At 41.3% G+C, this 41,352-nt stretch carries 35 protein-coding genes and 2 pseudogenes; 22 read left to right on the top strand and 15 right to left on the bottom strand.

Features of this window, described 5'->3' with window-relative positions; translation table 11 throughout:
* Window positions 1-111: 111 nt before the first annotated feature.
* The 4 genes from ADF68_RS09585 to leuS form a co-directional block, all read right to left on the bottom strand.
* Window positions 112-534 (bottom strand): GNAT family N-acetyltransferase, encoded by a 423-nt coding sequence (locus ADF68_RS09585; RefSeq protein WP_049549617.1) that lies wholly within the window; start codon window positions 532-534, stop codon window positions 112-114.
* A gap of 11 nt (window positions 535-545) precedes the next feature.
* Window positions 546-1,238 (bottom strand): GNAT family N-acetyltransferase, encoded by a 693-nt coding sequence (locus tag ADF68_RS09580; RefSeq protein ID WP_049549614.1) that lies wholly within the window; start codon window positions 1,236-1,238, stop codon window positions 546-548.
* A gap of 121 nt (window positions 1,239-1,359) precedes the next feature.
* Complete coding sequence (locus ADF68_RS09575; protein ID WP_049549613.1) at window positions 1,360-1,773, bottom strand: YjdF family protein; 414 nt, start codon at window positions 1,771-1,773, stop codon at window positions 1,360-1,362.
* Between the two features lie 344 nt (window positions 1,774-2,117).
* Window positions 2,118-4,619 carry a leucine--tRNA ligase gene (gene leuS, locus ADF68_RS09570; RefSeq protein WP_049549612.1) on the bottom strand — a complete coding sequence of 834 codons (2,502 nt, stop codon included), beginning with the start codon at window positions 4,617-4,619 and terminating at the stop codon, window positions 2,118-2,120.
* A 149-nt stretch (window positions 4,620-4,768) separates the two neighbouring features.
* Here leuS and ADF68_RS09565 point away from each other — a divergent pair, with 149 nt between their 5' ends.
* The 13 genes from ADF68_RS09565 (at window position 4,769) to ADF68_RS09505 (ending at window position 20,035) form a co-directional block, all read left to right on the top strand.
* Entirely contained in the window at window positions 4,769-6,418 is a 1,650-nt protein-coding gene (locus ADF68_RS09565) for a sensor histidine kinase (RefSeq protein WP_049549611.1), read from the top strand.
* Entirely contained in the window at window positions 6,411-7,181 is a 771-nt protein-coding gene (locus ADF68_RS10705) for a response regulator transcription factor (RefSeq protein WP_080979412.1), read from the top strand. The genes ADF68_RS09565 and ADF68_RS10705 overlap by 8 nt, the downstream gene beginning before the upstream one ends.
* Before the next feature lie 113 nt (window positions 7,182-7,294).
* Window positions 7,295-8,341: an ABC transporter substrate-binding protein gene (locus tag ADF68_RS09555; RefSeq protein ID WP_049549610.1), complete on the top strand. Its 1,047-nt coding sequence runs from the start codon at window positions 7,295-7,297 to the stop codon at window positions 8,339-8,341.
* A gap of 12 nt (window positions 8,342-8,353) precedes the next feature.
* Window positions 8,354-9,445, top strand: a complete 1,092-nt coding sequence (locus tag ADF68_RS09550) for an ABC transporter ATP-binding protein (protein WP_049549609.1) — start codon at window positions 8,354-8,356, stop codon at window positions 9,443-9,445.
* Window positions 9,435-11,093, top strand: a complete 1,659-nt coding sequence (locus tag ADF68_RS09545) for an ABC transporter permease (protein ID WP_049549608.1) — start codon at window positions 9,435-9,437, stop codon at window positions 11,091-11,093. Before ADF68_RS09550 ends, ADF68_RS09545 begins: the two co-directional genes overlap by 11 nt.
* A gap of 190 nt (window positions 11,094-11,283) precedes the next feature.
* Entirely contained in the window at window positions 11,284-12,300 is a 1,017-nt protein-coding gene (locus ADF68_RS09540; RefSeq protein ID WP_049549607.1) for an NAD(P)H-dependent glycerol-3-phosphate dehydrogenase, read from the top strand.
* 25 nt (window positions 12,301-12,325) lie between these two features.
* Window positions 12,326-13,222 carry a UTP--glucose-1-phosphate uridylyltransferase GalU gene (gene galU, locus ADF68_RS09535; RefSeq protein WP_161800102.1) on the top strand — a complete coding sequence of 299 codons (897 nt, stop codon included), beginning with the start codon at window positions 12,326-12,328 and terminating at the stop codon, window positions 13,220-13,222.
* A gap of 149 nt (window positions 13,223-13,371) precedes the next feature.
* The gene (gene pbp1b, locus ADF68_RS09530) at window positions 13,372-15,864 is read left to right on the top strand and encodes a penicillin-binding protein PBP1B (RefSeq protein ID WP_075230746.1); all 2,493 of its coding nucleotides are present in this window, start codon (window positions 13,372-13,374) and stop codon (window positions 15,862-15,864) included.
* 83 nt (window positions 15,865-15,947) lie between these two features.
* On the top strand, window positions 15,948-16,859 hold the full coding sequence (locus ADF68_RS09525) for a DMT family transporter (protein ID WP_049549605.1): 912 nt from the start codon (window positions 15,948-15,950) through the stop codon (window positions 16,857-16,859).
* A gap of 84 nt (window positions 16,860-16,943) precedes the next feature.
* Window positions 16,944-17,642: a 2,3,4,5-tetrahydropyridine-2,6-dicarboxylate N-acetyltransferase gene (gene dapD, locus ADF68_RS09520; RefSeq protein ID WP_049549604.1), complete on the top strand. Its 699-nt coding sequence runs from the start codon at window positions 16,944-16,946 to the stop codon at window positions 17,640-17,642.
* A 61-nt stretch (window positions 17,643-17,703) separates the two neighbouring features.
* A complete protein-coding gene (locus ADF68_RS09515; protein WP_049549603.1) occupies window positions 17,704-18,834 on the top strand; it encodes an N-acetyldiaminopimelate deacetylase in 1,131 nt (376 codons plus the stop codon).
* A gap of 3 nt (window positions 18,835-18,837) precedes the next feature.
* Window positions 18,838-19,377, top strand: coding sequence for a 5-formyltetrahydrofolate cyclo-ligase (locus ADF68_RS09510; RefSeq protein WP_049549602.1), 540 nt, complete (start codon window positions 18,838-18,840; stop codon window positions 19,375-19,377).
* Window positions 19,361-20,035 carry a rhomboid family intramembrane serine protease gene (locus tag ADF68_RS09505; RefSeq protein ID WP_049549601.1) on the top strand — a complete coding sequence of 225 codons (675 nt, stop codon included), beginning with the start codon at window positions 19,361-19,363 and terminating at the stop codon, window positions 20,033-20,035. The genes ADF68_RS09510 and ADF68_RS09505 overlap by 17 nt, the downstream gene beginning before the upstream one ends.
* 76 nt (window positions 20,036-20,111) lie before the next feature.
* Here ADF68_RS09505 and ADF68_RS09500 read toward each other — a convergent pair whose 3' ends face one another.
* From ADF68_RS09500 to ADF68_RS09480, 5 genes are all read right to left on the bottom strand, one after another.
* A complete protein-coding gene (locus ADF68_RS09500; protein ID WP_049549600.1) occupies window positions 20,112-21,491 on the bottom strand; it encodes a glycoside hydrolase family 1 protein in 1,380 nt (459 codons plus the stop codon).
* Between the two features lie 110 nt (window positions 21,492-21,601).
* Entirely contained in the window at window positions 21,602-23,455 is a 1,854-nt protein-coding gene (locus ADF68_RS09495; protein ID WP_049549599.1) for a proline--tRNA ligase, read from the bottom strand.
* Window positions 23,456-23,472: 17 nt separating this feature from the next.
* Complete coding sequence (gene rseP / locus ADF68_RS09490) at window positions 23,473-24,729, bottom strand: RIP metalloprotease RseP (protein ID WP_049549598.1); 1,257 nt, start codon at window positions 24,727-24,729, stop codon at window positions 23,473-23,475.
* A gap of 21 nt (window positions 24,730-24,750) precedes the next feature.
* Entirely contained in the window at window positions 24,751-25,554 is an 804-nt protein-coding gene (locus ADF68_RS09485) for a phosphatidate cytidylyltransferase (protein WP_049549597.1), read from the bottom strand.
* 8 nt (window positions 25,555-25,562) lie between these two features.
* Entirely contained in the window at window positions 25,563-26,315 is a 753-nt protein-coding gene (locus tag ADF68_RS09480) for an isoprenyl transferase (protein WP_049549596.1), read from the bottom strand.
* A 204-nt stretch (window positions 26,316-26,519) separates the two neighbouring features.
* On the opposite strand from ADF68_RS09480, the gene ADF68_RS09475 reads away from it, so the two are divergent.
* The 7 genes and pseudogenes from ADF68_RS09475 to ADF68_RS09445 all read left to right on the top strand — a co-directional run bounded on the left by ADF68_RS09475 (window position 26,520) and on the right by ADF68_RS09445 (window position 34,278).
* Window positions 26,520-26,915 (top strand): helix-hairpin-helix domain-containing protein, encoded by a 396-nt coding sequence (locus ADF68_RS09475; RefSeq protein WP_049549595.1) that lies wholly within the window; start codon window positions 26,520-26,522, stop codon window positions 26,913-26,915.
* 369 nt (window positions 26,916-27,284) lie between these two features.
* Entirely contained in the window at window positions 27,285-27,863 is a 579-nt protein-coding gene (locus ADF68_RS09470) for a flavin reductase family protein (protein WP_049549594.1), read from the top strand.
* Window positions 27,850-28,410: a GNAT family N-acetyltransferase gene (locus ADF68_RS09465; protein WP_049549593.1), complete on the top strand. Its 561-nt coding sequence runs from the start codon at window positions 27,850-27,852 to the stop codon at window positions 28,408-28,410. Before ADF68_RS09470 ends, ADF68_RS09465 begins: the two co-directional genes overlap by 14 nt.
* Entirely contained in the window at window positions 28,410-28,988 is a 579-nt protein-coding gene (locus tag ADF68_RS09460) for an AAA family ATPase (protein WP_049549592.1), read from the top strand. Before ADF68_RS09465 ends, ADF68_RS09460 begins: the two co-directional genes overlap by 1 nt.
* Before the next feature lie 242 nt (window positions 28,989-29,230).
* Complete coding sequence (locus tag ADF68_RS09455) at window positions 29,231-30,472, top strand: hypothetical protein (protein ID WP_049549591.1); 1,242 nt, start codon at window positions 29,231-29,233, stop codon at window positions 30,470-30,472.
* Window positions 30,473-30,503: 31 nt separating this feature from the next.
* Window positions 30,504-31,503: pseudogene (locus ADF68_RS09450) on the top strand (virulence RhuM family protein).
* 123 nt (window positions 31,504-31,626) lie between these two features.
* Window positions 31,627-34,278, top strand: a complete 2,652-nt coding sequence (locus tag ADF68_RS09445; protein ID WP_049549590.1) for a valine--tRNA ligase — start codon at window positions 31,627-31,629, stop codon at window positions 34,276-34,278.
* Between the two features lie 65 nt (window positions 34,279-34,343).
* Here ADF68_RS09445 and ADF68_RS11300 read toward each other — a convergent pair.
* The 3 genes and pseudogenes from ADF68_RS11300 to ADF68_RS09430 all read right to left on the bottom strand — a co-directional run.
* Window positions 34,344-34,681: pseudogene (locus ADF68_RS11300) on the bottom strand (group II intron maturase-specific domain-containing protein); the annotation flags it as partial.
* A gap of 92 nt (window positions 34,682-34,773) precedes the next feature.
* Window positions 34,774-35,460 (bottom strand): YoaK family protein, encoded by a 687-nt coding sequence (locus ADF68_RS09435; RefSeq protein WP_049549589.1) that lies wholly within the window; start codon window positions 35,458-35,460, stop codon window positions 34,774-34,776.
* Between the two features lie 211 nt (window positions 35,461-35,671).
* Window positions 35,672-36,364 (bottom strand): hypothetical protein, encoded by a 693-nt coding sequence (locus tag ADF68_RS09430; protein WP_049549588.1) that lies wholly within the window; start codon window positions 36,362-36,364, stop codon window positions 35,672-35,674.
* Between the two features lie 283 nt (window positions 36,365-36,647).
* Between ADF68_RS09430 and ADF68_RS09425 the strand changes: the two genes are divergently transcribed.
* Entirely contained in the window at window positions 36,648-36,878 is a 231-nt protein-coding gene (locus tag ADF68_RS09425; RefSeq protein ID WP_049549587.1) for a hypothetical protein, read from the top strand.
* A 223-nt stretch (window positions 36,879-37,101) separates the two neighbouring features.
* Here the strand turns inward: ADF68_RS09425 and ADF68_RS09420 are convergent, their stop codons facing one another.
* From ADF68_RS09420 to ADF68_RS09410, 3 genes are read right to left on the bottom strand one after another with little or no spacing between them, the layout of a single operon-like run.
* Window positions 37,102-37,875: an NUDIX domain-containing protein gene (locus tag ADF68_RS09420; protein ID WP_049549586.1), complete on the bottom strand. Its 774-nt coding sequence runs from the start codon at window positions 37,873-37,875 to the stop codon at window positions 37,102-37,104.
* A 1-nt stretch (window position 37,876) separates the two neighbouring features.
* Window positions 37,877-38,653, bottom strand: coding sequence for a nicotinamide riboside transporter PnuC (pnuC, locus tag ADF68_RS09415; RefSeq protein ID WP_049549585.1), 777 nt, complete (start codon window positions 38,651-38,653; stop codon window positions 37,877-37,879).
* Window positions 38,654-38,662: 9 nt separating this feature from the next.
* Complete coding sequence (locus tag ADF68_RS09410; protein WP_049549584.1) at window positions 38,663-39,721, bottom strand: AAA family ATPase; 1,059 nt, start codon at window positions 39,719-39,721, stop codon at window positions 38,663-38,665.
* Window positions 39,722-39,934: 213 nt separating this feature from the next.
* On the opposite strand from ADF68_RS09410, the gene ADF68_RS09405 reads away from it, so the two are divergent.
* A complete protein-coding gene (locus ADF68_RS09405) occupies window positions 39,935-41,101 on the top strand; it encodes an IS30 family transposase (RefSeq protein WP_049548801.1) in 1,167 nt (388 codons plus the stop codon).
* Window positions 41,102-41,352 lie beyond the last annotated feature (251 nt).

Raw genomic sequence — 41,352 nt, 5'->3', positions numbered from 1 at the left:
GAGATTATGATGAAAAAAAGTTTAGGATTTCTATTAAATAAAGTTAGGAGGTCTTTATTTAATGATTACATGATACACAAGCAGACTTAAAGTTAGCTTAAGTGAAAAAGATTATTTTAATTTTTTGCGGTCCACCCAAATCATGCCCGTACACTGGAAACTAGATAAGGCTTCAAACCCCAGAGAACGATAGAATCCAAGAGTCTTTTCAGACTCTTCTGTCGCTAGTTGGACTTGATAGGCATCCTTATAATCGGATAAAGCCTGCTTTATCAAGGTGCTGCCAATTCCTTGACGCTGATAGGTAGGCAAGACAATCAAATCCTGAACAAAAACTGAAGAAAAACCGTCTCCTATCAAGCGAACTAGACCAACAATTTTCTCACCATCACGCGCTAGATAAATGGCCAGTGAATGAGTCAGAGCCTGGGCCAACATTTGGAGCTGATTTGTATAATTTGTCCAACCAACTGCCTGGTAGAGATGCAAAACATCATCAAGTGAAACAGATGTTTCTTTTGTAATCTTAATCATAGCAAACCTTTCTAACATTCTCTAAGGGATTTCAACTGTTGCCCATTTTCATCAAAATTATCTGGACTCAACCACGATTCAAAACGCGCTTTAACCCTTGGCCAGTCCTTATCAATCATAGACAACCAATCCGTATCTCTAGTACGCCCTTTATAAATAACAGCTTGACGGAAGGTTCCCTCGTAGATAAAGCCCAAACGTTCTGCTGCTTTTCTAGAAGGTAGATTTAGCGCATCACATTTCCACTCATAACGGCGATAGTTAAGCTCTTCAAAGACATAACGAGCAAGCAAATAGTGGGCTTCTGTTCCCATCCTGGTCTGTTTAAGAGCCGGCGAAAAGGTCACGGCTCCAACTTCAATCACGCGATTGGCTTGGTCAATACGCATGAGAGAAAAAGTCCCCAGCGCCTTTCCAGTCACTTTATCGATAATCGCATAATAGAAGCGATCCTTGCGCTCAATCATCTGCTTCATAGCAACAATTAATTCTTCAAGATTTTCTACTGGTGGTTGAAAGAGATAGGTCCACATCTCTTGAGGTGATTCTGGACCATAAACAGCCAGCAAATCCTCCGCATGCTTTTCCACTGAAAGAGCTTCGATAATCGTATACTGTCCTTCTATCCGTACAAGTGACGGTAAAACTCCAGGTGTATCGTCTACAGGTTCACCAATCATCTGACCATATTCATTTACAGGCATAGTTTTCTCCTTGTCTCACACTTATAAGTTTAAAGATGTGAATAGTATATCACATCTCACAGGTAATCTACAAAAAATCCTCCAGTTTATGGAGGATTGATCAAATATGGAAACAAGTGAGTTAATGCCCCCTGTGCTTCTCTCTACGTTTTTGCTGTTTGCATTCGAATTTCTCTTGTTTGAGCAATTGTTTTTGGACACTAGATTGATGTTTTGAAATCTTTTTCCTTTCCTCATACTGCAACTGCAATAGTTCTTTCGACTTGGAAGAAACTTTTTGATTTACTTGTTTCCTCACCATTCGTTGTAATCGTTTAGGGTTCTTGATTTTTACATGTTGCTTAACTGTAGTTTCTGGACTAAAAGATAATTGAGTAAACTGAGTCTGTAAAATCTCTAGAATTTCATCATCTTTTGGCTCCTGACCAAATGTCACACGACAAACTTGATAAGTTTCTCGATACACTTGTTCAAACAAACCATGCCAAAATCCATCTTCAAAATAAACTGTCAATCCAATTGAAATTGTTTCCACGACAGCACCTCCTTAAATCTATCCCTAAGAATGGACAACCCAAGGAGGAAGGTTACTGATAGGCTTGCCTACGTCTGGACTACCAACCAGAACTGTGTTTTTATCTTAGTTGAGCTAATTATAGCATAATCCAATTTAAAAATCCTCCAGATTCTACTCTGAAGGATTTTTAAATTTATTTCGTTACGATATTTACGAGTTTAGTTGGCTCAAACAGTTTGGGGAACTGTTTGAGGTTGCAAATAAGCAAATAAATTGGTTATTTCACAACAATGTTAACCAATTTAGTTGGCTTCAATAGTCCACTGGACTATTGAAGGTGGCAGATAGGGCTAATAAACTCGTTATTTAACGACGATATTAACGAGTTTATTAGGGACACTAATCACCTTCACAATTTCTTTGCCATTGATCTCTGCCTTAACTTTTTCGTTAGCCAGAGCCACTTCTTGCAATTCTTCGCGTGAAAGGTCTTTAGCGACCATAAGTTTAGCACGGACTTTACCTTTGATTTGGACGACGATTTCGATTTCGTCTTCAACCAATTTGCTTTCGTCCCATGTTGGCCAAGCTACGTAAGAGATAGAGTCACCTGTTGCTGCGACTGTTTGCCAGAGTTCTTCTGCCAAGTGAGGGGCAAATGGGGCTATCAATTGGATAAAGCCTTTGGCGTATTCCGCATAGAGCTTATCTTCCTTGTTAGCAGCATTGACAAAGACCATGAGCTGGGCAATGGCTGTGTTGAATTTCATCGACTCGATTTGCTCTGTGACAGATTTAACCGTTTCGTTATAAACCTTGTCAAGAGCGCCATTGTTTTCCGCAACGATTTCTTTACTTGTGATCAAACGGTAAACACGGTCGAGGAACTTACGGCTTCCTTCCAAACCTTCTTCAGACCAAGCGATGGAAGCGTCAAGTGGTCCCATGAACATTTCATAGACACGAAGGGTGTCGGCACCGTATTGTTCCACCACATCGTCTGGGTTGACAACGTTCTTGAGGGATTTAGACATCTTGGCTGGTGCTTGCTCCAACTCTTCCCCTGTTTCTACATGGAAGAAAGAACCGTCACGTTTTTCAACCTTATCGGTTGCCACAAGAGCGCCACGGTGGTCACGGTAGCTTGTTCCCAAAATCATTCCTTGGTTAAAGAGTTTTTGGAATGGTTCCTTAGTTGGAACAACACCGAGGTCATAGAGGAATTTGTGCCAGAAACGAGCGTAAAGCAAGTGAAGAACTGCATGCTCTGCCCCACCCACGTAGATATCTACTGGCAACCATTGTTTGAGAAGATCCTCATCGGCCAATTTCTCAGTATTATGTGGGTCAATATAGCGGAGGTAATACCAGCTTGAACCTGCCCATTGTGGCATGGTGTTGGTTTCACGACGACCCTTGACACCATCTTCACGAGTCACTTCAAGCCAGTCGGTCAAGTTAGCCAATGGGCTTTCCCCAGTACCTGAAGGGCGGATATCCTTGGTTACAGGCAAGACAAGTGGCAATTCACTTTCAGGGACAGCTGTTGAAGTTCCGTCTTCCCAATGAATGATTGGAATTGGCTCACCCCAGTAACGTTGACGGCTAAAGAGCCAGTCGCGGAGACGGTAGGTAACCTTCTCTTGTCCACAGCCTTTTTCTTCCAACCAAGCCACAATCTTGGCAATAGCGTCTTCTTTGTTCAATCCATCTAGGAAGTCTGAATTAACGTGAAGGCCATCTTCTGTGTAAGCAGCTTCTGCTACGTTTCCACCTTCAAGTACTTCTACGATTGGTAGGTCAAATTGTTTAGCAAATTCCCAGTCACGTTGATCGTGGGCAGGCACAGCCATAACAGCACCTGTTCCATAGCTAGAAAGAACATAGTCGGCAATCCAGATTGGAATTTCTTTGCCGTTTACAGGGTTGATAGCATAGGCACCAGTCCAAACCCCTGTTTTTTCCTTGGCAAGGTCTGTACGAGCTAAGTCTGACTTGAGGCTAGCTTGGTGTTTGTAGTCAGCAACAGCCTCTGCTTGTTCTGGACTTGTGATGGAATCTACTAGTTCATGCTCAGGTGCCAAAACAGTGAAGGTCGCCCCAAAAAGTGTATCTGGACGTGTCGTAAAGACTGTGAAATCCTTGTCAGTTCCTTTTACTTTGAAGGTGACATTGGCACCAGTTGATTTTCCAATCCAGTTGCGTTGCATGTCCTTGATAGACTCTGGCCAATCTAGTTCATCTAAGTCATTGAGCAAACGCTCTGCGTAGGCCGTGATTTTGAGCATCCATTGGCGCATTGGCTTGCGGACAACTGGATAGCCTCCACGCTCAGAAGTTCCATCAGGAAGGACCTCTTCGTTGGCGATGGCTGTTCCCAATTCTTCAACCCAGTTTACTGGCACTTCAGCTTCATAAGCCAAGCCTTTTTTGTAAAGCTTAGTGAAGATCCATTGCGTCCATTTGTAATAGTTTGGATCTGTCGTGTTGACTTCACGGTCCCAGTCGTAAGAGAATCCAAGCGCATTGATTTGGCGTTTGAAGTTAGCAATGTTTTCCGCTGTGAATTCCGCTGGGTCATTCCCTGTATCCATAGCGTATTGCTCTGCAGGCAAACCAAAAGCATCCCAACCCATTGGGTGAAGGACATTGTAACCTTGGGCACGCTTGAAACGGCTGAGGATATCGGTCGCTGTGTATCCTTCTGGGTGTCCTACGTGCAGACCTGCTCCAGATGGGTAAGGGAACATGTCGAGTGCATAAAACTTAGGTTTTGAGGCGTCTGTTCCTGTCTTAAAAGTGTGATTGTCAGCCCAGTATTTTTGCCACTTAGGCTCGATTTCTTTATGATTGTAAAAACTCATGCTGTCTCTCCAATTTTCGTGATGCTCCTATTATACCATTTTTAGGGGAATTTAGTCTCTTTCTTTTCAACTCTTTTCTCTTTTCACCTTGCCTTCCATTTTTAATACTGCTATACTTACTTTAGCAAGCTCTTTATAAGAGGTGATTTATGGCCCATTCTTTCAAACATTCTCTCCAAAAAGAGATTCTTCACCGTAGTTCTTTGGCTGCTTTAGCGACCTCGTTTTTACTCCTCATTCTCTTGTTTGGTTTTTCCTATTTCCTTCAAAAGCAACAGCTCACCAAGGACACTCAACAGATTGTCCAACATGTTCGCAATATGAAACAAGCGAACTATCAATTATTGGAGACCATGAATCAAAAAATGGTCCCAGAATTTTTAGAGGGTAAACATACTGACCGAGAACTCTTTAGTCTATTTTATGAAACAAAAGCTCAACTGAAACTCAGTTCTGATTTTATCATCCTTGATGACACAGGAGAACTTCTCTTTAGTACCAATCGCAACCATCAAGAAACTATTTTAGCTCCTTATTATTTAAAATTGTTAATTCAAAATCCGATTCAAGGAACCATTACAGAAAAGGTTGCTTTGTCAATAGATAAACAACATTACGCACTCTTCATTATGCCTATCGTTCAAAATCAACGAGTTAAGGCTTATAGCATTTCTTTTGTAAATGAAAATGAATTTGTGTCCAGTATCCCTCTCATCAATTCAAAATACGCCATTACAGATACTTTTGGAAACATCTACTCTAGCAATACCAATCAATTTACTCAATCGACTCTGGAAAAATTTGATGAAAAATTACTCCAGTCTAAAACTCATTGGTATGTTGAAAATCCACTTCTGATTGAAAAACGTAAAATTGAACCGATTTTCTCAATCTACACCTTTCAATCTTTCTTTCCCATTCCGAGTTTACTGGGACTTGCTTCTGTCTTAACACTCTGTATCTTTCTGTTATACTTCTGGCAGGCAAGACGAATTGCTTATAAAATTGCGACACACAATGCCGGCCCTATTGAAAGTCTGGTCTATCAACTGCAGGAAATTCCTAAGAAAAAGGACAAGAAGCTGATCCTCCAGACAGGAGACGAATTTGAACTGATTGCTGAGAAAATCACCGATATGCTCCAAGAGTTGGATGAGCTCCATCAAAAGATGTTGACCATTGAGAAGGAAAAGTGGATCTTTGAAAGAAAGATGCTGGAAGCTCAGTTTAATCCTCACTTCCTCTACAATACCTTGGAAACCATTAAAATTACGAGTATGATTGATGCTAGTATTACTCAAGAACTTATTCAAAATCTCACGCGCATCCTGCGATATAGTGTAACTGAACTAGAAAAGGAAACGACTCTTGGACGGGACCTAGAGATTATCGAAGCTTATCTGAAAATCCATCAGATTCGATTTGAACATTTTTCTTATCAGATTGACTGTTCTGAGAATCTACATTCCCAAACTATTCCGAAACTTTTCCTATTACCACTTGTGGAAAATGCTCTAAAATACGGAAGGCAGTATCGTATCGACCTTGCCATCTCTATCCAAATCACTCAAGAGCAGGAAGCACTGACCTTTATCGTTAAGGATAATGCTGGTGGTCTAACCAAACAAGAACGTCTACATATCTTAGAATCCTTGGACAGTCCACATACACAGCACGGTATTGTCAATAGTTACAAACGATTGAATAACTTTTTTGAGAATGTCGAATTGGATTTAGGAGTGAACCCGCAAGGTGAAACCTGGGTAAAATTTATCACGAAAGGAAGAACGCATGTTTAAGTTAATCATTGTCGAAGACGAACACCTGATCCGAAAATGGCTTGAAATTGCCGTCGACTACTCAGCCTTAGGTATTCAAGTTGTTGGAACTGCAAGTCACGGACAAGAAGGCATGGAATTAATTCAAAAAGAGAAACCACACATCGTCCTGACAGACATTACCATGCCCATCATGGATGCTTTTATGATGTTTGAAGCGACTCGTTCACTCTCTTATGAAAAAGTGATCCTCTCAGGCTATAATGATTTCCAAAATGCTAAAAAGGCCATGCAATTCGGAGCAGTGGACTTCCTCCCAAAACCCATAAATGTCGCAGAATTAACAGAGTGTTTAGAAAAAATAACTCTGCGCCTCAAGATGGATCAACACCAAACCAATCCATTTTTACAAGACTATCAGACTTTTGTAACTTCTCTTCAAAAAATCAATCCTCAAAACCAATTGATTCAACAAATTCTCGAATTTGTGCACCAACACTACTCCCAACACTTTACCATTTCTACCATTGCAGAGAATCTAGGTTATAGCGAAAGTTATCTCTACAAGGTTATCAAGGAGGATTTTCCTATCACCTTGAACGAATACATTCTTCAGTATCGTTTAAAACAAGCCGTTGAAAAGATGAGCCAGTGTCCTGATTCTCCTCTTAGTCAAATCGCTGAGCAAGTCGGCTTCTCAGACTATAAATATTTTGGTAAAGTTTTTAAGAAATACTTTCATATCTCTCCAAAAGAGTTAAAAGCCATTGGAAGAATAGTTTAGACACTATTCTTCTTTTTTGTAGAGAATTTTACCCCATTAGGATAGAATTTTAAGTTTTAAAAACGCTTTCATTACTTTACAATAGAGGTAACAAAACTATGGAGGTATCCATCATGAAAAAGAAATGGATGTATTATGCTGCGTGTGGACTTGCTATTTTGGGACTTGCTGCCTGCTCTTCTGACGACGCTTCAGGAGAAAAGGCAACTGAAAATGGAGGAAGCGATACTCTAGTAGTCTACTCCCCAAACTCAGAAGGATTGATTGGAGCAACTATTCCTGCTTTTGAAGAAAAGTATGGTATCAAGGTTGAACTCATTCAAGCAGGAACAGGTGAACTCTTTAAAAAACTAGAATCTGAAAAAGAAGCCCCTGTGGCAGATATCATCTTTGGTGGTTCCTATACCCAATATGCTACCCACGGGGAACTTTTTGAAAATTACGTATCAACGGAAAACGATAATGTAATCAAAGAATATCAAAATACAACTGGCTACTCAACTCCTTATACATTGGATGGTAGTGTTTTGATCGTCAACCCTGACTTAACTAAGGGGATGAATATTGAAGGTTATAGCGACCTCATCAAACCAGAACTCAAAGGAAAAATCGCAACTGCAGACCCAGCCAACTCTTCTAGCGCCTTTGCTCAACTAACAAACATGTTACAAGCTGAGGGCGGCTATACAGACGACAAAGCTTGGACTTATGTCAAAGATCTCTTTACTTTGATTGACGGTAAAATCGGCTCAAGTTCATCTGGCGTTTACAAGGCTGTTGCAGATGGAGAAATGGCTGTTGGCCTTTCATACGAAGATCCCGCAGTAAAACTTCTAAACGACGGAGCTAACATCAAGGTTGTTTATCCAAAAGAAGGTACTGTCTTCCTGCCTGCTAGCGCTGCTATTATTAAAAACGCTAAGAACATGGAAAACGCTAAGAAATTTATCGATTTCATCATTTCTCAAGAAGTCCAAGACACGCTTGGTACAACAACTACTAACCGTCCAGTTCGTAAAAATGCTAAAACTAGCGCAAACATGAAACCAATCGAACAAATTAAAACACTAACTGAAGACTATGATTATGTCATCAAAAACAAATCAGATATCGTGAAGAAATACAACGAAGTCTTTACAGATATCCAATCTAAACAGTAAAAGAGGTTAACTATGAGTGAGATCAAGATTATCAATGCCAAGAAAATTTATCACGATGTAGCTGTTATCGAAAATCTAAGCGTGACCATTCCTAAGGGTAGCCTTTTCACTCTCCTTGGGCCTTCAGGATGTGGGAAAACAACCTTACTTCGTATGATTGCAGGTTTCAATAGCATCGAAGGAGGAGAGTTCTACTTCGACGATACTAAAATCAACAACATGGAACCTAGCAAGCGAAACATTGGGATGGTTTTCCAAAACTATGCAATTTTCCCACATTTGACAGTGCGTGATAACGTTGCATTCGGGCTCAAGCAAAAGAAAGTTCCAAAAGATGAACTCATCGAACAAACAAATAAATACCTTGAGTTGATGCAGATTGCCCAGTATGCTGATCGTAAACCAGATAAACTTAGTGGTGGCCAGCAACAACGGGTTGCCCTAGCACGTGCCTTGGCTGTTAATCCTAACGTTCTCCTCATGGACGAACCCCTCAGTAACCTAGATGCCAAACTTCGCTTGGATATGCGTCAGGCTATTCGCGAAATTCAACACGAAGTTGGAATTACCACTGTCTACGTAACTCACGACCAAGAAGAAGCTATGGCCATTTCTGACCAAATTGCTGTTATGAAAGACGGTGTTATTCAACAAATTGGTCGTCCAAAAGAGCTCTACCACAAACCAGCAAATGAATTTGTCGCAACATTTATTGGTAGAACAAATATAATCCCTGCTCGTTTGGAAAAGCAAGCTGACGGAGCTTACATCGTCTTTGAAGATGGTTATTCTCTTCGTATGCCAGCACTAGACCAGGTGGAAGAACAAGCTATTCATGTCAGCATTCGTCCCGAAGAATTTATCCGTGACGAAAACGGACCAATCGATGGAACAATTACTGACAGTGTCTATCTTGGACTTAATACCGAATACTTCATTGAGACAGGATTTGCTTCAAAACTTCAGGTAAGTGAAGAATCTACATTTGAAGAAGATTTGAAAAAAGGAGATCGCGTTCGTTTGCGTATCAATACTCAAAAACTCAATGTCTTCTCTGAAGATGGTTCGCGCAATCTCATAAAAGGAGTCAGCCATGGAGCGTAAAAAACTAAATATCTGGACTGCGTCTTCCTTCTTCATCTTCCTTACTTATCTTGTTTTTCTGGTCTATCCAATTGTTACGGTATTAAAACAGGCACTGGTACATGAAGGTCATTTCTCATTAGAAAATTTTGTTACTTTCTTTAGCAAATCGTACTACTCTGAAACCCTTATCAACAGTTTCAAGGTTTCTGTAACTGCAACAGTCACTTCTGTCGTTGTTGGTACCTTGCTAGCTTATCTTTTTTCAATGTATGACTTCAAGGGAAAGAAATTTTTACAAATCTTGATTATCATAGCATCCATGTCAGCTCCCTTTGTAGGTGCCTATTCTTGGATTCTACTCCTTGGTAGAAACGGAGTTATCACAAAATTTCTAACCAACACACTACATTTGCCAGGTTTTGATATCTACGGCTTTAAAGGTATCGTGCTTGTCTTTACACTCCAACTTTTCCCTCTCGTATTCCTATACGTAGCTGGAACCATGAAGAGCATTGACAACTCCCTCTTGGAAGCTGCTGAAAGCATGGGATCTTTCGGTTTTAAACGAATCGTAACAGTTGTTTTACCTCTCCTAGTCCCAACTTTACTAGCAGCAGCGCTCCTAGTCTTTATGAGAGCTTTCTCAGACTTCGGTACTCCGATGCTGATTGGTGAGGGATATCGTACCTTCCCAGTATTGATCTATACACAGTTTATCAGTGAGGTAGGGGGTAACTCTGCCTTCGCATCAGCCTTAGCAATTATGGCGATTACAATCGCCCTAGTTATCTTCCTCATCCAAAAATACGTTTCAAATCGCTACAGTTTCAGTATGAACTCGCTTCATCCAATTGAACCTAAGAAAACGACAAAAGGTAAGATGGCTGCTATTTATGTGACAGTTTATGGCATTATCTTATTCTCTGTTTTGCCTCAAGTTTACTTGATTTATACATCCTTCCTAAAAACATCCGGAATGGTTTTCGTCAAAGGATATTCACTAAACAGCTATAAGACTGCTTTTAACCGCATGGGCTCTGCTATTTTTAATACCATTCGTATTCCTCTCCTTGCCTTGGTTCTCGTTGTTGTCTTTGCGACCTTCATATCCTATCTTGCAGTTCGCAAACGCAACCTATTTACCAACTTAATCGATAGTCTTAGTATGGTACCTTATATCGTACCAGGAACTGTACTTGGTATTGCCTTTATCTCTTCATTCAATACAGGCCTCTTCGGAAGTGGTTTCCTGATGATTACAGGAACAGCCTTCATCTTGATTATGTCCTTATCTGTCAGAAGACTTCCTTATACCATTCGTTCTTCAGTTGCTAGTTTGCAACAAATTGCCCCTAGTATCGAAGAAGCAGCAGAAAGCTTGGGAAGTAGCCGTCTCAATACCTTTACTAAAATCACAACCCCAATGATGCTTTCAGGTATCATATCAGGAGCAATCCTTTCATGGGTAACAATGATTTCGGAACTATCTACTTCCATTCTCTTGTATAATGTTAAAACTAGAACAATGACCGTAGCTATCTACACTGAAGTACTTCGTGGGAATTATGGTGTGGCCGCAGCCTTGTCTACTATCCTCACCATCTTAACAGTTACTTCCTTGTTACTATTTATGAAAATTTCTAAAAATAACAGCATTACGCTCTAGTTTTTTCCTACTAAAACAGCCAATTCCCCCTGGCTGTTTTTTTATATCTCTACTTTTGATTTTCCCGAATCATCACCTTCGATAAATACAGATTCCTATCAATAGGACATATATTAGCTAGTTATATAGATGCAAGATAGGGCTTTTTATGGTAGAATATAGGAAAGTGCTTTCTCAGAAGGAGGAAAATATGGACAAACAAACCATCGCTGTTTTAGGGCCTGGTTCTTGGGGTACTGCTCTGTCACAAGTTTTAAATGACAACGGACACCAAGTACGAATCTGGGGAAATATTCCTGATCAAATCAACGAAATCAATACACATCATACTAACAAACACTATTTTAAGGATATTGTCTTAGATGAAAAAATTGTAGCCTACCAAGACCTAGAAGTAGCCTTGAAGGATGTGGATGCTGTTTTATTTGTTGTCCCAACCAAGGTTACACGACTAGTTGCCCAACAAGTTGCTGCCGTTCTTGATCATAAAGTGGTCGTCATGCACGCATCAAAAGGTCTGGAACCGAATAGTCACAAACGTCTTTCAACCATTCTTGAAGAAGAAATCCCTGAAGACCTTAGAAGCGAGATCGTCGTCGTATCTGGTCCTAGCCATGCGGAAGAAACAATTGTACGCGACATCACCTTGATTACGGCTGCCTCTAAAAATTTACAAACTGCTCAATATGTTCAAAAACTCTTTAGCAACCACTACTTCCGCCTTTATACCAATACGGATGTTATCGGAGTGGAAACAGCTGGTGCTCTTAAAAATATCATCGCTGTTGGTGCAGGTGCCCTTCATGGACTTGGATTTGGTGATAATGCTAAAGCAGCGATCATCACGCGCGGTCTGGCAGAAATTACTCGTCTGGGGGTTAAACTTGGAGCAAATCCATTAACTTACAGTGGTCTTTCTGGAGTTGGGGATTTAATCGTTACAGGAACTTCTGTCCACTCACGTAACTGGCGTGCCGGAGATGCTCTTGGGCGTGGCGAAGCCTTGGCAGATATCGAAGCAAATATGGGAATGGTCATTGAAGGAATTTCAACAACCAAAGCTGCTTACGAATTAGCACAAGAACTAGGAGTTTATATGCCTATTACCCAAGCCATTTACCAAGTTATTTATGAAAACATTAATATTAAGGATGCCGTTTCTGAACTCATGAGCAATGAGTTCAAGGCAGAAAACGAGTGGTCTTAAACCACAGTTAGAAAGGAATCTCATGATGCAAAAAGTTAGAAAAGCCGTTATCCCTGCTGCAGGACTTGGAACTCGCTTCCTTCCTGCTACCAAAGCCTTGGCTAAGGAAATGCTACCAATCGTAGATAAACCAACCATTCAATTTATCGTTGAAGAAGCTCTTAAGTCTGGTATTGAGGATATTCTTGTTGTCACAGGGAAGTCAAAACGCTCAATCGAAGACCATTTTGACTCGAACTTTGAGCTAGAATATAACCTCAAAGAAAAAGGAAAGAATGATCTCTTGAAACTTGTTGACGAAACGACTGGCATGCGCCTCCACTTCATCCGTCAAACTCACCCACGCGGACTCGGAGATGCCGTTTTGCAAGCCAAAGCCTTTGTTGGGAATGAACCTTTTGTAGTTATGCTTGGGGATGACCTCATGGATATCAATGATGACAAGGCTGTCCCATTGACCAAGCAACTCATGAATGATTACGAAGAAACTCACGCTTCTACCATCGCTGTCATGCCTGTCCCACACGAAGAAGTCTCCGCCTACGGTGTCATCGCTCCTCAAGGAGAAGGCAAAGATGGACTTTACAGCGTTGAAACCTTCGTTGAAAAACCAGCACCTGAAGACGCACCAAGTGATCTAGCCATTATTGGCCGTTATCTCCTCACACCAGAGATTTTCGGTATCCTTGAAAATCAAACACCTGGTGCCGGAAATGAAATCCAGCTAACAGATGCCATCGATACTCTCAACAAAACTCAACGAGTATTTGCTCGTGAATTCAAGGGTGCTCGTTATGATGTTGGAGACAAGTTTGGATTTATGAAGACTTCCATCGAATACGCTCTCAAACATCCACAAGTCAAAGACCACTTGAAGGACTACTTGATTGATCTTGGAAAAGAACTTTCAGGAGACAAATAAACAATTTGTCAAACAGTCAGATTTAGTTTAAATCTGGCTTTTTTCAATGTCTAAATCTCAAGACCCAATCCCTATCCAAAGCCCTGTTCTAAGCCTAATTTCTTGCAATAATTGCTTTTATGGTATAATAATAAAGAGTGAGGAATTCTATGAACAAACATGTAACAAGAATCAAACAAAAAGGACTGGCCTTACTTCGGTCTTTAAAATTAATAACTTCCAAAAAAAGTCCAGATAAAAATAAGAAAGTCAAAACAAAGCTGACCATTTGGACTATTTTGGCCAATATCTTACTTGGAATAAAAGCAACTTTTAACACTCTTTTTATCCTAGCTTTTATTGGCGGTCTCCTCGGGACTGGAGTTGTTTTGGGGTATGCTGTTTCTCTCTTTGATCAAGTTAGTGTCCCTCAAACGGAGGATTTGATCAAGCAGGTCAATAATATTTCATCCATCTCTGAAATCCGCTATGCAGATGGTTCCATGATTAGCGCTATTGAAAGCGATCTACTTCGCACATCTGTGTCATCAGATGCCATTTCAGATAATCTCAAGCAAGCTATCGTTGCAACCGAGGATGAACACTTTGCTGAGCACAACGGTGTTGTTCCTAAAGCGGTTATTCGCGCCAGTCTAGGAAAATTCATCGGACTTGGTTCTTCCAGTGGAGGTTCTACCCTAACACAACAGCTCATCAAGCAACAAGTAGTCGGTGATGCTCCTACACTTTCTCGTAAAGCTAGTGAAATCGTAGATGCTCTAGCCCTAGAACGTGCTATGAATAAGGATGAAATCCTGACTACCTATCTAAATGTTGCACCTTTTGGTCGCAATAACAAGGGGCAAAATATCGCAGGGGCTCAGCAGGCTGCGACTGGGATTTTCGGAGTGGATGCTAGCAAACTGACCATCCCTCAAGCAGCTTTCCTAGCAGGTTTACCACAAAGCCCTATTTCCTACTCACCTTATGAGTCTACTGGTGAGATGAAGAGCGAAGAAGATATTGAACTTGGAATCAAGCGCTCAAAAGATGTTCTCTACAATATGTACAGAACTGGAGTTCTTAGCCAAGAAGACTACGAAACCTATAAAGCATACGACATTAAACAGGATTTCTTGTCAGCAGAAAATGCCAGCGTTAGTTCTAAAGGTTTCCTCTACTTCACTGTGCTAGATGAGGCTACCAATATTATGTATGATTACTTGGTACAGAAAGATAACGTTTCTGCCCAAGAATTAAAGAACGAATCTATCCAGAAATCTTATCGTGAATTAGCTGAAAGAGAAATTCAAAATGGTGGTTACCGTATCACAACTACAATTGACAAAGCAATCCATACTGCCATGCAAGATGCGGTAGCAAATTACGGCTACCTGCTAGATGATAGTTCAGGGCAACCTGAAGTTGGGAATGTCTTGATGGACAATCAAACTGGGGCGATTTTAGGTTTTGTAGGTGGGCGAGATTATCAGACCAATCAAAACAATCACGCCTTCGATACCAAACGTTCCCCTGCCTCCACTACCAAGCCACTCTTGGCCTACGGTATTGCTATTGACCAAGGGCTCATGGGAAGCGCTAGTATCTTATCAAACTATCCAACCAATTTTTCCAACGGGAATCCTATCATGCACGTTAATAACCCAGGTACAGCAATGATAGACCTTAAAGAAGCTCTGAATTATTCTTGGAACATTCCAGCCTACTGGACCTATCAGCTACTTCTTCAAAAAGGGGTTGATGTTCGTTCCTACATGGAAAAGATGGGGTATGAAATCCCTGAATACGGCATCGAAAGTCTACCTATGGGGGGAGGAATTGAAGTTACTGTAGCCCAGCACACCAATGGCTACCAAACGCTAGCTAACAATGGTACCTATCATAAGAAATACATGATCTCAAAAATTGAGAAAACGAGTGGTGAGGTTCTCTATGAACATCAGGCTAAACCCATCCAAGTTTACTCTAAAGCTACTGCAACCATTATGCAGAGTTTGCTAAGAGATGTGCTTTCATCTCGAGTCACTACAAGTTTCCAAACGGATCTGACTTCTATCAATTCCAGTCTAGCAGGTGCTGACTGGATCGGAAAAACTGGTACAACCAATGAAGAAGGGGATATGTGGCTAATGGTCTCTACTCCAAGATTAACCCTTGGAGGCTGGGTTGGACATGATGATAACAGTCCTCTAGCCCAGGGAGCTTACTACCGCAATGCAAAATATATGGCTCATCTGGTAAATGCCATTCAGCAAGCAGCCCCTTCTGCTTGGGGTTCAGAACGTTTCAAACTCGATTCAAGTGTCACTTCATCACAAGTCCTCAAATCAACTGGTCAAAAGCCAGGGAAGGTGACTATTAATGGAAAAGAAATTAATCTGAGCGGAGAAACGGTGACTAGCTACTGGGCAAACCAAGCTGGCGCGCCGACTACTACTTATAAATTCGCTATTGGTGGAAGCGATTCTGACTACCAAAATGCTTGGAACACCATTTTAGGAAGTCTGCCTAAAGCATCTTCTTCCTCATCGAACAATAGCAATAGTAGTAACAATAACAATAATAATCGTAATAATACTTCTAATAGTAACGGGAGCAGTAGCTCTAGTTCCAATAATAGAAGCAGCAATCAACAGCGCTAACTAGTACAATCATTGAGAGTGGGAAAGAAATGATTTTTCTCCACTCTCTTTTTTCTTTTTTCATTTCATGGTACAATAGCAACATGAATAAATATCAAAAGAATATTTTTAAGGGAACCATTTATTCTCTCCTATCTGGCTTGATCTGGGGGATCTGCGGAATTTTAGGAGAGTACTTTTTTTCACATTATCAAGTATCTTCAGGGTGGATTACTTCTATGCGTCTACTCGTCGCAGGTAGTTTCGTAATCATCTTATCTAGCCTTAAACTCCGATCCCAGCTCTTTGATATCTGGAGAAATCGAAACAATTACCTTCCTTTCCTTGCCTATGCTATCTTAGGGATCTTCTCTGTACAGTTTTTCTTTTATCTCTGTGTAGAATACTCTAATGCGACAACTGCAACCATCCTTCAGTTTATCAGTCCTGTCTTTATCCTCTTTTACAATCGCATCATCTACAAGAAAAAAGCTTCTAAAAGTGCTATTTTTTATGTCTTGATCGCTATGGTTGGGGTCTTTTTGATGGCTACCAAAGGCGATCTATCCAAATTATCTATTACACCACTGGCTTTACTTACGGGCCTTCTCAGTGCTCTAGGTGTCATGTTCAATGTCATCTTACCCCAACGCTTTGCAAAAAAATACGGATTTGTGCCAACTGTTGGTTGGGGAATGATTATCGCGGGCCTTTTTAGTAATTTTCTCTACCCTGTTTATGAGATTAGCTTCCAGGTTGATGCCATCAGTATCTTGATTTGTTTGACCATCGCCTTTTTGGGAACTGCCTTTGCCTTTTTCCTATCGATGAAGGCTGTCTCCCTCGTTTCCCCATTAGTGGTGTCAGTCGTCAGCGCAAGCGAACCGCTATCCTCTGCTATTCTAAGCGTTCTTTTCCTTGGCATGGTTCTGGATGGTTTCTTGGTACTGGCCATGATTTTGATTATCGTTCCTATGATTTTCTTGTCCATCGAAGAATCAAAATCAAATAATTAAACACCTTCTTTTAACACTTAAGGCTTCAATTTTGAAGCCTTTTTTGGTAGAATAGTAAGCATTATAAAGAATGAGGAGACCCCTATGACTGCTACAAAAATGAATGCACAAGAAATTATCCAATTTATCGCAAATGCTGAGAAAAAGACAAGTGTAAAAGTGACCTTTGAAGGACAACTTGCCGGATCTATCCCTGCCTCTGTTATCAAGCTTGGGAATGTTCTTTTTGGAGACTGGAAAGATATCGCTCCACTTCTTGAAGGATTAACAGAAAACAAGGACTATGTTGTTGAGCAAGATGCCCGTAACTCAGCTGTACCTCTCCTTGATAAACGTGATATCAATGCTCGTATCGAGCCAGGCGCTATCATCCGTGACCAGGTTGAGATTGGCGACAACGCTGTTATCATGATGGGAGCTGTTATCAATATCGGTGCAGAAATCGGTGCTGGTACTATGATTGATATGGGAGCCATTCTGGGTGGACGTGCTATTGTCGGTAAAAATAGTCACGTAGGTGCCGGCGCTGTTCTTGCAGGTGTCATCGAACCAGCTAGTGCAGAGCCTGTTCGTGTCGGTGACAATGTTCTCATCGGTGCTAACGCTGTGGTTATCGAAGGTGTTCAAATCGGTAACGGTTCTGTTGTTGCAGCAGGTGCCATCGTTACTCAAGATGTTCCAGAAAATGTTGTGGTTGCTGGTGTTCCAGCTCGTGTTATCAAAGAAATCGATAGCCAAACCCAACAAAAAACAGCGCTAGAAGATGCGCTTCGCACCTTGTAATTAGTAACAGAGGCGGAAATTTTTCCAGCCTCTTTATCGTATCAGTAGAAGGAAATTAGATATGTTAGATTTGATTCACACTCGACGTGATCTTCACCAAATTCCTGAGATCGGTTTAGAAGAAGTCAAGACTCACGCTTATTTACTCAATGTCATTGAGAAATTAACAGCTGACAAGGATTTTGTTCAGATTCGTACTTGGCGAACAGGTATTTTAGTTTACTTGCAGGGAAGTCAGCCAGAACGTACCATTGGCTGGCGGACAGACATAGACGGACTCCCAATCGTTGAACAAACAGGCTTTCCTTTTGCCTCTCAGCACCCAGACCGTATGCATGCTTGTGGACATGATTTTCACATGACCATTGCCCTAGGAAGTCTCGAACGTGCTCTAGAAAACCAACCTAAAAACAATCTCCTCTTTCTCTTCCAGCCTGCCGAGGAAAATGAAGCAGGTGGCATGCTCATGTATGAGGATGGAGCTTTTGAAGACTGGTTGCCTGACCAATTCTATGGACTCCATGTTCGTCCAGACTTAAAAGTTGGACAAGTTGCGACCAATACCCATACACTCTTTGCAGGAACTTGCGAAGTCAAGATTCGTTTCAAAGGTAAAGGGGGGCATGCTGCCTTTCCACACCAAGCAAACGACGCTCTGGTTGCTGCGAGTTATTTTATCACTCAAGTCCAGTCAGTCGTCAGCCGTAATGTTGATCCTATCGAGGGAGCTGTCGTCACTTTCGGTGTTTTTCAAGCTGGTACAACCAATAATGTCATCGCTGATACAGCTTTCTTGCATGGAACCATCCGAGCTCTTACACACAACATGAGCCTCTTGGTGCAAAAACGTGTCAAAGCCATCGCTGAAGGTGTCGCAGCTGCTTTTGATATGGATGTGGAAGTTGAACTCAAGCAGGGAGGTTACCTACCTGTCGAAAACAACCCTGAATTAGCCCAGGAATTGATGGCCTTCTTTGATGAAAAAGAGGGAATTGAACTAATCGACATCGAACCTGCCATGACAGGAGAAGACTTTGGTTATCTTCTCTCCAAGGTTCCTGGTGTCATGTTCTGGCTTGGAATTGATAGTCCCTATGCTCTTCACCATCCAAAGATGAGTCCTAAGGAAGAAGCTCTGGCTGTCGGTGTCGAGGCTGTATCAAGCTTTTTAGCCAAGAAAGCTGCGGAGTAAACTATGAAAAAAAACTTACGCAAGCAGGTCTTGCAAGAACTCAAATCTCTATCAGCCGAAGAAAAGGAAGTCATGGACGCTTGGTTGACTGAGCAGCTCCTTCAACATCCTTTCTACAAGGAAGCAAAAACCATCGCCACTTACCTGTCTTTTCCTCATGAATTTCAGACAGCTAGACTCATTGAACAAGCTCAAAAAGATGGGAAGACACTCCGCATTCCCAAAACCTATCCACATGGGAAAATGGACTTTGTTCTATATGAACCAGAGAAACTCGAAAGAAATTCTTTTGGACTTCTTGAACCTCAAGGAGAGTTCACAATCCTTGAACCCTCTCAGATTGACCTGATTCATGTCCCTGGTTTGGCTTTCAATCTTTCAAGATATAGGGTTGGCTACGGTGGTGGCTACTACGACCGCTACTTGGAGCATTTCCCAGGTCATACAATTAGTACGATTTATCCATGTCAGATTCAGAATTTTCAACCTGAGCACTACGATATTCCTGTTGAGGAGGTACTCATCTATGAAAGAAATTTTTGATCGTCGGTATCCTGTCACGAGCTTCTTTCTAGTCGTGACAACCCTGGTTTTTATACTCATGTTTCTAACCAGTGGTTTCAACTATACCAGCGCAGCCACCTTGTATAAATTCGGAGCTGTGTATCCCCCTGCTATCAAGGCCATGCCTGAACAAATCTGGCGCTTATTCTCGGCAACCTTTGTCCATATTGGCTTGGAGCACTTTTTAGTCAATATGCTATCCCTCTACTTCTTAGGACGTCAGATGGAACAAATCTTTGGCTCCAAACAGTTTTTCTTTATCTACCTTCTATCAGGTATGATGGGAAATCTCTTTGTCCTAGTTTTTAGTCCCAATGCTATTACTGCAGGTGCTTCAACTGCCCTCTACGGTATGTTTGCCTCAATTGTTGTTCTCCGATATGCTTCACGCAATCCCTATCTCCAACAACTAGGTCAATCCTACCTCTCCCTCTTAGTGATTAACCTAGTGGGTAGTATTTTAATACCTGGAATCAGCCTTGCTGGACATGTAGGTGGTGCCGTGGGTGGTGCTCTTCTTGCCATTGTCTTCCCAGTTCGAGGCGAAAGAAAGATTTATAGCCCAGGCCAACGTGGTATAGCAACCCTAGCCTTTATTGCTTTATCAGCTTTACTACTTTTTATCGGACTATTATAAGAACAAGAAAAACCATTGGAAAAACTCGAAAAGAATTGAGGTCCAATGGTTTTTTTGAATCTATTTGAAAAGTAGTTTAAAACCCATTATTTTCGCTGAGTTCTTTGAACCAGTGACCTGATTTTTTCAGGCGTCGTTCTTGCGTTTCAAGATCAAGCTCGACCAAACCATAACGGTTTTTATAGCTGTTGAGCCATGACCAGCAATCGATAAAGGTCCAGATTAAGTAGCCTTTACAGTTAGCACCGTCTTCGATAGCGCGATGAAGTTCTCGCAGGTGGCCTTTGACAAAGTCGATACGATAGTCGTCTTGAATCATGCCATTTTCACGGAATTTGTCTTCACCTTCAACGCCCATGCCGTTTTCGGTCAACATCCACTCGATATTGGCATAGTTTTCCTTGATATTTTGAGCAATATGGTAAATCCCTTGCTCGTAGATTTCCCAGCCACGGTGGGGATTGATCTTACGACCAGGCATGACATAAGGTTCATAAAAATGTTCTGGCAAGAGTGGACTATCAGGGTGCTTAGCAAAACGTGGCGCCATGACACGTAAAGGTTGGTAGTAATTGACTCCCAGAAAGTCGACTGTATGTTGGCGAATGAGTTCCAATTCTTCTGCTGTAGAATCTGGTAGCAAATCATGCTCAGCCAAAATTTCCACTAACTCTTCTGGATATGCTCCTAAAACAGACGGATCTAGGAAAGATTGTGCCTGAAAGAGGTCGGCAATGCGAGCTGCTTTTACATCGGCAGGATGCTGGCTACGTGGATAGGCTGGTGTCAAGTTGAGGACAATTCCAATCTTAGAACCAGTTAAGACTTCATGACAAGCCTTAACTGCAAGAGTGCTGGCTAGTTGGGTATGATAGGCAACCTTTACTGCTGCTTTGGCATCTACCTTATGAGGATAATGGGCATCATAGAAATAGCCGAACTCCACAGGAACGATAGGTTCATTGAAGGTAATCCACTGGTCCACCAAGTCTCCGTAAGTCTCAAAACAGAAGCGAGCATAGTCTTCATAAGCCTTAATAGTTGCCTTATTTTCCCAACCATCTCCATCTTCTTGAAGGGCAAAAGGCAAGTCAAAGTGATAAAGATTGACTAAAAGACGAATGCCCTTAGCCTTGATGGCCTCAAAGACCTGGCGATAGAAAGCCACACCTTGAGGGTTGACTTCCCCACGTCCCTGTGGGAAAATACGAGACCACTGGATAGAAGTTCGAAAGGCTGTATGACCTGTTTCTGACAAAAGTTCAATGTCCTTCTCCCAATTTTCATAGAAGGTCGACGTTTTGTCAGGGCCAATCCCATTATAGTAGCGATTTGGCTCTACTTGGTACCAATAATCCCAGAGATTATCTCCCTTGCCGTCACCAGGCACTCGCCCCTCTGTCTGTGGTCCAGATGTTGAGGAACCCCAGACAAAATCCTTTGGAAATTTTAGCATAGCTCTACCTCTTTATTTACTCTTTTTATGTTTATTTTATCTCATTATAGAGAAAAAACAAGGCAAAAACTAGTTACATTTTTGTCTTGTTTTTCTTCTGATTATAGATTTTATTTATTTGTTAGGATTTCAAGGGTTTCAAGCAAGCTATCTGCGTGAACTTCGATTGTATCCCCTGTCGCCTTAATCTTCACTTCTACGATGCCGTCAGCTGCTTTTTTACCGACAGTGATACGGATTGGAAGACCAATCAGATCGCTGTCACTGAATTTAACACCGACACGTTCGTTACGGTCATCCGTCAAGACTTCGTAGCCTTTGTTGACCAAAGCTTCTTCGATACGATCTGTCAATGCAAGACTTGCTTCATCCTTGACATTAACCGGAATCAAGTGCACATCAAATGGCGCCAATTCTTTAGGGAAGTTGATTCCCCAAGCGTAACGGTATTCACCTTTTGGAGTTTTATTGACAAAGAGGCGAGCGTGTTGTTCCATGACTGCTGATAGGAGACGGCTGACACCGATACCATAACATCCCATGATAATTGGAACTGCACGACCGTTTTCGTCCAAGACATCTGCTCCCATACTTGCTGAGTAACGAGTTCCAAGTTTGAAGATGTGACCAATTTCAATACCACGTGCAAAGTTGAGCACACCTTGTCCATCTGGAGAGATTTCACCCTCACGAACTTCACGGATATCTACATACTCAGCAGTGAAATCACGACCCGGGTTCACACCAGTCAAGTGGAAACCATCTTCGTTGGCACCCACAACAGCATTACGACTATCTTGAACTTTACGATCTGCAATGATTTTAACATTTTCAGGTAGACCAACTGGTCCTAGAGAACCAAATTCAGCTCCCAACAATTCTTTCACTTCTGCCTCAGTTGCAGGTTCAAAGAAATCTGCTCCAAGGTAGTTTTTCAACTTGACTTCATTGAGTTGGTCATTGCCGACAAGTAGAGCTACAACTGGTTCTTGGTCTGCCATATAAACCAAGGTCTTGATTGTTTGCTCTTCAGAGACATTCAAGAAGGCAGCCACTTCATCAATTGATTTGACACCTGGTGTTTCCACGCGAGCCACTTCATCTTCAGTCACAACACGATTGCTTGGTTTGTACTCGTTGGTTGCCATTTCCAAGTTCGCTGCATAGCTTGATTCACTTGAGTAGGCAATGGTATCTTCACCAGAAACCATCCATTTGAGCAATTCTGCCTTGATTTCTTCTTGCACTTGATCAGGGATTTCATCAAACGACGCGACAGATTTATCTAAAACAACCCAACGGTCAAGGTCTGTACGAGCAGGTGTGATGGCCATAAACTCTTGACTATCCTTACCACCCATGGCTCCACCGTCACCGATGATGGCTTTAAAGTCCAAACCACTACGAGTGAAGATACGCTCATAGGCTGCCTTGTACTCATCATAAGTAACATCCAAACTATCGTAGTTAGCATGGAAGCTATAACCATCTTTCATGATGAATTCACGCGTACGAAGAAGTCCATTACGTGGACGTTTTTCATCACGATACTTAGGCTGAATTTGGTACAAGTTCAAAGGCAATTGCTTGTAAGACTTGACAGAATCACGGACAATCGCTGTGAAGGTTTCTTCGTGTGTTGGACCCAGAATAAAGTCTGACTTCTCACGGTTTTTCAATTTGTACAAGTCTTCCCCGTAGGTTTCATAACGGCCAGATTCACGCCAAAGGTCAGCACTGAGAAGGGCTGGAGCCAACATCTCAACGGCCCCCATCTTGTCAAACTCTTGACGCATGATCTTCTTAGCTTTTTCGATAACACAGTTAGCAAGTGGTAGGTAAGAGTAAACACCTGCAGATACTTGACGAACATAACCAGCACGCAACATAAGGGCGTGGCTGATAACTTGAGCATCGCTTGGCATTTCGCGAAGCGTTGGGATAAGCATTTTACTTTGTTTCATAATGACTCCTCTAATTCTTAAAAGAAGGTTCGCATGATGTCGTTCCAAGTTACGGCGATCATCAAAACGACCATAATGACAACTCCGACCAGAGTGACATAGGTTTCAATTTCTTGTTTTAGTGGTTTGCGACGGATAGCTTCTAGGATGTTGAGCACGATTTTTCCACCGTCGAGCGCAGGGATCGGAATCAAGTTGAAGATACCGATATTGATGGAAATCATAGCCAAGAAGAACAAGACATTCTCAAGACCATTCTTAGCAGCATCGCTGCTTGCCTTAAAGATAGCAACGGGACCGCCAAGCTTATTCAAATCTGGTTGGAAGATCAAGCTTTTCAAAGCATTGAGAATGCGCAAAGCTGAATCAGCAGCAGAGGCGAATCCACCTACAAACATAGACCAGATATCTGATTTGAGTCTTGGCTGAACACCCAGGATATAACGACCTTGACTTTCTTGAGGTGCCACACTGACTTGTTTTTCAGTTCCACTCTCAGCAATAGTCACATCCAAAACAGGCGCTGTTTTATCCTTGGTTTCTGCATCAACAGCCTGAATCAAATCTGCCCAGTTTGAAATCTCATGACTGCCGACCTTAGTGATTTGGGCCGTATTTTCAACACCAACCTTAGCCAAAGCGCTATCTGGAATAATATTGAAGTTATTCGTTTGCGTATCACGAACACCGCCTTGCATGAAAATCAAGATCCAAAAGACGATAACTCCTAGGATAAAATTATTCATAGGACCAGCAAAGTTGGTGATCATTTTACCCCAGACAGTCGCATTTTGATATTGGACATCTAAGGGAGCGATACGAACTTCCGTTCCATCAGCTTCCACAATGGTCGCATCATGATCAACTGAGAAGGTCTTCTCTTCTTCCAAGACCAAGCCTCTAATAAAGAGTTTGTCCTCAAAATCAAACTGGGTTACCTGCATCGGAAGAGCCGTTTGGTCAACCTTTTTACCAGAGAGATTGATACGCTTGACCTTGCCATCCGCTGCCAGTGTTAAGCTTGCGGGAGTTCCAGTCTTGATTTCTGTCGTATCTTCACCCCAACCTGCCATGCGAACGTACCCACCAAGTGGCAGGAGACGAATGGTATAGGCAGTCCCATCTTTTCCGATATGAGCAAAGATCTTGGGGCCCATACCGATGGCAAACTCACGAACCAAAATCCCAGACTTTTTAGCAAAGTAGAAATGGCCGAACTCGTGAACCACCACGATAATTCCAAAGACTAGAATAAATGTTAGTAATCCTATCATTTAATTTCTGTTCACCTTTCCTTAAAATAAGCCAAAGAGGTGCATAATAGGGAAAACTACTAGCATACAATCAAAACGATCCAGTACCCCACCATGACCAGGGATAAATTTGCCTGAGTCTTTGACTCCAAAATGACGCTTCATAGCACTTTCGATTAAATCACCCAACTGACCTGCTAGACTAAAGAAGATAGCAAAAACCATCATTTTGTAAATCCCATATGGTAAAGCAACGGTACTATCGACTAGCATAAAGATGAGCGTCGCTAGCATAGCAGCCAAGATCCCCCCTATAGCACCTTCTATGGTCTTGTTAGGCGATACTCTCGGAGCAAGCTTTCTCTTGCCAAGCTTCATCCCCACCAGATAGGCACCGCTATCTGTTGCCCAAACCAAACAAAGTCCCAAAAGGGCCTTATCCAAGCCTGCAATTCGAGCATCAACCAAGGCATTAAAGCCGAAGCCAACATAGAAACTCATGGCAATCGGAAAAACAGCATCCTCAATGGTATAGTTCTTGCTGAATACTGTCGCTCCTAGCATGATGAGGATCACAACTCCATAGGCTACAACATTCCCATCTACAGGTAAAAACTTCCAGTAGTTTTCCAAAGGCACGGTCAGAGCAAAGGTCGCTAGTAAAGTCAAGAGACCTTCAGGCGTCATGGTATTTAATCCCTTCATGCGAAGCAACTCATGCACTCCCAACATAGCCACAAGTCCCATAGCAATCTGTAACCATAGACCACCGAGGATCAAGATTGGTATAAAGATAGCCAAGGCCAAGATAGCAAAGAGCGTTCTCTTTTGTAAATCCTTTATCATAATAACTCCTATACTCCTCCAAAGCGACGGTTGCGGCGATTATACTCAACGATAGCCTCTTTTAAGGCTTCCTCGTCAAAGTCAGGCCACAAGACATCCGTGAAATAGAGCTCGCTATAAGCAGCTTGCCAAGGCAAGAAATTACTCAAACGAAGTTCACCGCTGGTCCGAATAATCAAGTCAGGATCACGCAAGACTTTTGGCAAATGTCCCGTAAAGAGGTATTCCCCAATCAACTCCTCGGTGATATCACCAGGATTGATCTTAGCATCTAAAACATCCTGTGCAATCAACTTGACTGCTTGTGTAATCTCAGCTCGTCCACCATAATTAAGGGCAAAATTGAGAATCAAACCTGTATTTAACTTAGTCAACTCTTCTGCCTTTTTCAAGGCATCAAAAGTCTGCTTCGGCAAACGATCAGTCTCCCCAATCATTTGAATCTTCATGTTCTTCTGATGCAATTCAGGAACATACTTATCATAAAATTCAACAGGTAAGTTCATGATAAATTTGACTTCCTGATCTGGACGGGTCCAGTTTTCAGTTGAAAAGGCATAGACCGTCAAGGCTTTGACACCCATATCACTAGCAGCAATCGCTACCTTTCTCAGAGCATCCATCCCAGCCTTATGGCCAAAGACACGTGGCTGCATCCGTTTTTTAGCCCAACGGCCATTCCCATCCATGATCACACCGATGTGGTCTGGCACCATTGTGGTGGCTTCTGTTGCTTTATCTTTTTTTAAAAATCCAAACATGATTGTATTCCTATTCAAAAATCTATCGTTTCATTATACCATATTTTTCATTTTTCTTCTATCATCTTCTCTTATTCTAAGGCGGAATTCGCCATATTTCTAAGATTACAAACCTTGCATTTCCTAAAGAAAGTTGATACAATAAACGTATAAAGATTAAATCCTTGTTCAGTCACAGGGATTTTTTATTGAAAGGATTTTATGATGTCAAAAAAACTCCAACGTAAAAAACAATTAAGAAACAGCCTTCGTCGTTCAGGTATATTTTCAAATGCTGTAAACAAGGTTGTCGAAGAAACAAAAAAAGTTGTAAAACATGCTGAAAAAGCAGCAAGCGATGCAGGTAAAGCTGTCTCTAAAAAGGTTGAAAAAACTGTAGAAGCAACCAAAGAGCAAGCTCAAAAAGTTGCTACTTCTGTAGAAGATTTCGCAGCTAACCTAGGGGGACTTTCAGTTGACCGCGCTAAGACTTTCTACGATGAAGGTATCAAGTCTGCTGCTGACTTCAAAAACTGGACAGAAAAAGAACTCCTTGCCTTGAAAGGAATCGGTCCAGCTACTATCAAGAAATTAAAAGAAAACGGCATTAAGTTCAAGTAATCTTTCTTGTTCCTTGCTTTTCCGTCAAAAACTTGTTAAAATAAAGCCATTAGAGGTGTTTTGAGTCCCACATTTTACAGAAAGTGGCAGTGCTGAGAAGTCCACAAATGTGTCAAAACTGGTTGCTAATGGATGAAATTAAAAATTGAAATATAAATCTTTTTGTTTCCTTTTAGGACTAGACAGCGAGTTGCAGGCTGTACTCAAGTACGGCAAGACGAGCTAACGACGTCATAAAAGTGAAACAAGAAGATTAAAGATGCGGGCATGGCCCGAAATTGGGTGGTACCGCGGATTAACACATTCGTCCCTGTCATATTGATGGCAGGGACGATTTTTATTTTAGACCCCTAGCCAAAGGAGGTTGTCATGAAACAATCTTTTAACACCAGCAAGCTCTACTATGGTTTTCCTGTCTTCATCTTGGGATATCAGGACAAGAACTTTAGGCACAATATCACGACCTGCAGTTCCTCTTATAGCCTGGGAGATTGGCTGGTCATCGGTGTTGGCGCTGAGGAAAATGCGGCTGACCAGATTAAGCATTATCAACAGTTTACCGTAAACATCCCTGATGAAAACTTCATGCTCGAAATGGAGCAGGCTGGTTTTATCAGCCATCGGGAAAAGTTAAAACACCTAGGGCTTGACTACGAAATTTCTGTACGGACTCAGGCCCCGATTTTAGAGGCATGTCCAGTCGTATTGGACTGTCAGGTAGATCGGATTATCGAGGAAGATGGCATCTGCCATATCTTTGCCAAGATTCTCGAGCGACTGGCTGATCCAGAGCTCTTGGACGATAAAGAGCATTTTAAAAATGACCGTTTTGCGCCAACTTACTTTATGGGGGATGGCCATCAGCGCGTTTACCGTTATCTGGATGACCGAGTCGACCCCATGGGAAGCTTCATCAAGAAAGCGAGGAAGAAGGATGACAAGAACTGAATTGCCAGAACAAATCGAAACGGAGCGACTGGTCTTACGAGTCCGTACCGTGCCGGATGCTGAGGATATCTTTGACTATGCTAGTCGTCCAGAAGTCTCTTACCCAGCAGGTTTTCCACCCGTCAAGACCTTGGAAGATGAGATTTATTATCTGGAGCATATCCTTCCTAAGCGCAATGAAAAGGACAATCTCCCAGCAGGCTATGGAATTGTGGTCAAAGGGACCGATACAATCATTGGTTCTGTCGATTTCCCCCGTCGCTACGAAGACGATGTACTGGAGATTGGCTATACCTTGCACCCAGACTATTGGGGCCGAGGTTATGTGCCTGAAGCGGCACGCGCCTTGATTGACCTAGCTTTTAAAGAATTGGGTCTTCACAAGATTGAATTGTCTTGCTTTGGTTACAACCTTCAAAGTCAACGAGTTGCGGAAAAATTAGGATTTACCCTTGAAGCTCGTATCCGAGACCGCAAAGATGCCCAAGGGAATCGCTGTGACAGTCTGATATATGGCTTGCTGAAGAGTGAGTGGGAGGTGATTTGATGCATCTTTTCATCATTGGGGCTCCAGCATCAGGAAAAATGACCATTGGTCAAGAGTTATCTCGACTGACAAATGCTACCCTCTTTTATAACCATCAAGCCATCGATTTTGCACTGGAAATCTATCAGGACTATACAGAGGAAATGTGGGAATTTGTTCGTGGAATGACCTTTTCTTTCCTTGGAGCAAGTGCAAGAAATCAGCGATCAGTAATTTTAACTGACGTAATTGATTTTTCAAATCAGTACCAGCTGATGTATTTAAAGCAAATTCAGGATTTATTGGATAACTTTCATCAAGAGATTCTGTTTGTTGAGTTGGAAACAAGTCTTGAAGAGCGTTTACATCGAAATCGAACGGAGAACCGATTGAAGCACAAGCCCTTGAAACGGCATATTGAGGTATCTGAAAGAGAAATTTTAGAGACCGCTGAAACACTTCAATTAAATTCCCAGCATCAACCGAATGAGCTACACCACTACCTTAAAATAAATAATACGAATCTGTCTGCAGCCGAAGTTGCTAAGCAGATTCAAGAAAAAATGAAAACAATAGAGAGAGGACACACACATGTCTAAACAAACTCAATAAGATGTTCTCAAGACTCAAGGAGTTCAAAAGTCTAAAACTTTTTGATCACGCATTCCACCGCCAGACGTAATTAGAAAATTCTACCTTGATCAAGCTTGGGGTACATCCTTCAGAGTAAATGAATTACAAAGAAACTGGGATTTCCCATTAAAGCCTGTAGCTGAGTCCCGAAGGATATCTAAGTCAGTTGAGTCTGGTCTATTGAAGGATGAATTAAGGGAGAAAATAGATGGCTAAAAAGAAAAATAGAAAAAAAGAATTAAAACGCCAGCAAAAGTTGGATATCAAAGTTATTTCTGAAGAAGAGGCTGCTTGGACAGAAATCATGGCCAAAAATCCAACTTTTGTAGAACGTCGGACCATTCAAAATTTCGATGAACTACATACAGCAGTGATGCAATATGCTGATGAACACGGAGAGTATCCAGATGTTCAGCTAATTAATTACCAACTGAAAAATAGGACTTTTGATTGGAATCAGGATCATGCTTTATTTAGAGAAGCTATGCATACTCCGAATACACAGAAGCGAAATAAACTGTTAAAGCAAGTTTTAAAAATCAATCCAGATTACTTTGCTGCTGATTTTCATTTATTCTTATCAGAGGTTAAAGACTTTGATTTGTCAACCTTTAAAAAAGTATTGGATTTTGAAGTTCTAGTTTTAGAAAAATGGAAAATGAACGGATACAATAGTTGGAATTATTTTGAAGCACGCCCTATCCTGTCTGCTCTCATGTTTCTGATTGAATATTATATGACGGAGAACTTAAATTCTAAGGCTATAGAATTGATTGACCTATATTTGAGTAAGCGACCAGAACGTTTTCCTCCTAATTTTGTCTTCTGTATGCTTTCCTTGTATCATATTACTGGTCAGGAACTAAAGGTTGAGCGCTTCTACCGTGAAGAATTGAATAAAGGGAAACGGGACGATACCATTCTTATTCATGCCATCATCTCTGCTTTTTCTCAAGGAAAAATTGAGGAAGCTAGTCAGCTATTTGCAAAATTAGTGGAAATCAATGATGAAGCTGTTGAATTCTTTATAGAGGAAGATTGGCAATTCAAAGTTATAGAGATCGAAGACCAAGAATGCTACTGTCCAAATTCAGTTGAATCGTTACAAGCTAGTTTGTATCCTCTATTTGATTATTTACTAGAAAATATTATTTTAACAAAATTTCTAACAAACGAAGCCAAGAAGTTCCGTCGTAAACCAGTATTTTCGAATGACTCCAGTATGATAAAAACTTTATCCGAGGTATCCGACTGGTACTCCCTTATGAGCGATGAAAAAATGAAGGGAATCCGGATGGATCTTGTTCACATCTTTGTTGAAAATGGAATTCGTAGGTCTACAGATTTCAAAAAATGGACCGAAAAAGAAGTTCTCGCTTTGAAGGGGATTGGTCCTGCTACCGTTCAAAAACTGAAAGAAAACGGTATACAGTTTAAGAACGAGAAGTAATTGTTTATTGAGGGGGGGAGGTGAAATTGTCTTGAATGAAATTTCTAATTTCATCCTGTATACTACACCAAATGGCGACGTTCAGCTAGATATCCTTTTACAGGATGAAAATCTTTGGTTGACTCAAAAAGGTCTTGCAGAGCTCTTTGGAGTTGAACGAAGTGTTATTACAAAGCACTTAAAAAACATTTATGATAGTGGTGAGTTGGCTAAGGTGTCAACTTGTGCAAAATTTGCACAGGTTCAACAAGAGGGAAATAGAACTGTCCGGCGTGAACTTGAATATTACAATCTGGATGCTATTATTTCAGTCGGCTATCGTGTAAATTCTAGCAAGGCTACTCAATTTAGAATCTGGGCAACCAAGACCTTGAAAGAATTTATCATCAAAGGTTTTATTTTAGATGATGAACGCTTGAAACAAGGACAGACAGTTTTAGGACAAGATTATTTCCATGAACTTTTAGAACGAATTCGCTCTATTCGTTCTAGCGAGCGCCGAATCTATCAACAAATCACGTATATCTTTGCTGAATGTGCCATAGATTATGATAGAAACTCAGATATTACTAAAAATTTCTATGCTATGGTACAAAATAAATTTCATTATGCAATTACTGGAAGTACTGCTGCAGAAATTATCTATCAGCAAGCCGATGCAAGTAAGGAAAAAATGGGATTAACTACTTGGAAGAATGCACCTAATGGGAGGTACTCAAGTCAGATGTAACAGTGACTAAAAACTATCTGCAAGAAAAAGAAATTCGACAACTAGAGCGAACTGCTACAGCCTATTTTGATTATATCGAGGATTTGGTTGAGCGCCGTAATACTTTTACAATGCGAGGATTGGCGGATAGTATTGATCGTTTTCTTTTTTTAATGAATATGAAATCTTAGAAGGAAAAGGAAGTATTTCCAAGAAACAAGCAGACTCAAAAGCTATCCAGGAGTATGATAAATTTAACCGAACTCAAAAAATCATATCAGACTTTGATAAACATATTATGAAGATAATGAGAGAAAGTTAATGTAAAATTTTTCACGGTTTCTTTGCTTATAGAAGATAATGATAAAAACAAGATGAGTTGAATCAAAGCCTATCTTCTACCTACTAATTTTATTTAAAGATATAAACTAGAAAGGACAAACACATGTCTAAAGAACTTTCACCTAAATACAATCCAGCCGAGGTTGAGGCTGGTCGTTACAAAAAATGGCTTGACGCTGATGTTTTCAAGCCTTCAGGCGATAAAAAGGCTAAGCCTTATTCGATCGTTATTCCACCACCAAACGTAACTGGGAAACTCCACCTTGGTCACGCTTGGGATACGACTTTACAGGATATCATCATCCGTCAAAAACGCATGCAAGGTTTTGATACGCTTTGGCTTCCAGGGATGGACCACGCGGGGATTGCAACTCAAGCTAAGGTTGAGGAGCGCTTGCGTGGCGAGGGCATTAGCCGTTATGACCTCGGCCGTGAGAAGTTCCTGGACAAAGTCTGGGAATGGAAAGACGAGTATGCGACGACTATCAAGGAACAATGGGGCAAGATGGGTCTCTCTGTAGACTACTCTCGCGAGCGTTTCACTCTTGACGAAGGTTTGTCAAAAGCCGTTCGCAAGGTCTTTGTGGACCTTTACAAGAAAGGTTGGATCTACCGTGGTGAATTTATCATCAACTGGGACCCAGCAGCTCGCACAGCCCTTTCTGATATCGAGGTGATCCATAAGGACGTCGAAGGTGCCTTCTACCACATGAACTACATGCTAGAAGATGGTTCACGCGCTCTTGAAGTTGCGACCACTCGTCCTGAGACTATGTTTGGGGACGTTGCAGTTGCGGTCAATCCAGAAGACCCACGCTACAAGGATTTGATCGGTAAAAACGTCGTCCTTCCTATCGCTAATAAACTCATCCCAATCGTTGCAGATGAACACGCAGATCCTGAGTTTGGTACTGGTGTCGTGAAAATCACGCCTGCCCATGATCCAAACGACTTCTTGGTTGGACAACGCCACAACTTGCCACAAGTTAATGTTATGAACGACGACGGAACCATGAATGACTTGGCCTTCGAATTTGCAGGTATGGACCGTTTTGAAGCTCGTAAGGCTGTCGTTGCTAAGTTGGAAGAAATCGGCGCTCTCGTTAAAATTGAAAAACGTGTCCACAGTGTTGGTCACTCAGAGCGTACAGGTGTCGTGGTTGAGCCACGCTTGTCTACGCAATGGTTCGTTAAGATGAACCAATTGGCTAAAAATGCTATTGCCAACCAAGACACAGAGGACAAGGTCGAATTCTACCCTCCACGTTTCAACGATACCTTCCTTCAATGGATGGAAAATGTTCACGACTGGGTTATCTCTCGTCAGCTTTGGTGGGGTCACCAAATCCCTGCTTGGTACAATGCTGAGGGTGAAATGTACGTCGGTGAAGAAGCCCCAGAAGGTGACGGATGGACTCAGGACGAAGACGTCTTGGATACGTGGTTCAGTTCTGCCCTTTGGCCATTCTCAACTATGGGCTGGCCTGATGTTGACTCAGAAGACTTCAAACGTTACTTCCCAACTTCAACCTTGGTAACAGGTTACGACATCATCTTCTTCTGGGTGTCTCGTATGATCTTCCAATCCTTGGAATTCACTGGCCGTCAGCCATTCCAAAACGTCCTTATCCATGGTCTCATTCGTGATGAGCAAGGACGTAAGATGTCTAAATCTCTCGGTAACGGGATTGACCCGATGGATGTTATCGAGAAATACGGTGCCGATGCCCTTCGCTGGTTCCTTTCAAACGGTTCTGCACCAGGGCAAGACGTGCGCTTCTCTTACGAAAAAATGGATGCGTCTTGGAACTTCATTAACAAGATCTGGAACATCTCTCGCTACATTCTCATGAACAATGAAGGTTTGACCCTTGAGCAAGCAACTGCCAATGTGGAAAAAGTAGTTAACAAGGAAGCTGGAAACGTCACAGACCGCTGGATTCTCCACAATCTCAACGAAACTATCGGCAAAGTTACTGAAAACTTTGATAAGTTTGAGTTTGGTGTTGCTGGACACATCCTCTATAACTTCATCTGGGACGAGTTTGCGGACTGGTACGTTGAGTTGACCAAGGAAGTCCTTTATAGCGATAATGAAGAAGAGAAAGTCATCACACGTTCTGTTCTCCTTTACACTTTGGACAAGATCCTTCGTCTCCTTCACCCAATCATGCCATTTGTGACAGAGGAAATCTTTGGACAAATCTCAGAAGGTTCTATCGTTACAGCAGCATACCCAACTGTCAACCCAGCCTTTGAAGACCTTGCGGCTCACACTGGTGTCGAAAGCCTCAAAGACTTGATCCGCGCTGTTCGTAATGCGCGTGCGGAAGTAAACGTTGCTCCAAGCAAGCCTATCACCATTCTTGTTAAGACAAGCGATAGCGACTTGGAAGCCTTCTTTAACAGCAATGTCAACTACATCAAACGCTTCACAAATCCAGAACACTTAGAAATCGCATCAACCATCCCTGCACCTGAACTCGCAATGTCAAGCGTCATCACAGGAGCAGAAATCTACTTGCCACTGGCAGACCTCCTCAATGTCGAAGAAGAACTGGCTCGTCTCGACAAGGAACTAGCTAAATGGCAAAAAGAACTGGACATGGTCGGTAAGAAGCTCTCTAACGAACGCTTCGTAGCAAATGCCAAACCAGAAGTCGTTCAAAAAGAACGCGACAAACAAGCCGATTACCAAGCTAAGTACGATGCGACCGTAGCACGTATTGATGAGATGAAGAAGTTGGTGAAATAAAATCGAGTAGTGGCTAAGACTAGCCCCTCTCCCACCACGGTACGTGCCATTCGGTATACGGCGGTTCAACTAACTTTTAACGCATGTCGTTGAAGGCAATAATCCAAACACGAAACCAGTCCTCGCTTTTCAAGGACTGGTTTTGATATATCGCGTTTAAGTATCGATTTCTGAGCTACTAATTGATAGTGGTCACCCCAGCCAGATACCTTATCTGCTATCCATTTAGGAATTCCTAACTTAAGTAGGATCCACAGTTACCTAGGTTTCTTTTTCCATTCCTTTCAGATAATCACTCATAGGGGAGCACGCAAGCGCTCATCTATACTAGTGACTATGCGCTTCATATTTCCCAGTGAAAATAGTTTATCTATCCCCGAATTGACAAATTCAGTTGCTCAAGAGTTTACCAGTATTGGGGAGCCCACAGAGGAATGTACGACATGTCCATCGTACTAAAAATGGCAAATCTCAATTTAAGAGATTTGCCATTTTTTATATATTTTCATCTTGCAAATCGAGTTGCTTCACTCTAGCAATATAGTAAGACATTATCAAAACCAAATTAAAGCTGACAATCCAAATAGACCATTCATGGAGAAAATGCATAGATACAGCCAAGCTAATAGCACCCACTACGAAACTGCCTACAACAATGCCATAGTTCAAGGCTTGACGACGATATTCTTGAACATCTCCTTCTCCTCTAACGATACGATACAAAGCGGTCAACATTTTTCGGTAATTTCCAGACGTCATAAAAATGACATAGGGATGATCTTCAATCAAACTACCCGTAAATGTTAGCATCATCATTCCAGTTCCAAAAGCAATAAAAGGAACTTCTAATAGAGGAAAGCGGGAAAAGAAGGGCAGAACAAGGGTCCCGATAAATAAGGGAAGCAGCATCTTAACTCGCCAATAAGCTGTTTTACGATATTCCTTCATGTGTAAGGCAAAAAGAAATCCTAGGGAAAAGAATATAATCGAGCAGAATCGCAACATGGTATTGATGACATGTGAATCGTGCCAATCTGATATCAATAGGAGAATGTTCCCTGTCTGTGTCGCCACCAAACTATGGTACTGGATGTGACAGAATACATCCAAAGAACCACCGATAAAGCCAAGAAACACTCCCATGAGTCGTGTGTTTTGAGGTAAAATTAATTTATCCGTCATTGATTCATCACTCGTTTCCCTTTAATGCATTCATTATACCACTTCTCTCGGAGAAACTAAGTGAAAAACGGTCAGTTCAGGTAGACATGATTACATATACTCCTAAGTTAGTCTCATCTTTGGAGTTCATTTATGACGTCTTATCAACTTCAAATGCTGTAGGTACTCATCAACTGAACTATTTTTAAACAAATTATTTCTGTACTCAAACCTATGGCTGAATCAAAGCAACGCTAGATACAGTTCCATCTGCGCCTGTTGTAATTTGGATGATTTTTCCACCACCAATTTTGGCATTGTATTTACCATCATCAAGGGTATAGGCATAGCCTTGGATAGAGTAGTTTTCTTTCTTACCATCACTAGATTCTACTGTAAATTGACCACCTGATGAAACAGTAATAGTCTCGCCATTAGCTCCCTTCCAGTTGCCAGCTGCAGCAGAGAAATCTCCATCAACCATGGTTAGAACACCCTTGTAACGTTTGTTGTGCTCTGCTTGCTTATCTTGAAGTTTGCGGTCAGTAGTTGGATCATAAGTTGACTGGCTAGTCTGTGCTTGAGAGCCTTGCTGATTTGAGGGAGTTTGCGAAGATGCCTGTTGGTTAGAAGCTTCTTGGCTCTGTCTTGTTTCTGGCGCTGGTGTTGCTTGCGATTGATTAGCAGTAGTTGCTGACTGGTCAGAAGAAGCTACCTTAGTTTTTTCTGATGAAGTTGAACTTGCGGACTTCTGAGTCTTGTTCTCTTTACTTGAAGAACTTGCCTTAGAACTAGAAGATGCTTGTGTTGTCTTGCTAGAACTATCACTTGTCGTATTTTCTTTCTTATTACCACAAGCTCCCAATAGCAGGGTTGAAGCGAGTACAGTTGCAGCCATTAATTTGATAGAAGTTTTATTTTTCATTTTATGCTCCTTTTGTAACATTTTTGAAATGTTAAGAAATATATTTGTAACATTATTGTAATATTTGTTTTGAAATTTGTCAACTACTTATCTAAAATTTTTTAGAATTATTTTTTAGTACATTTATTTCCTTATCCCTCCTATATCTTTTATTCGTAAAGAATTAAAAAAAACAGGAAAATTTTTCCTACTAAAAATACTATATTTTACAAGTGTAATCGCTTGCATTTTTTTCTTGAAGGGCTATAATAAAATTGAAATAGAATATTGGAGGTGTAAGCTTATGTTAAGCAAATATTACAAGTATCTTCCTTGGGTGATTTTAGATGCTTTCGTTTCTTATGGGGCGGCTACTCATTACGCTCAAACAACATTTGATTTGTTCTATCTAACTGCTATTTTCATGATTGTCTACGTGGCTTTATTGTATTTACACGAAACCTATTTAAAATATAAATACAAGGATTTATTCATTCGAATCATGAGCAATTCAAAGAAAGATAAACATCCTTAATTAGTAAAGCAGTCAAATAGCATCAAAAAAGAGGTCGGGAAAAAATCCCGACCTCACTTTTTTATGAATAATAAACCTTTGATACGATAGCTGACTTGGCTTGTGACGCAAACTGTATTTTCTCTATTCTCAAGCTTCAAACAGCCATCGGATTTGTTGAAACTTCTCAGGACTGAGACTAGGAAATCAAGACTTGATCTATCGATTTCTGTCCCAAAGCTTTTTATTTCAATCGATAGGTTTTTCTTGGTTTCTTTTTAGGAACTCGTTTGAGCCCAACTTCTTCTACATACTCACCGTATTTTACGAGAAAGTTATTGCTGACGATTGGTCGTCCTGGGTTGATGAGATTGACCAATTCGGTCCCTTCATAGACAGTGAACTCCTCCTCTAGCAGATAGAGGAAGGTCGGATTCCAGTCAAGACGCCCTTGTATTCGTTTAATAGACTCTTGGATAATGGCATAATGGTCAAAGGCGAAGGCTTGCTCCCCCAGCTCTAGTCCCTCTAGGAAGCACTTGCCCGTCTGAAAATCAACATCGACAAAAACCACATCTTTGGCATCATCACCAGCTTGAACGAGATCAAGTGCGCGGCTAGGTAGATACACCAAGTGGGCGATAGTAACCGTCCAGCCCCGCGGATCACGACCTGGAGTAGATACTGTCATCAACTGTTCAATTTTTTCCAAAGGAAGGTCAAGGTTAACCTCCTCTCTCACTTCACGCTGACAAGCATGGGCAGCATCTTCCCCTTTATCCATAAAACCACCGACCAAGGCCAAACAGTTCTGATAAGGATGGGCCTTACGGCGGATTAGTAAGAGTTTGATTTTCCCTTCCACAAAGCAATAAGCTACCATATCCACCGTCACGCTCGGTTTTTCATACTGAGGAAGTTCCTGTTTGTAGTACCAGTCTAAAAATTCTTCCTGACTTGCATGGATTTCAAAATATTCTCTCTCTGTCATTCCAGCCGGGATTATCGTTTCAGTCATCTTATCCCTCCTTGACAGCCTTAGTCCATTGGTACCAACCGACTAGACTATTGATGGTATAAACCCAGTACATTCCTTGGATATGGATGTTTTCACCCCACCAGAGATAAATACTAAAGAGATTGGTTGCAATCCAGAAAATCCACTGCTCACGGTAAAGACGTGTCATCAAGAGCTGACCAACACCATTGGTCGCATCGGTAACACTGTCACGGAAAGGACGAGCACTGCTGATACTTTGGTAGGCTAATCCCATGCCAATCCAGATGATAGCAGTCAAGGCCAAGTACTTGAGCCAATCAATCAGACCGAGTTTCTTAGCTTCAAAGTGAGACTCCTCTGGTTTTCCTTGCTCATTGATCCGATTAGACAACCAAGCATAGAGACCAATAGGCTGCATGACAAAGAAATAAACTGTGGTCAAAACTTCGCCATAGAAAGTAGCATTCATAGCTAGGACCAAATAGATTGCAGAGTTAATAGCACCAAAAAGGTAGTTACTAGCTCGACCTTCAGCTACTAAGATAACGCAGACAATCCCTGTCCAAGAAGCCAAGAGACCAATCCAGTCATGACTTTCTGTGTTTTGTGTAAACTCCAGAATAAGAGGAACACTTGATAAAACAATCAAATAGAGCCACTGGAAAAGACTACGGCCTACAAAGAGGTCTTTCCAAAGCAAACGCATAACTCCTGCAAAACCAATTTTACGAGCTTCTGCGTGAACATTTTTAAAGTTTTCAATAAATCGTGTGATTTTTTCAGTTATTTTTTTCATTTTCTTCTCCTAATCTGCTTGGTAAATGGCATCAATAGCTACTTTTGCTGCTTCATAATTTCCTAGATAGTCATCAGCTAGATAAACATGAGGGATATTGGCTAGATATTGCTCCCTCATCATATCCAAATGCTGAGAAAAACTGTGACGGATATGGTCTTCTGCCATGGTCATGTCGCGAAAACCATCATTGACATAAGAGCCAATAGGTTGCACAAAGAGGATTAAATCCCACTTTTCCTTGGCTAAGATTGAGATAAAGAGATTATCAAAGGTCTCTACGGACAAGTCCTCCTGCTCTTCGCTTTCCATGTAGTAATCGTAGTAGCCCTTGGTTACTAATGAATTGGTATCTGCAATGACTAGGCCTCGATTGGCATTGCTATCGATTAACTTGGAAGTTTGGTCATATTGGCCCAAAAGAAGGTAATAATAATCTTTGGGGGTAAGCTCATCATCTCGGACATTATTTTTTATCTGATACTCACGAGCATATTCCAGACTGACTGGCGCATCATAAAAGCGAGCTAAATCCTTGGCTAGAGTTGTTTTACCATTACTAGCACTTCCCATAATCAACACTTTTTTCGTAAACTGACGGCGGAAAGGTTGAGCGATGTATTTCCAATATTTGCTTGGATTTTCTCGAATCATGGTAGCCGAAATTCCAAATTTTCTTTCCTGCAAAACAGTCTCGAAACCACGTTCTGACAATTCTTGTTGGTATTCGGACTCTCCTACAAAAAAGATTAGTTCCTGACCAGTCTGGTCATAGGAAATGGCCTGCAACATCTGATCCAACCACTCCTGCCAGCCCATTGGATAGCGTGGAATATTGGTTTCGTCAAGTTTACAAACAGAAGTCAACTCATCATCTCGAAATGCTTCACGAATATAGCGAAACCTCTTTTGTAGTGTAAGTCCAATCTGTTCACCACGATCTCCCTTATAACCTGAAACTACCACCCATACAGCATCGCATTGTCGTTTTGCTCTTTGGATTAAATCAATATGCCCCTGATGCAAGGGAGCAAAGGTTCCAAAAACCACTGCTATCTTTTTTTTCATATCTCTTTAACCTTTTTATAAATTTTTATATTTTATATTATACTTTACCTTTCTGTATTTGTCAACACTTTTTTATTATTTTTTATAAAAACATTTCTTAAGGTAATTTCTCAAAGTAACTTCCACTTTCCTGACCAAAGTGGAAATTAGTCTAAAACGGATTTTTATGGTGGAATTAAGTGTGAGACGTTTGTGGTAGAAATGAGGCCTACTATGATCAAACATAAACACCTTACCCTTTCAGACCGTAATGATATCCAATTAGGTTTAGAGCGCGGTGAAACCTTCAAAGCTATCGGGCAACTTATTCTAAAAGACCCGACTACTGTTTCCAAAGAAGTCAAACGAAACAGACTAGTCAGAGAGTCTACGTGTGATAACCTCCCTTGTCCTTTACTTGCCAAAGCTCCCTTTGTCTGTAATGGATGTCCTAAAAGAAGACAAAACTGTGGCTATCAGAAAATCTTCTACCTCGCCAAACAAGCTCAAAAGCAGTACGAACAAACTCTTGTCGAAGCTCGTGAAGGAACTCCTCTTAATTCTCAGACTTTCTGGAACATGGATAAAATTATTTCTGATGGGGTTAAAAAGGGACAACACATCTATCATATCCTCAAAACTCATAACCTTGATGTTAGCTCCTCAACTGTCTATCGACACATCCGAAAAGGTTACCTGTCTATCGCTCCGATTGATCTTGCTAGAGCTGTTAAATTTAAAGAAAGAAGAAAAAATAATCTACCTTCCATCCCTAAAGAAGCTAAAAAAGGCCGTTCCTATGAGGATTTCCAAAACTATTTAGCCCTTAATCAACTAGACTCTTGGCTGGAAATGGATACAGTTATGGGCAGAATGGGAGGGAAAGTCCTACTCACCTTCAACCTCTCTTTCTGTAACTTTATCTTCGCTAGACTTCTGGTTAATAAAACTGCCCTTGAGGTTACCAAACACCTTTATAAAATCAAGAACACTCTTCACCAAGCGGACAAAGATTTCTTCCAACTCTTTCCTGTCATTCTGACTGATAATGGTGGAGAGTTTGCCAGGGTTGATGACATCGAAATGGATGTTCGAGGAGAGAGCAAGCTCTTCTTTTGCGACCCTAATCGCTCTGACCAGAAAGGGAGAATTGAGAAAAATCACACGCTGATTCGCGACATTCTACCTAAGGGAACTTCCTTTGACAACTTAACTCAAGAGGATATTAATCTCGTCTGTTCGCATGTCAACAGTGTCAAACGCGCTGCTTTGAATGGAAAGTCAGCCTATGAACTCTTTGCCTTTACTTACGGAGAAGAAATTCCTAAACTTCTCGGCATTTCTAAAATACCTGCAGAAGATGTCTGTCAGTCTTCTAAATTACTCCAACATAAAATCTAAAAACTAACCAAAAAACCCATTCAAACGTCTCATACTAACTTCCACCATAGCGGAACTTAATCTGAAACGCTTTCAGATGAGGGGATTTTGTGCGCTCTTTTTTCTATTCCTTTCGACTACAAAAGCGATGAAATCAAGCATGAGTAAAACCAGTGGAACTTACCCTGACACGGAATTCCACTGGTTTTTACAATTTTTATCAGACTAACTTCCACTTCTACTAGCGGTGGAACTTAGTTTGGGAATTTAGC

Source organism: Streptococcus pseudopneumoniae (assembly GCF_001068775.1).
GTDB classification, from domain to species: Bacteria; Bacillota; Bacilli; order Lactobacillales; family Streptococcaceae; genus Streptococcus; species Streptococcus pseudopneumoniae_N.
This window is presented reverse-complemented; position numbering and strand designations above follow the sequence as displayed.

Coding starts and splice junctions, on each gene's coding strand:
- ADF68_RS09585 (WP_049549617.1), bottom strand. CDS start 534: ATGATTAAGATTACAAAAGAAACATCTGTTTCACTTGATGATGTTTTG.
- ADF68_RS09580 (WP_049549614.1), bottom strand. CDS start 1,238: ATGCCTGTAAATGAATATGGTCAGATGATTGGTGAACCTGTAGACGAT.
- leuS (WP_049549612.1), bottom strand. CDS start 4,619: ATGAGTTTTTACAATCATAAAGAAATCGAGCCTAAGTGGCAAAAATAC.
- ADF68_RS09565 (WP_049549611.1), top strand. CDS start 4,769: ATGGCCCATTCTTTCAAACATTCTCTCCAAAAAGAGATTCTTCACCGT.
- ADF68_RS10705 (WP_080979412.1), top strand. CDS start 6,411: ATGTTTAAGTTAATCATTGTCGAAGACGAACACCTGATCCGAAAATGG.
- ADF68_RS09555 (WP_049549610.1), top strand. CDS start 7,295: ATGAAAAAGAAATGGATGTATTATGCTGCGTGTGGACTTGCTATTTTG.
- ADF68_RS09550 (WP_049549609.1), top strand. CDS start 8,354: ATGAGTGAGATCAAGATTATCAATGCCAAGAAAATTTATCACGATGTA.
- ADF68_RS09545 (WP_049549608.1), top strand. CDS start 9,435: ATGGAGCGTAAAAAACTAAATATCTGGACTGCGTCTTCCTTCTTCATC.
- ADF68_RS09540 (WP_049549607.1), top strand. CDS start 11,284: ATGGACAAACAAACCATCGCTGTTTTAGGGCCTGGTTCTTGGGGTACT.
- galU (WP_161800102.1), top strand. CDS start 12,326: ATGCAAAAAGTTAGAAAAGCCGTTATCCCTGCTGCAGGACTTGGAACT.
- pbp1b (WP_075230746.1), top strand. CDS start 13,372: ATGAACAAACATGTAACAAGAATCAAACAAAAAGGACTGGCCTTACTT.
- ADF68_RS09525 (WP_049549605.1), top strand. CDS start 15,948: ATGAATAAATATCAAAAGAATATTTTTAAGGGAACCATTTATTCTCTC.
- dapD (WP_049549604.1), top strand. CDS start 16,944: ATGACTGCTACAAAAATGAATGCACAAGAAATTATCCAATTTATCGCA.
- ADF68_RS09515 (WP_049549603.1), top strand. CDS start 17,704: ATGTTAGATTTGATTCACACTCGACGTGATCTTCACCAAATTCCTGAG.
- ADF68_RS09510 (WP_049549602.1), top strand. CDS start 18,838: ATGAAAAAAAACTTACGCAAGCAGGTCTTGCAAGAACTCAAATCTCTA.
- ADF68_RS09505 (WP_049549601.1), top strand. CDS start 19,361: ATGAAAGAAATTTTTGATCGTCGGTATCCTGTCACGAGCTTCTTTCTA.
- ADF68_RS09500 (WP_049549600.1), bottom strand. CDS start 21,491: ATGCTAAAATTTCCAAAGGATTTTGTCTGGGGTTCCTCAACATCTGGA.
- ADF68_RS09495 (WP_049549599.1), bottom strand. CDS start 23,455: ATGAAACAAAGTAAAATGCTTATCCCAACGCTTCGCGAAATGCCAAGC.
- rseP (WP_049549598.1), bottom strand. CDS start 24,729: ATGATAGGATTACTAACATTTATTCTAGTCTTTGGAATTATCGTGGTG.
- ADF68_RS09485 (WP_049549597.1), bottom strand. CDS start 25,554: ATGATAAAGGATTTACAAAAGAGAACGCTCTTTGCTATCTTGGCCTTG.
- ADF68_RS09480 (WP_049549596.1), bottom strand. CDS start 26,315: ATGTTTGGATTTTTAAAAAAAGATAAAGCAACAGAAGCCACCACAATG.
- ADF68_RS09475 (WP_049549595.1), top strand. CDS start 26,520: ATGTCAAAAAAACTCCAACGTAAAAAACAATTAAGAAACAGCCTTCGT.
- ADF68_RS09470 (WP_049549594.1), top strand. CDS start 27,285: ATGAAACAATCTTTTAACACCAGCAAGCTCTACTATGGTTTTCCTGTC.
- ADF68_RS09465 (WP_049549593.1), top strand. CDS start 27,850: ATGACAAGAACTGAATTGCCAGAACAAATCGAAACGGAGCGACTGGTC.
- ADF68_RS09460 (WP_049549592.1), top strand. CDS start 28,410: ATGCATCTTTTCATCATTGGGGCTCCAGCATCAGGAAAAATGACCATT.
- ADF68_RS09455 (WP_049549591.1), top strand. CDS start 29,231: ATGGCTAAAAAGAAAAATAGAAAAAAAGAATTAAAACGCCAGCAAAAG.
- ADF68_RS09445 (WP_049549590.1), top strand. CDS start 31,627: ATGTCTAAAGAACTTTCACCTAAATACAATCCAGCCGAGGTTGAGGCT.
- ADF68_RS09435 (WP_049549589.1), bottom strand. CDS start 35,460: ATGACGGATAAATTAATTTTACCTCAAAACACACGACTCATGGGAGTG.
- ADF68_RS09430 (WP_049549588.1), bottom strand. CDS start 36,364: ATGAAAAATAAAACTTCTATCAAATTAATGGCTGCAACTGTACTCGCT.
- ADF68_RS09425 (WP_049549587.1), top strand. CDS start 36,648: ATGTTAAGCAAATATTACAAGTATCTTCCTTGGGTGATTTTAGATGCT.
- ADF68_RS09420 (WP_049549586.1), bottom strand. CDS start 37,875: ATGACTGAAACGATAATCCCGGCTGGAATGACAGAGAGAGAATATTTT.
- pnuC (WP_049549585.1), bottom strand. CDS start 38,653: ATGAAAAAAATAACTGAAAAAATCACACGATTTATTGAAAACTTTAAA.
- ADF68_RS09410 (WP_049549584.1), bottom strand. CDS start 39,721: ATGAAAAAAAAGATAGCAGTGGTTTTTGGAACCTTTGCTCCCTTGCAT.
- ADF68_RS09405 (WP_049548801.1), top strand. CDS start 39,935: ATGATCAAACATAAACACCTTACCCTTTCAGACCGTAATGATATCCAA.